The 51,889-nt window shown below is 32.5% G+C and carries 35 protein-coding genes and 6 tRNA genes; 15 read left to right on the top strand and 26 right to left on the bottom strand.

All coding sequences use genetic code 11. The annotated features are described in order from the left end of the window. From AVL50_RS33440 to AVL50_RS27805, 4 genes are all read left to right on the top strand, one after another. Nucleotides 1-2,133: hypothetical protein (locus AVL50_RS33440; RefSeq protein ID WP_062620542.1), on the top strand; the 2,133-nt coding region annotated here is incomplete at its 5' end. A 14-nt stretch (nt 2,134-2,147) separates the two neighbouring features. Continuing rightward, nucleotides 2,148-2,510 carry a DUF1523 family protein gene (locus tag AVL50_RS27815; protein WP_062620540.1) on the top strand — a complete coding sequence of 121 codons (363 nt, stop codon included), beginning with the start codon at nt 2,148-2,150 and terminating at the stop codon, nt 2,508-2,510. A 21-nt stretch (nt 2,511-2,531) separates the two neighbouring features. Next, nucleotides 2,532-3,239 (top strand): YceI family protein, encoded by a 708-nt coding sequence (locus tag AVL50_RS27810; protein WP_062620537.1) that lies wholly within the window; start codon nt 2,532-2,534, stop codon nt 3,237-3,239. Between the two features lie 459 nt (nt 3,240-3,698). After that, nucleotides 3,699-4,919, top strand: coding sequence for a BamA/TamA family outer membrane protein (locus AVL50_RS27805; RefSeq protein ID WP_063850964.1), 1,221 nt, complete (start codon nt 3,699-3,701; stop codon nt 4,917-4,919). A gap of 71 nt (nt 4,920-4,990) precedes the next feature. Here the strand turns inward: AVL50_RS27805 and AVL50_RS27800 are convergent, their stop codons facing one another. From AVL50_RS27800 to AVL50_RS27760, 9 genes are all read right to left on the bottom strand, one after another. Continuing rightward, the gene (locus AVL50_RS27800) at nt 4,991-6,169 is read right to left on the bottom strand and encodes an acetyl-CoA C-acyltransferase (protein ID WP_062620534.1); all 1,179 of its coding nucleotides are present in this window, start codon (nt 6,167-6,169) and stop codon (nt 4,991-4,993) included. A 236-nt stretch (nt 6,170-6,405) separates the two neighbouring features. After that, nucleotides 6,406-6,987 (bottom strand): outer membrane beta-barrel protein, encoded by a 582-nt coding sequence (locus AVL50_RS27795; RefSeq protein WP_062620531.1) that lies wholly within the window; start codon nt 6,985-6,987, stop codon nt 6,406-6,408. Between the two features lie 467 nt (nt 6,988-7,454). Continuing rightward, nucleotides 7,455-7,528 (bottom strand) — tRNA-Arg (locus AVL50_RS27790). 20 nt (nt 7,529-7,548) lie between these two features. Continuing rightward, nucleotides 7,549-7,623: transfer RNA gene (locus tag AVL50_RS27785), tRNA-Pro, on the bottom strand. Nucleotides 7,624-7,656: 33 nt separating this feature from the next. Beyond that, nucleotides 7,657-7,730: transfer RNA gene (locus AVL50_RS27780), tRNA-Arg, on the bottom strand. A 22-nt stretch (nt 7,731-7,752) separates the two neighbouring features. Further along, nucleotides 7,753-7,827, bottom strand: a tRNA-Pro gene (locus tag AVL50_RS27775). 36 nt (nt 7,828-7,863) lie between these two features. After that, nucleotides 7,864-7,937, bottom strand: a tRNA-Arg gene (locus tag AVL50_RS27770). Between the two features lie 24 nt (nt 7,938-7,961). Then, nucleotides 7,962-8,036: transfer RNA gene (locus tag AVL50_RS27765), tRNA-Pro, on the bottom strand. A 152-nt stretch (nt 8,037-8,188) separates the two neighbouring features. Continuing rightward, nucleotides 8,189-9,511, bottom strand: coding sequence for a DUF5103 domain-containing protein (locus tag AVL50_RS27760; protein WP_062620529.1), 1,323 nt, complete (start codon nt 9,509-9,511; stop codon nt 8,189-8,191). A 506-nt stretch (nt 9,512-10,017) separates the two neighbouring features. Here AVL50_RS27760 and AVL50_RS27755 point away from each other — a divergent pair. From AVL50_RS27755 to AVL50_RS33760, 5 genes are all read left to right on the top strand, one after another. After that, nucleotides 10,018-11,388 (top strand): (Fe-S)-binding protein, encoded by a 1,371-nt coding sequence (locus AVL50_RS27755; protein WP_062620546.1) that lies wholly within the window; start codon nt 10,018-10,020, stop codon nt 11,386-11,388. A 35-nt stretch (nt 11,389-11,423) separates the two neighbouring features. Beyond that, on the top strand, nt 11,424-12,224 hold the full coding sequence (locus tag AVL50_RS27750; protein ID WP_062620527.1) for a (Fe-S)-binding protein: 801 nt from the start codon (nt 11,424-11,426) through the stop codon (nt 12,222-12,224). 146 nt (nt 12,225-12,370) lie between these two features. Continuing rightward, nucleotides 12,371-12,865 carry a hypothetical protein gene (locus AVL50_RS27745; RefSeq protein WP_062620526.1) on the top strand — a complete coding sequence of 165 codons (495 nt, stop codon included), beginning with the start codon at nt 12,371-12,373 and terminating at the stop codon, nt 12,863-12,865. Nucleotides 12,866-13,239: 374 nt separating this feature from the next. Next, nucleotides 13,240-13,956: a dipeptidase PepE gene (gene pepE, locus AVL50_RS27740; RefSeq protein ID WP_062620524.1), complete on the top strand. Its 717-nt coding sequence runs from the start codon at nt 13,240-13,242 to the stop codon at nt 13,954-13,956. Nucleotides 13,957-14,206: 250 nt separating this feature from the next. Further along, on the top strand, nt 14,207-15,298 hold the full coding sequence (locus AVL50_RS33760) for a DnaJ domain-containing protein (RefSeq protein ID WP_062620522.1): 1,092 nt from the start codon (nt 14,207-14,209) through the stop codon (nt 15,296-15,298). Between the two features lie 37 nt (nt 15,299-15,335). On the opposite strand, the gene AVL50_RS27730 is transcribed toward AVL50_RS33760, so the two are convergent. Further along, nucleotides 15,336-15,578: a hypothetical protein gene (locus AVL50_RS27730; protein ID WP_062620521.1), complete on the bottom strand. Its 243-nt coding sequence runs from the start codon at nt 15,576-15,578 to the stop codon at nt 15,336-15,338. Nucleotides 15,579-15,824: 246 nt separating this feature from the next. Here AVL50_RS27730 and AVL50_RS27725 point away from each other — a divergent pair, with 246 nt between their 5' ends. The 3 genes from AVL50_RS27725 (at nt 15,825) to AVL50_RS27715 (ending at nt 18,286) form a co-directional block, all read left to right on the top strand. After that, the gene (locus AVL50_RS27725; protein WP_062620519.1) at nt 15,825-16,211 is read left to right on the top strand and encodes a hypothetical protein; all 387 of its coding nucleotides are present in this window, start codon (nt 15,825-15,827) and stop codon (nt 16,209-16,211) included. Nucleotides 16,212-16,260: 49 nt separating this feature from the next. Then, nucleotides 16,261-16,803 (top strand): hypothetical protein, encoded by a 543-nt coding sequence (locus AVL50_RS27720; RefSeq protein ID WP_062620517.1) that lies wholly within the window; start codon nt 16,261-16,263, stop codon nt 16,801-16,803. 295 nt (nt 16,804-17,098) lie between these two features. After that, nucleotides 17,099-18,286 (top strand): site-specific integrase, encoded by a 1,188-nt coding sequence (locus AVL50_RS27715; protein ID WP_082796036.1) that lies wholly within the window; start codon nt 17,099-17,101, stop codon nt 18,284-18,286. A gap of 97 nt (nt 18,287-18,383) precedes the next feature. On the opposite strand, the gene AVL50_RS27710 is transcribed toward AVL50_RS27715, so the two are convergent. The 10 genes from AVL50_RS27710 to AVL50_RS27665 form a co-directional block, all read right to left on the bottom strand. Next, entirely contained in the window at nt 18,384-19,595 is a 1,212-nt protein-coding gene (locus AVL50_RS27710; RefSeq protein WP_062620513.1) for a leucine-rich repeat domain-containing protein, read from the bottom strand. 28 nt (nt 19,596-19,623) lie between these two features. After that, nucleotides 19,624-23,748, bottom strand: a complete 4,125-nt coding sequence (locus tag AVL50_RS27705) for a hypothetical protein (RefSeq protein ID WP_062620511.1) — start codon at nt 23,746-23,748, stop codon at nt 19,624-19,626. A 634-nt stretch (nt 23,749-24,382) separates the two neighbouring features. Beyond that, nucleotides 24,383-26,002, bottom strand: a complete 1,620-nt coding sequence (locus tag AVL50_RS27700; RefSeq protein WP_172826938.1) for a VWA domain-containing protein — start codon at nt 26,000-26,002, stop codon at nt 24,383-24,385. A gap of 443 nt (nt 26,003-26,445) precedes the next feature. Continuing rightward, nucleotides 26,446-27,465 (bottom strand): DUF6615 family protein, encoded by a 1,020-nt coding sequence (locus tag AVL50_RS27695; RefSeq protein ID WP_062620507.1) that lies wholly within the window; start codon nt 27,463-27,465, stop codon nt 26,446-26,448. 121 nt (nt 27,466-27,586) lie between these two features. Then, on the bottom strand, nt 27,587-30,259 hold the full coding sequence (locus tag AVL50_RS27690) for a DEAD/DEAH box helicase family protein (protein ID WP_062620505.1): 2,673 nt from the start codon (nt 30,257-30,259) through the stop codon (nt 27,587-27,589). Beyond that, on the bottom strand, nt 30,252-32,213 hold the full coding sequence (locus AVL50_RS27685) for a site-specific DNA-methyltransferase (RefSeq protein ID WP_062620503.1): 1,962 nt from the start codon (nt 32,211-32,213) through the stop codon (nt 30,252-30,254). Before AVL50_RS27685 ends, AVL50_RS27690 begins: the two co-directional genes overlap by 8 nt. Next, the gene (locus tag AVL50_RS27680) at nt 32,213-32,653 is read right to left on the bottom strand and encodes a hypothetical protein (protein WP_062620502.1); all 441 of its coding nucleotides are present in this window, start codon (nt 32,651-32,653) and stop codon (nt 32,213-32,215) included. The genes AVL50_RS27685 and AVL50_RS27680 overlap by 1 nt, the downstream gene beginning before the upstream one ends. A gap of 4 nt (nt 32,654-32,657) precedes the next feature. Next, nucleotides 32,658-35,603, bottom strand: coding sequence for an ATP-dependent DNA helicase (locus AVL50_RS27675; RefSeq protein ID WP_082796034.1), 2,946 nt, complete (start codon nt 35,601-35,603; stop codon nt 32,658-32,660). Between the two features lie 54 nt (nt 35,604-35,657). Then, nucleotides 35,658-36,194 carry a hypothetical protein gene (locus AVL50_RS27670; RefSeq protein WP_062620500.1) on the bottom strand — a complete coding sequence of 179 codons (537 nt, stop codon included), beginning with the start codon at nt 36,192-36,194 and terminating at the stop codon, nt 35,658-35,660. A 5-nt stretch (nt 36,195-36,199) separates the two neighbouring features. Beyond that, nucleotides 36,200-36,868, bottom strand: coding sequence for a hypothetical protein (locus AVL50_RS27665; RefSeq protein WP_157491622.1), 669 nt, complete (start codon nt 36,866-36,868; stop codon nt 36,200-36,202). Nucleotides 36,869-37,174: 306 nt separating this feature from the next. Here AVL50_RS27665 and AVL50_RS27660 point away from each other — a divergent pair, with 306 nt between their 5' ends. The 3 genes from AVL50_RS27660 to AVL50_RS27650 all read left to right on the top strand — a co-directional run bounded on the left by AVL50_RS27660 (nt 37,175) and on the right by AVL50_RS27650 (nt 40,304). Further along, nucleotides 37,175-38,236: a hypothetical protein gene (locus AVL50_RS27660; RefSeq protein WP_062620492.1), complete on the top strand. Its 1,062-nt coding sequence runs from the start codon at nt 37,175-37,177 to the stop codon at nt 38,234-38,236. Nucleotides 38,237-39,101: 865 nt separating this feature from the next. Then, the gene (locus AVL50_RS27655; protein ID WP_062620490.1) at nt 39,102-39,494 is read left to right on the top strand and encodes a hypothetical protein; all 393 of its coding nucleotides are present in this window, start codon (nt 39,102-39,104) and stop codon (nt 39,492-39,494) included. A 441-nt stretch (nt 39,495-39,935) separates the two neighbouring features. Then, nucleotides 39,936-40,304: a hypothetical protein gene (locus AVL50_RS27650; protein WP_062620488.1), complete on the top strand. Its 369-nt coding sequence runs from the start codon at nt 39,936-39,938 to the stop codon at nt 40,302-40,304. Nucleotides 40,305-40,396: 92 nt separating this feature from the next. On the opposite strand, the gene AVL50_RS27645 is transcribed toward AVL50_RS27650, so the two are convergent. The 6 genes from AVL50_RS27645 to AVL50_RS27620 all read right to left on the bottom strand — a co-directional run bounded on the left by AVL50_RS27645 (nt 40,397) and on the right by AVL50_RS27620 (nt 51,657). Continuing rightward, the gene (locus AVL50_RS27645) at nt 40,397-42,289 is read right to left on the bottom strand and encodes a hypothetical protein (protein ID WP_062620486.1); all 1,893 of its coding nucleotides are present in this window, start codon (nt 42,287-42,289) and stop codon (nt 40,397-40,399) included. Nucleotides 42,290-42,874: 585 nt separating this feature from the next. After that, a complete protein-coding gene (locus tag AVL50_RS27640) occupies nt 42,875-43,255 on the bottom strand; it encodes a hypothetical protein (RefSeq protein ID WP_062620484.1) in 381 nt (126 codons plus the stop codon). Between the two features lie 22 nt (nt 43,256-43,277). Next, a complete protein-coding gene (locus tag AVL50_RS27635) occupies nt 43,278-44,096 on the bottom strand; it encodes a hypothetical protein (RefSeq protein ID WP_157491621.1) in 819 nt (272 codons plus the stop codon). 923 nt (nt 44,097-45,019) lie between these two features. Continuing rightward, nucleotides 45,020-45,688, bottom strand: a complete 669-nt coding sequence (locus AVL50_RS27630; RefSeq protein WP_157491619.1) for a hypothetical protein — start codon at nt 45,686-45,688, stop codon at nt 45,020-45,022. A 28-nt stretch (nt 45,689-45,716) separates the two neighbouring features. Continuing rightward, nucleotides 45,717-46,478, bottom strand: coding sequence for a hypothetical protein (locus AVL50_RS27625; RefSeq protein ID WP_062620478.1), 762 nt, complete (start codon nt 46,476-46,478; stop codon nt 45,717-45,719). Next, a complete protein-coding gene (locus tag AVL50_RS27620; RefSeq protein ID WP_062620476.1) occupies nt 46,468-51,657 on the bottom strand; it encodes a zincin-like metallopeptidase domain-containing protein in 5,190 nt (1,729 codons plus the stop codon). The genes AVL50_RS27625 and AVL50_RS27620 overlap by 11 nt, the downstream gene beginning before the upstream one ends. Nucleotides 51,658-51,889 lie beyond the last annotated feature (232 nt).

The following is a 51,889-nucleotide window of genomic DNA, read 5'->3' as shown; positions in this document are numbered from 1 at the left end:
CTAGGGATTGAAAACATCAAACTTGCATTAGATGACTTTGCATTATTACACACTGACAAGAATGGATTAGAAAGCTACCTTACTTTTTTTGGTGGAGAATTGGATGTTAATCAATTGAAGTCAAAAACTTCTTATGATAAGTATCTTGGGCAAATAAGGCCTAACCATGTTTTTTTTAAAGTGAAAGGACTTCAGTTTGAGAGAGACATTTCTCCTTATGTCATTTCTTCCAGTGAATTAGTCTTGGACTCTGGTGGTGATTCTATTTCAATTTATGATGCTCATATTCTTCCAAAAATGGGCTATAAATCAGTAGGGATTATTGACTCACTTTTCTTACTTCAAGTGGAAGAATTAAAAATTAAAGGAGCAGGAATAAAGTCTTTTGCCTATGACAAGAAAATAGACATTGACACTATATACACCAAAAACATCAGTTACCTCAATCCAGCCAAATCAAAAAAGGTAAAAAAGACTGGTACGTTTGCTGAAAAAAATTTACCAAAAGAAAAGGTTGTAGAACTACTTGACAACTTCGAAAGCATAGCCATCGATTATATCCAAGTAGACAGTAGTTCTGTTTCATTTAGAAGTCCTTCTAAGAATATCAACAGAAGGAATATTTCTCGTTTGATGAGAAGACAAAGAACAGAAACACCACTCAATAGTACTGAATTAAGTCCAAAAGAATTAAATAAATACAGTAAAAAGACGAATAGAATTAAAAACAGCAAACGCCTTTCAAGAGAAAGAAAAGAATTGTTGATTAATAATATTTTGGCTGAAACAAAAGGAAACCCAATCGATGTCTATACCTTATCTCCTACCGAAGATTCTCTGGAACGCTTAGAGCATCAAAAATCTTTTCAAAGTGTCTATAATGAAAACAGTATAAAAGACATCAACCTTAAGATTGAGGGTATTTATATCAATAATGAAACTATTCAATCTGAACGTGATTATGTTGATTTGGGATTGATAAATCTTACACTCGGAAAAAATATTTTCAACCTTAACAATGGAATGTATGCCATTGGTTTTGATTCTCTCAACTTCAACTCTCATTATGAGGATGTTTATCTCAAAAATTTCGCATTAATTCCCCGCTATTCTAAAAAGCTTTTTGGTATTGTAAATGAATATCAGACGGATAGAATTGAAATCAACATCAACGATCTATTGTTCAGAGGCTTTCATTTTAAAAACTACTTTTTTACAGATAATATTCACTTGAATGGAGTTGAAGTTGACCGTCTTAATCTATCAGCTTACAGAGATAAGACGGTTCCTGTAGATCCTTACAAGAAAAATCCTAAGATGATTCATACCATTTTTGAGGAATCGCCTTTAATATTCAAACTCGACACTATTACCATTACAGACAGTCATATTGACTATGAAGAATATAAAGGTAACATCAGAGCTAGAACAGAAGATCAAGAATTAGAAGGGAAATCAGGACAGTTTCAGCTGAATGACTTCACAGGTCAAATTTTTAATATCACCAACGATACTGCTAAGCTGTCAACCGACCCTTATACTGAAATGTATGTCAAAGGTATTCTGATGGATAAAGGAGGGCAATTAAAAATGTACTTTAGAATTCCTCCTCTAGATAGCCTTGGCACTTATTATTATGAAGGAGAAGTTGGGCAAATGGACCTTATTAAACTAAATCCATTGGTTGAGAGGCTTGAACTTGTAAAAATAAAAGATGGCAACCTCAAAAGAATGTACTTCAAAGTACTTGCAGATGACAGTGTAGCTATGGGCAATATGCAATTCAGGTATAAAAACCTTGAAGTGGATGTATTAAAAGATAAAGCTAAAAAGACTGGAGAGCTAAAAAGAAGAGCATTTTTAAGCTCTGTAGCCAATCTTCTCATCAGAGAAGAAAATCCTCGTTTTCCATCCATGAAACAAGGCCATATATATTATGAAAGAGATACCACTAAGTTTATTTTTAACTTCTGGGTAAAATCCGTGCTAACAGGAGTTGCAAGTACCCTTTCTCCACTTATGGAACCTGAAATACCAAAGAAGGATAAAGCAACTAAAATGGAAATTAGGTATATTGAGAAAAATACTAAACGAAAAAATAGATTAAAGGGACCTCTAAAAAAGGTCTATTAGATTTTTAAACAAAAATGAAAAAATACCTCTACATAAGCATTGGCGTTATTGTGTTTATCTTTTTTATTTGGCTTTTCCCTAAAGTCAATAGAAGAACTATCACAGCCACAGTGAATAAGACAGAAAGAATCAGAGGCTCTGTCCAAAATGGAGAACAAAAGTTAGATAAATATCTTATCTATACACTTGATAAAAACGATAAACCACACACTTTTGAGAACACAGATACATGGATCTGGTTCAAGTTCAACTCCTCTGATGTTTACGCTAAAATTCAGGATGGAGAAACTTATGATTTCAGTATTGTAGGTTTTAGAATCCCATTTTTATCAATGTATCCTAATATTATCAAAGTAGAAAAAGTACAACAACAATAACCAAACTTAAGTATTTTAATCATGAAATTTCCAACTATTAATTTTTTAGTTACTGTTTTTCTAATTGCGGGACTTATCTCTTGTGGTCAGAAATCCGAAACAAAAGAAGAGCATTCACATCACCAAGAAGAGAGTGCAGGTCACTCCCACGACCATGGACATAGCCACAAATCAGAAAGTATGAGTCTTGCTGATGGTAGCTATAAAGTGGACACTGAAAAAAGTTTTATCAAGTGGACGGGTAAAAAAATCACTGGAAGCTCTCACTATGGAAAATTAAAACTGACTTCAGGCACAGTTGCTGTTGAAGGCAATCAAATATCAGAAAATAGTGATTTCGATATTGATATGACAACAATAACTGTTGATGACATTCCTGCCGATGACAAGATGAACGGAAAATTGAAGGGACATTTGGAAAATAATGACTTCTTCAATGTTACTGAGTTCCCTATGGCGTCTTTTAAAGTAAGTAAAATTGCTAAAGGTGAAAAAGAAGGAATGATCAACGTAACAGGCGACCTTACTATCAAAGGTATCACAAATAGCATTTCATTCCCAGCTCATATCATGAATCATGATGGAACGCTACATGCAATGGCAGATATTGCTTTTGACAGAACAAAGTTTGACATCAAATATAAATCTAGCTCATTCTTCAGCGATTTAGGCGACAAAGCCATCGTTGACAACATTGAATTGGAATTACATTTATATGCTCAAAAATAAAGATATCGATCCGACAGTAATTTCTTAAAGCTGAAGTACTAAGGTGCAAAATTGTACTATACCAACAGAATAAGTGTAAAAATTCCACTAAATTATAATTTTTACATTTTTTCTTGTTTAGTTAATATTTTTTTTGTTATTTAGTACACGAAAACAGCAATAAGAAATAGTTTTTGGGTTATTAAAGGAATTAAAAAGGCCTTCACTTTGTGAAGGCCTTTTTTTAGTTAACAATTCTGATTTTTAAAATGTATGACTGCACTATTTTCAGAAAATAATGTCTAAATGAATAGAATAACATTCTTAATTATTACTTTTCCTTAGTATTCGTAGTTGTTTTCACTATGTTTATAGCTTAATTAGTAATAAAAAAGAATAACCTTATTCTTATTTTTGACAATTGCATTTATAGCATATCCAATGAGTGCAGTTCAATTTTTACATTACACCATTGATCTAATGAAATCCAATTTCATAAAAGTACTTATTACTTTATCAATAACCCTTTGTTTTCAACTTGAAGCAACGGCACAACATTTATTACAAACTGACAGTACCTTACATCCTACAGATACCTCTGAAGTAAAAACAAAGAAACAGTTACGGAAAGAGGCAAAGGAAAAGAAAAATTTAAGGTTTAGTATTCTAGGCGGACCTGGATATACTCCAGATTATGGTTTTCTAATTGGGATGAGTATGTTGTTTACATTTAAAACAGATACTACTGCACCTGACTTAAAACGATCTGTTGTTCCTATTGCTGGTGCTTGGCTTAGTTCAGGTGGCTTCAATTTAATTGCAAAACCCCAATTGTTCTTTAATAATGATAGGTTAAGGTATTTCGGTCAAGTCCAATACAGAAATAACTATGACAATTACTATGGCGTTGGCTTCAATACTAATGAAGCTACACTAAGAAGCGATTCAACAACTCAATTTTTCCAGAATTCAATTTCTATCAACGGCTCCTTTCTTTTTAGACATAAGGATACAGATTTCTTCATAGGGCCCTCATTTGATGTCACCTATAGAGATCTTTCTGAAATTGCAGCGGGTATGGCTATGGACCCAACCTATATTGCACAAGGTGGTACAGACGAAGGAATGTCTATCTGGAATGTAGGTATAGGTTTTGAAGTTTCTTATGACACAAGAGATATACCTGCAAACGCTTGGGAAGGAATATTCTTTGACCTTACCGCTAGATATTATGACACTTGGTTAGGCAGTGATACCAGATGGGGATTTTTGACTGCTGAATATAGGCAATACAAATTATTACCCTTTTTAGGAGAACGTAAAGTTTTAGCATGGACAGCAAAAATTCGATCATCATACGGTGATGTACCATTTACAGATATGTCTTTAATTGGATCTCCGTTCGATTTGAGAGGTTATTACTTAGGGCAGTACAGAGACAAAACTTCTGCATTTGCAATGGCCGAATATAGAAATATGTTCAATTCAAAATCGAAATTAGTCTCTAAGCTTGGCTTTGCTGTTTGGGGAGGTGTTGGTATGGTAGGACCCGATTTGATTACCCCTGGTGGCATATTACCCAACTTTGGTGCAGGCCTAAGAGTAGAAGTACAACCGCGTATGAATTTCAGAATCGATTTAGGTCGAGATCCACTAGCGGGGCAAAACTTAGTGTACTTTAATATGACTGAAGCTTTCTAATGAAAGAAAAAGTTTCTTAGAATAAGAGAAAAGGTAAGAGGATGAATTAAAAGTCCTCTTACCTTTTTTATTTATAGTCTTTCAATAATCATGGCTGAGGCTCCTCCTCCTCCATTACATATTGCAGCAAGACCTTTAGTTCCTTTCTGCTGTTGAAGCACTCCATTAAGCGTTACAACAATCCTGGTACCTGACGCACCTAAAGGATGCCCCATCGAAACTGCACCTCCGTGTACATTCACTTTGTCCAATGGAATTCCTAATTCCTTTGCAAAAGCTAGCGTCACAACCGAGAAAGCTTCATTGACTTCAAAAAAATCAATTTCTTCTTTCTTCAAGCCCGCTTTCTTTAAGGCTTTTTCTGCGGCAACAGGCGGAGCAATTGTAAACCATTCAGGTTCTTTTGAAGCGTCAGCAAAAGATAAGATTTTTGCAACAGGCTTCAAACCTAATCGCTCTACAGCTTTCTTACTTGCAAGAATCACAGCTGCCGCGCCGTCATTTATTGTAGATGCATTTGCTGCAGTTACTGTCCCCTCTTTTGTAAATACAGCTCTTAATGAAGGAATTTTCTCAAATTTCACTTTTTTGAATTCTTCATCTTCGGTTACCATTAAAGGATCACCTTTTCTCTGAGGAACACTAACTGGTACAATCTCATCTTTGAAAAGAAGATCTCCAGTGGCCATAGCCGTTCTTTTATAGGAATTAATTGCAAACTCATCCTGTTCTTCTCTACTGATTTCACAACGAACTGCTGTAGCATCTGCACAAACACCCATAGGTTGATTATTATAAGCATCTGCTAAACCATCTCTAACAAGACCATCTAACATTTGTCCATGCCCATAACCATAGCCGTAGCGTCCTTTAGGAATATAGTATGGTATGTTTGACATTGATTCCATACCTCCAGCTACTACAATATCATTATCTCCGAGCATGATTGATTGAGCACCCAACATTATCGTTTTCATTCCTGATGAACACACCTTATTAATCGTAGTACAAGGTATATCATGTCCAATTCCTGCTCCTAATGCTGTTTGTTTTGCTGGTGCTTGACCAAGGTTTGAAGCTATTACATTACCCATGTAAACCTCATTTACTTCAGAGGCTGCAACATTTGCTTTTTCTAAAGCTCCTTTAATAGCAAAAGATCCTAGTTCTGTAGCCGAGAATGAGGATAATGCTCCTCCAAAACTCCCTATAGGAGTCCTTACCGCCGAAACGATATATACTTCTTCCATAGTGTTTAAATAATGTGTTGTTTAATTTATTGGTTATTTGGATGTAATTTAGTGTAAGCTAAAAAAATTAGCTCTTGAAATAATGAAAGTACCAATTTTATATATTGTAATATTGACACTTGATTAATTTCAGAACTAATTTAGAGCTATTTTCTTGAATCAGCTATTTTTTAGGCAAAAAAAAACTGCTACATAATCAAGTTATGTAACAGTTTTTGTTGGAATATCTATAACAATTATCTAGAACCGAAGTTGATATTGAAGATTCCTCTTACTTCAAAGTTTGAAGTAGAAACTTTTAAATCTTCACCAAGTCCAGTGTCATAGTTAACATTCGAGATTAAGTGATAAACTGCAGCTAATTGGAAGAAACCTAAGTTTAAACCAACTTCTGGAGATACACCGAATGCAGACTTGCTATCGAATCCTTGAGTTGCAGGAACGATATTATACATACCGATACCTAAACCTACGTGAGGTCTAACTTTATTTTCACCGAAGTGGTATTTACCTTTTAAAGAGTAGTTACCAATTCCTGTAGCATCTAAACCGTTGCTATCTTCTCCTTCTTCTTTCAAAATTGCCGCAGCTGAAGCAAATTCAACACCTACTGAAATTTTAGGGTTGATATTGTAATAGAAGTTACCAAGGAAGTTAAAACCAGTACCTTTTGTCTTTGATTCCAAATCACCAAAAGTACCTTTTTGACCCATGAAAGAAACACCTGCACCTAAACCAATAGTGAATTTTTTATCTTGTGCGTTTGCTGAAACAATAGATGCTAGAGCTAAAAGTAAAACTAAGATTGACTTTTTCATTATAAAAATAAATTTGTTGTGTTTTAGTTATAAACAATAGTTTAAAAAAATACATTAATTCCAACGACACAAAGCTTTCACTTGTTAAGATCTAAAGCAAATCATGGTTGTAATTTTTCATAAAAAAATAAAATAATTTATATTTATTCTTTTAATATTAACAATACGGACCCAGAAACAGTATAAAAATTTACTAAAATTATATTTAGAACGTACATTTTTTTTAATCTTAACAATCAAAGAATACCTCTTATAACAACACATACAACACCACCTTCTTATAACTTGAATATCACTTTAACAAGATCAGAAAATGATTAAGTCAAATAAATAATAGAGGAAATTCAACAAGAGGAAGGTATTATCATTTTTACTAAAAAAGGTACTAACGAAAATTAGAATTCAATAAAAATTTGAACATAAAAAAAGCCGACAACATTGCTGTTATCGGCTTATCGAATCACAAGTGATCCGACCAGGACTCGAACCTGGAACCTACTGCTTAGAAGGCAGTTGCTCTATCCAGTTGAGCTATCGGACCATCCTTAAAAGTTCTTCTAGTCGGGATGGCAGGATTCGAACCTGCGACCCCCTGGTCCCAAACCAGGTACACTAACCGGACTGTGCTACATCCCGAAGAATTCCTAAGAAGGAATGGTTTTTCAATTGTGATCCGACCAGGACTCGAACCTGGAACCTACTGCTTAGAAGGCAGTTGCTCTATCCAGTTGAGCTATCGGACCATCCTTTTAAAGTTCTTTATCGTCGGGATGGCAGGATTCGAACCTGCGACCCCCTGGTCCCAAACCAGGTACACTAACCGGACTGTGCTACATCCCGATAAGTTTCTTTAAAAGAAACATTAAACAAAAACAGTGATCCGACCAGGACTCGAACCTGGAACCTACTGCTTAGAAGGCAGTTGCTCTATCCAGTTGAGCTATCGGACCATACCTTTGAAAGTAATTCAAAAGTCGGGATGGCAGGATTCGAACCTGCGACCCCCTGGTCCCAAACCAGGTACACTAACCGGACTGTGCTACATCCCGAATGTGTCTCTCAAAAGGACTGTTTTTGTTTAACGCGGTGCAAAGGTGTAGGTATTTTTCTAACTGTGCAAGTATCTTTAAAACTTTTTTCTGTCAACCAATGTAAACGTATTATTTCTCAAGGAATTAAATGTTAAAATAAAATGAATAAATTATTTATTTGCCTTTAAAAGACGGTATCCAACCACTCTATCGGCCCTATCACCCGGTCCTCGGTAGTAGACTAAAATCTCATATTCATTCTTTGTCAGGTTAAAACTTCCCTCAATTTCTACATCATCACGGGTCAAATTAGATGTATTAACAACAGTATACATGTAATCATATCTTCCTTGTTTCACAATTGCTGACCCTACATAGGCTTTTTGGCCTGCATCATAGACTAATTTATTCTCTTCATTCAATTGCCATTGAGAAAAACCTCCATATGCATACACATCTCCCACATATTGTTTTTCAGATTTTAGAGTAAAAAACACTTCCATATAATCAGACTCCAGCCAATAATCACGTTTACCGAACGCTCCAATTACATATCCACCATTATAATCATTCTGTTGTTGATTAAAAGCCTTTCTGTTCCTTACTAAATCGTTTCTCAATCTTACCTTCCTAAAGTTTTTCATAATATCAGTTGATGAAACAGATGCTCCACTTGTGTTAATACTACTTACTTCAAAGACCCTGAATTCATTGCTTCCCAAAAATGCATTCTCTCCATCATAATAACTGTAATCCAAAACATTTTCATGTCCTCTCACAAAACGTGGCTGAAGATTCACAATAGAGTTATCCCATCTATTATTTTGAAGAATTGTAACAGAAAAATCTTTGTTAGGGTTGACGACAGTCAATCCTCCGTAGTTAACTGTAAAGTCTATTTGCTGCATATATCTTCTTTCACTACCTTTCATTTCAACCATCTTGGAAGCTACTGAAGCTGTGTTTTCATAAACAACAAACCTTTTTGTTATTATAAGGTCATCTTTATCTCCTTCATGATAAACTTTCAATAAATAATTACCTGACATTTTCACTTTAGGCAACTCAAACATAAAATGCACATAAGGCACACTTGTATTCATTGAGAAATCAAAATCGTTTAATTTAAAGGAGTTGTAACTCGACATAAACTCAATAGGCTGTAATTCTGATGGAGTCCAATCCTTATTACAATGGACAATTTCTGCTTCAAAATAATCTGCATCATCTCCAAAGAGATCAAATTCAAGTACTAATGGAAACTGTCTATTTAAACTGACAATAGGTGAATTGAGCTGAGGAATACTTTTACTGCCTCCTTTCGAATACAATTGAACCGTTCTCACATTAGGATCATATACGTAATCTGCATACCTGATCTTTTTGTTTTCATAATCCTTGGAGGTTACAATCTCCCACTTTGCCGGCTGTGCCTTTATAAGGTTACTTGTAAATGATAAGACGATAAAAAAAAGGGGAAGTAACTTAAGCATGTTGTTTGATTTAGATTTATAGAATAATTAGTAATATACTAGAGGTAAAATAAGCCATCTATCATTATTTGTTATGAATCGTTCTTCTACAATTCCTTAAACAGCAAATCAAAAAAATTCTCTATTGATTACTTTCAGCAATTTAAGATAAAAATGGATTCGATTTTGGAATTAATAGCAAAATAACAATAGTAGAATGTACATCGCCCTGCAATGCGAAAGAAAATTCTATGTTTTATTCAATTCATAATCAAAAAGTACAATAAGTGAATAATTATTCATATTTAGAATCATTCTCAATAAGTGTTTTTATTACGTTATTTATAACAAAATCAAAGTAGTTGTGATTTAGGTAATTATATTTATTCAACTATTTACATTTAAATATTTGTAAATACGCATTGAAAGTACTTTATTAGTAATAAATACTCTGCATGCATAACATTTTTATGATGTAAGTAGTTAAGTATACACAATAAACACACAGAAACTTTTTAAGCATTATGATTCAGATTGTGCAACAGCTCGCTTTTGTAGCCGCAATCGGTTTTACAGGATATTTGGTAACCAAGAGAGCTACATTTATTTATAAAAACATATTCCTTGGAAAGGATGTAGAAATAAAAGGTGATCAGCAAAAAAGACTCGGAAACATGTTTCGTTTGGCTTTCGGTCAACAGAAAATGTTTGACAGACCTTTAGTAGGTTTGATGCACTTTGCAGTTTACGCAGGATTTCTTTTGATTAATATTGAAGTTCTTGAAATTGTATTAGACGGCATCACTGGTCAGCATCGTATTTTTGCTAACGTTATACCTAGTTCTATTTATCATTTCATTGTCAGCTTCTTTGAAATAATGGCCTTGGCTGTCACTGTTTCATGTTTTATTTTCCTTATAAGAAGGAATGCGTTGAAAATCCCCCGCTTTCATATGGAAGAAATGAAGGGATGGCCTTATAGAGACGCCAACATTATTTTATATGCCGAGATCATTTTGATGACAATGTTGTTTTCAATGAATGCCTCAGACGCGGTACTCCAGCAGATGGGAAATGAACACTACCCTATTGTAGGTACTTTCGTGATCAGTCAATTCTTGGCACCTCTCTTTTCCGGTCTTTCTGAAACAGCTTTAGTAGCCGTTGAGAGAACTGCGTGGTGGGTACATATATTAGGTATTTTTGCATTCTCAGTATATATCACTTATTCAAAACACCTTCATATCTTCCTGGCCTTCCCCAACACCTATTTTGCGAAAATGGAACCTAAGGGTAAAATGGAGAATATGGAATCTGTTACTAATGAGGTGAAAATCATGTTAGGAATGCCTGTCGAGAATACAGATCAAGGTGACTCTGATGAAATGCCAACTTTTGGTGCTAAAGATGTCCAGGACTTGACATGGAGAAACGTAATGAATGCTTACTCATGTACAGAATGTGGCCGTTGTACTTCTCAGTGCCCTGCCAATATTACTGGTAAAAAACTCTCTCCTAGAAAAGTAATGATGGATGTAAGAGATAGAGCAGAGGAAATTGGTAAAAACAGAGATGCTAATGGGGGTACATTCCAAGACGACGGAAAAATGCTGTACGGTGACTATATTTCTAAAGAAGAACTGATGGCTTGTACTTCATGTAATGCATGTGCTGAAGCTTGCCCAATAAATATTGATCCTCTTGGTATCATTTTAGAAATGAGAAGATATGTTGCAATGGAAGAATCGGGAACACCTCAAGAATGGAATATGGTCTTCCAAAACATTGAAAACAACCAAGCACCTTGGGCTTTTGCTGCAAGTGATCGTTTCAAATGGGGTGAAGAATTAAGAACACAAGAAGTAAAGAAGTCAGATACTGACAATATCAAAGCCTAATTCAATTTACATCGACAAAAAAGACACACATAATAATGACAGATACAAATTTCTTAAAAGTACCGACGATGGCCGAAATGGTTGAGCAAGGAAAACATCCTGAAGTATTATTTTGGGTAGGTTGCGCCGGTTCTTATGATGATAGATATAAAAGAGTAATTACAGCATTTGTAAAAATTCTAAATGAAGTGAATGTCAACTTCGCCGTTTTAGGCCCTGAAGAAAGTTGTACTGGCGACCCTGCAAGAAGGGCTGGAAATGAGTTTTTATTCCAAATGCAGGCAATGCAAAATATTGAAGTGTTGAATGCTTATGAAATAAAGAAAATTGTAACCGCTTGTCCACACTGTTTTAATACGATTAAAAATGAATACCCTGCTCTAGGCGGTAATTATGATGTAGTGCATCATTCTGAATTCCTTCAAGGATTAATCGACGAAGGAAAACTTTCTGTTGATGGTGGCGAAGCTTTCAAAGGAAAGAAAATCACTTTTCATGACTCCTGTTATCTCGGAAGAGCCAATGACATTTACCAAGCTCCAAGAACAGTAATTGAAGCATTGGATGCTGATTTGGTAGAAATGAAACGTTGCAAAAAGAACGGATTGTGCTGCGGTGCAGGTGGGGCACAAATGTTCAAAGAACCAGAACAAGGCAATAAAGATATTAATATTGAGCGCACAGAAGAAGCGATCTCAACAGGAGCAGAAGTTGTTGCAGCCGGTTGTCCATTCTGTATGACAATGATCAGTGACGGTATCAAAAACAAAGAAAAAGAGAAAGATGTAAAAGTAATGGATTTGGCAGAGCTTGTAGCCGAGTCAAAAGGATTATAACAGAACTATATATTACCAATTCAAATCATTCATCCATTAGGAGCCCCTCAAAAGGCTCCTTTTTTATTTCTTTAAAACAGTTTATTAAACAATCAGTTCAAAACATTTAGAAACTAAGTGTATATTGCATAAAAAAGAATTATCAAATGAAAAGTATAAATCAGCTACCGGATTCTTCCCGTATTTGGATTTACCAATCAAATAGAGCCTTCACTTCTGAAGAACAAAAAAGCATCACTTCATTGCTTGAGCAGTTTATTTCTACATGGAATGCACACGGAAGTGAATTGGATGCAAGCTTCAGCATAGAAAAAGGACAATTTATTGTCATAACAGTGGATGAAGGAGTGCATGCGGCTTCAGGTTGTTCTATTGATAAATCTGTTGGCGTTATCCGATCTATTGAATCTTCGCTTAATGTGTCTTTATTTGAAAGAACGACAGTGGCTTATCTGAATGAAGAAGATAAAGTTGCTACTTTCAAAATGAACGAAGCAAAAAATATGGTTTCTGAAGGCCAATTAAAACCTTCTACTTTAATTTTTGACAATACCATCCAAACATTAGGAGATTTCCGTGCAAGATGGATTGTAGAAGCAAGTAATTCCTGGCTAAAAAGATATTTTAAAATTACAGCTTAAAAAGCCTTATGAGCATGTTTGAAATATGTCTTTCAGTAAAAATTCACCCTTTCAGAACGTGAGTTTATTAATGTCTTCACAACCTAAAATGGAAAATTTTTACTTCAAAAAAATATATTCCAAACATACTCTAAGTGACTATTCTAATGATAGTCACTTTTTTTTATAAAAGCACATATATTTATACATTAAGTACTGTGACAGAAGAAAAGGGATGATTTTAGTTTAATATTTTTTATTCTAATCAAGGCAGATTTACAGAACATAGCCTTAGTTAAGCTATAAAAATCTAACAAAGAGTAGGGTAAAAAAGATAAGATAAAATATCCATTTGCTTTTGTCCCAGTACTTACATATTAACTAAACCTAGTGTTATGAATGAAAGAAACTTATTAATAGTAAGTACCTCTACAGTACATGGAAAACCTTATTTATCCTATTGTGAGGAAACGATTCAATCCTTCTTTGAAGGAGCCAATGAAGTAATTTTTATCCCATTTGCACGCCCAGGTGGAATTTCTCATGATGAATACACTGCAATAGCCGCTAAAAAGTTCAATGCACTTGGTTTTAAAATGAGAGGGTTACACGAGTTTGAAGATCCGAAATCAGCTTTAGCTGTTGCTTCAGGAGTTTTCACCGGTGGTGGAAATACTTTCGTATTGTTAGATCAATTACAAAAATTAGGTTTGATTGAAACGATCAAAACAAGAGTAAGTGAAGGCATGAAGTATATGGGAACAAGTGCAGGCTCTAATATCACAGGCCTTACTATTAATACCACCAACGATATGCCTATTGCACACCCGGCAACTTTAGATGCTTTGGGTTTGGTGCCGTTTAACTTGAACCCGCATTACTTAGATCCAGATCCAACCTCAAAACATATGGGGGAAACAAGAGAAACTAGAATTAAAGAATTCCACACTTACAATGATCAGATAGTAGTTGGACTTCGTGAAGGTTCATGGTTAAGGGTTGAAGGCGATTACATTCGCTTGGAAGGACCTCTTTCTGCAAGAATTTTTGAGCAAGGGAAAACACCTTATGAATTAACTCCTGAGGATGATTTCAACTTCCTTTTGAAATAACTATAGATTAGGATCATTATGCACATCGAACTCAAATAATTCTTTTTAAGCAAGTTATCAAACTTAAAGTGATGGTATAATGGTCCTAATTTTCTTTAATATTTCTCATTATTAATAATAAATATCCTATTTTCGTTTTCAATAAAAATTTCATATTGCTACTGCTTAATACAAATAATGTACAAAGCCAAAAATAATTGACAACTAATTTTGTCTTAGTACTTAGCATTCAAGTTCTATATTATATTACATGGATAATTATTACGACATACTGGGGATTGATAGAAGTGCAGGAAAAAGAGAAATAAAAAAAGCTTACCTGACTTTAGCTAAAAAGTATCATCCTGATGTAAATAAAAGTAATTCAGATTTTGAAGAAAAATTCAAACTCATCAATGAAGCCTACAATACTCTTTATGATGACACTAAAAAATTTCAATACGATAACGGATTAAATTACTTTTCATTTCATAATACTACTGCAACTACTGAGAATCCTCCTACACAAAGGGCATACACTCCAGAAGAAGAACAAAGAAGAGAAGATTATCGAACTAACGTTCAGGAAGAAAAGATAAAGGAGAAGAAGCAATACAAGAAATATGTACCCTATATCGTAGGCGGGTACGTGGTAGCCATGATTGGGCTTATTTCTTTTTTTGTCCAGCACCAGAGTAAACTGGCAGACAAGGCTTATGCTTCTGGCTTAACAAATCTAAAAGAAAACAGAATACGCCTCGCTCACAAAGATATTAAACAGTTGCTTGAATTTGAGGATTATCAAAGAGCAAAAGTAATTCAATCAGGAATTGAAGTTTTATCTAAAAATCCATCCTCAGCATTGTATCATATTCAAAATGTTGAAAGAGAAATGAAGGGGGAGACCGCCTTTTCTGGAGATTTATATTATTATAAAGGAAGAGCACTTTATTTGGATGGTGACGGCATTGGAGCTATACAAGCTTTTGAATTAGCTTATGAATATAAAAATGGTGGAAGTGAGATTGATTTTTGGATGGGCAAAACTTATAATGATCTTTTAATGGAATATGAAAAAGCTACTAAATGCTTTCAGAAAGTAACCAAAGAAAGTATACATTATGAGGAAAGTATATTAATGACAGGAGTAGCACTTCAAAACGGGCGTCAATTCAACTTATCACAGCAATACTTATTACAAGCTTTAAACTTCAAAAAACAGAAGGCGTTGGCCAACTATTATTTAGGATGGCACTATGAATTGAGTCAGAAAAATTCTAATAACGCATGTATTTATTGGGAAACTTCAGCAAAACAAGGTTACGCAGAAGCACTTTACCAATTCAGAAGGCATTGTCAATAATTTATGACAATGCCTTTTTTAAAGAACTATTTACTGTTTATCTACTTTCAAGAATATCAGAAGATAATTGTGTTCCAACTTTAGTCAATGTGGCAAAAGTTCCTCTAGGGCTTATTTCTACTCCCTCTACTATGCCTTCTTTTTCAAACTGTTCAATGATAGTATTAAGTTCATAAGTTGAAAAAGGAATTCCTAAGATTCTTGACAAGTTCTGCAAAGACATCGCTTTGTGTGTATTCATCGCTACTATAAGCTGTTTTGATCTTCTAGAAGTGGGCATGTGATGAAAGTTTAATTGATTACTTAAGTTAAATTCCAATAATGGTAGAAGCCATTTAATTACAGCCCAAAACTCCAACTATATCACTTAAATAACTCTGACTCAAATCACTAATTAACATTTATATAAAATCATTAAATACTTTCTTGAATAATTGAATTTTGGTGCCATAATTGAACACCATCTAACAAAGACAATTACAATGGAACAGACACTCTTTTGTTTCAGATTACATACAAATTTCTCATGAATTCTCCAGATCATTTCATAAAAACAGAGCACGACGAGACGCTCAAACTCTTAGTAGATAGAATAAAATCTATTGCTCAAAGAAATAAATTAGGTTTTACATTCGACCTTTCTACCAAAGAAATCTTCAAAAAGGAAAAAGGCTACATCATAGCTTTTCAAGCAACACAAAATAAATTTGATAACGAAGGAATTAAGTTCTGCATCAGACATGCTCTAAAACACCAAAAACTCATAGGAGGTTGGCATGACCCTCAGAACTTTCTTTATTACTTCGATTCTGTAATGTATGTGGAAGATAAAGAAGAAGCCATAAGATTAGGGCGGGAAAACAAGCAGATTTCTATTTTTGATTTTGAGACCTCTGAAGGCCTATTCTTATAGGGTATAATTTTTATTTAAATCGTTTTCCTTTCTTTAATTGAATTAAATTATGAAAAATATAAGATCATTAAATATTACAGAAGAAGCCAAGAACAGCATCCAACATCACGCTGTACATCTTAGAAGATTAACAAATACTCATGTTGATCTTTTAAAAGTTGATGACCATGCACTTACTATATTGATAGATATTTCTGAAACTACTATTCCTGAACAAGAAGCAATAACGAGAGGGGAAAATGTATTTAAAGATCATTTACCTGATGGCTATACCGTTCATGTAGATTTAAAGAAAATGGGAGAAGAAAAGGAAATAGCATCTTTTGATACTTTTCACTTAGGTATCACTCCTTCTAAAAATATCACAGGTACTACTATCTCCAGTACTAAGGCTCCATTTTATACTTGTGAAGTAGTTTCAGAAAAGAGTGAAGATACTGAAACAGTGACCATAAAAGGACAACAGTATTATATCAAATGCATTGATCAAGAAGCACAAATGACTCATGATGACATTAAAAGCAACTTGAAAAATGTGGCCCTCTTTTGCTCTAATTGGTTTGATCAATTTGGCTATATGCTTGATTTATAATTTTCTTCTTTGATTTTAATCTCTCTTAAAACATTGAATACAACCTTCAGCTAGACTTTCACAAAGTTTACGAGATTGTGATTTTCGTTTCTACTTTAATTTTGTAATTTTGTCATGACTAAAAATAAGGACAATTTTTTTGATAATCACATTCATTTTATACCGCAAAAACACCTATTTCTGCTATAATATTCTTTAAAAAGAGATAATAAAAACTTCTATTTTTCACTTTACTAGTATCACATTTAGTATCACACGTACCAACAAAAAAAAGTGTGCTACTAACGTGAATACTATGAACTTTATCAGTCCAATGAATCTTGTCACCTCATTGTTTTACCGTACAAACAGATCTAATAATAAAGGGTCCATACTAATGTGGATCACTGTAAATGGAGTAAAAGCCCGTTCTGGACTAAATACAGGAGTTAAATGCTATAAAGATCAATGGAACGGAAAAGGTAAAATAATTAATCATCCACAGGCTCATACATTAAATGAATCACTCTTTGTAGTAGAAGCAAGTATTAGATCGATCGCTAATACCTTTCAGCTTTCTCATATTGCATTTACTGCGAACGATCTTGTAGATATCTACAGAGGCAAAAAAATGTCTTTAAATCTAAAGGACGTCCTTGATATGTACATGGATCGTGAAATGAAAATCAAGACAGCTTCAAGGATCCGAAATTTAAATTCTTGTAGAAATAGAATTACTGAACACCTCACTAAATTAAGTATTAATTCTATTGAATATCTTGACACAACTAAAATTGAAAGTATTTATGAGGATCTTATTTCAAAAGGTGTTACAAAAAGTACCTTGAAACAGGATATTAATTTCTTAGTCAATGCTATTAATAACTATGCAGAAAAAAATAAGATTTACCACATGCGAGTTTCTCCTCCTAAATATGGTAAAAGAAAGCCAAGCGATATTACCTTTCTTGATGAGACTGAAGTGGAATTATTTGAAAACTACAGACCAAAAAATGAGCACGAGTTAAAAGCAAAAAATTGGTTTTTACTATCCTGCTACACAGGAATGCATTTCAATGAATGTAAAAATTTTGACTTCAAAAAGCATTATAAAACCAATACTAAAGGCCAAAAGTATATCTCAATACAAAGGGATAAGACTAGCTTAGTAAGTAACCAAAGATGTACGATACCTTTAATAAAAAAAGCCATTATACTCATTGAAGACTATTTTAAAAATCGTGATCTAAAAAGTGATTATAAGCAAGTGAGGGCATATAATTATACGTTGAATAACATTGCTAAAAAAATTGGTATTGATAAGCATGTATCATCAAAAATTGGTCGTAAAACTTTTGGTACATTAATGATTTTAAAGGGAATGACTTTAGAGTCTGTAAGTAAAATGCTTGGTCATGCCTCCGTTGTGACCACTCAAAATCACTATGCTATCATTTTGGAGGAAAGGATTTTTAATGAATTTGAGAAGATTGAAAAAAATTAAGCTCTTAACTTAAAAAAAATTACCTTACACTTAGATTATATATAAATTGTATTATTCTAAGTGTAAGGCATAATTATAGCACATATTTAACAAAACATTACTGCTTCTCCTCCCAATAAGGAGTGTTCTGAACATAAACATTCCCTAATTCTTCCAAATCCTCCAAGCAATCAGGGATATATTTAATAGGATTACCACTAACATCTATAGTGATCAGTTTTTTACAATTACAAATCTCATCCGGAATTTTATGGATTTTACCATCAGCTACTTCGAGAAATCTCAAGCTTTTGAAGTTACCAATACCACGTAGTGTTATGATATTATGGTCATACATTTCGAAATGTTTCACATCATTTTTATAAAAATTCTTAGGCATATTGTGCCAATAGTTTCCATGTGCTTGAAAAGTACCGATATACATATCAGTAGCCATATAATTAAAGTTTTTGCAACCATTTAGATGAAGAGAAAGAAATCTTTTTCCTTGAAAAGTCATCGGTAAACCTTGTAATTTTTCACAACCACTAAACCAAAATGACAATGATGGGAACGGAGTATGTATACCACCTAAGTGCTCACCTTTGCCTAGTGTCAATGGTAATTTGGTTATAAATTTACAATCGATCAGATGTAAATCCGAAAGATAATGAATAGGACCAAAACCAGGAGGAAAGTTATTTGCTTTACTGTCATTGATATATATATTTTCTAATAAAGGAATTTTATCCAAGTATCTGAAACTATGTATCTTCCCTCCAATTTCAATCAGCTTATCAAAAGCACTAATTTCTTCAGGAAGTTGCTCTACTTCATCCACAAATAATCTTTTTAAACTAGATTGAAAAGATAATACTTCCTCTGGAAACCCTTTTATTTGAGTTTCCTCAAAATAAAGCACCTCCAAATGTTTCAATGCTGTTATACTTTTAGGTAGTTCCTTTATATTAGTTTTTGAAAGATCTAATTTCTTCAAGTTTTTCAGGTTACCTATCCATTCTGGTAGTTCATCTATAGGGTTATCATGAAAATCAAGTTCTTCTAGACTATCAAATTCTTGTATAAAATCTGGAAGCGTTGTTAACTGGTTTTGATATAGTTTTAATCTTTTAACACGTTTAAACTGAAGAAACTCTTTTGGTACTTCTGTTATTAAATCACCTAAATCTCTTAAACTTGGGTGATTAGATTCATTATATGCAATACTTTCAACATAACCGTTTGAATCAATCTTTGTAGCGAAATAAGCGTATTTGTGTTTAAATTTTTCACTTAATGCTATCTCTGTTGTCTCTTGGTGTGAATTCATATTTTTACAAGAAATTATTATACAAAAACTAATAGTTATAATAAGTAAGTGTTTCATGAATTTGATTTTCTATAAAGAGTGGAAATAATATATCTTCGAAAAAGAACTTTTGCATTTTATTTGTATCGCTCTCTCCATTGAGAACACTTTGTAAATACAAAGAAGAAATTGTACCTGCATTTTTATCAAAAGGAGCTTTAGGATTTTTATTATAAGCAGATAGTACTTTATCCAGTTTACCTAAATAATTTTTACACTGCTCCTCAGACAGCCAATTTATCCCCATACCTTTCCAAGTTGCAGTTTCAGGATCTATACCCTTTGCATTATACACAGAAAATCCTTTTTGGATGATATCTGTGAGCTCTTGGACATGATCATGTGTTGAGATAAAAAAACTAGAATTCTTCTTGATGTGTTTTATCCATTGAATGTAAGTAAGACTAAAAAGTTTATCTTTAAGCTGGAGGTAAAGATCTTTACTGCCTCTTTCTCCATAGGTTTTAAGAAATTTGGTAGTAGTGGGAATACTATTTCCCTTAGGTTTTCCTTTTTCTCGGAGCACATTTTTGGAAAGTGTTGCTATCAACTCTGATAACAGTTCTTTATCTGCATCAGTACTCTTTTTCAATTCTTTTTGACCAATTGCATTAAATACTGTACTCACATAACTTAAGGTGGAATCCGCCGACACCTCAAAAAGCTCTTTTTCTATCGAAGCTTCTCCTTCTAAACTAGCAACACCCGTGTCTACTTCTGCCCCTACAGAACCTCCAGCTGAAACTCTGATGTATTGTATATGTAAACCGTCTTCTTCTATAATCATTTGGATGTGAAACTTCATATATCCCTTTGAGGAGGTGCCACTACTTTTTCCTGCTTGAAGTTTCTTAAAATGGGAATTAAAATAGTCGGCCAATTTTGAACCTTTCGCTAATTTTCTTTCACTTGGTGCTATTTTTTTAAATCCGTCAATAATATTTCCGCATGAGGTCCCTAATAATTGAATATAATTATTTTTATTTTTAAAAACTTCCGATAGGCTAAGATCTGAATTGGCACAAAATGATAAAGATAAATACTTCCCAATATTATCTTTGTTACTATGGAATTCAATATTCTGATAAGTACCTTTTACTCCCAACTTACTATCAAAACAACTCACATCTATTTCTGCATAGGTCACCTTATTCGATTCTGATGAAGTTTTTAAAACCTTATCATCCGTTTTATGCATTAGATGCCATTTACCATTGGTAAAATCAGTCTTTTTCAAACCCTCTACTACTTCTGAACTCTGTTCCAATGTATAATATTCACCAGAAATAGAGAGGATGTCATTCGGTAAGTTCACCTCACCCTTTACAATGTTTTTATCATCTATATGGACTCTTTTATATCCTTTCAGCAATTCTTTTTTAACGCTTTCATCCCATAATTTAGGATTTAACAGGAGGTTGTCTTTATCCTTATTTTGATCCGTAGAACCAAACTTTTTAAAGATTTCCAACTGTAAATAAGCGAAGAAGTGTCGGTAAGAGTCATAGCTTCCATTTAATGATTTAAATGCGTTTGTTGAATATTCTTTTCCTGCTTGGAAATTGGCTCCAATCTGATCGTCGTAGGGAGATATAGTTTTTAGCACCGCCACCATAGAGGTAGAAAGGTTGACACTGATTTTTCTATCATCACCTCTCTCTAAGGACAAATGTTCCCCAAAACCAACACCTAATCGAAAGTTGGCAATGATAAATGGAGTAATCTGTATCTGCAAATCCATATTTAATGAATTAGTAAGCATTGTATCCTCAAAAAAGTCGGCAGGTAAATAATTCAGAAAAGCACCGTACAGACTCGTCTGAAAAGCATAGTTTAAAAAAACTTTTTGTTGCCAGCTGCCTTTTACCCGTTCTACTTTTCTATACTCTTTACCATCACCTGAACCTATGGTTTCCTGATAATATTTCTGTCCAAAGCCAGGAGCGTAATCTACAGGCAATAAAAGGTAACTGCCTTTTTGTTCTAAAAATTGGTCTCCTGTTGGTTGAAATACGTTCTCTTTTGAAAGTTGATTGACCTCACGAAGTTGGGTTAATGTCACATCTAAATACTTTCCTACTGATTCAACCGTATCTCCATCCCCTAATTTATATCGAAACCTATCATTTTCATCTTGAATTAACCACCCTTGTAAATCAGATTCCTTGTCAACCTTTTCTTTCTCAAAGTCTTCCTGAGTTATGGGCGTAACATCCAGCCACTTTACTGTAACCCATTCATACAGATAACTATCTTTTGGCAATTCAAAACCATCATACCATACTTGTGTTCTTTGAAGCAATGGTATAAGCCCTTCATCATATTTAGAAATACAATATTGATCTAACTGTTTAAACTTCTCAGGGTTTCCTGATAAATGATCTAACTCTTTTTGGATGGCCTTTCTTGCATCGCCTACTATAAAGCTTTTTGATGTTGATATATATAATTCTCTATCATATTCTAAACCTTTACTTTCAGGTGGAGAAATTGAGTTGAGGTCATAATAAGCCTTATTTGCAATTACGTATATTTTACTACCTATTTTATCTGCATCGAACGCAGAAGGGGAATCTTTGTGATCACTTAAAAAGTAACTCATGATGAATCCCTTCTCATACATTCTCTTTTTCAAAAGAGTAACCAATGCTGTGTCTCCTCCCGTCTTTTCAGCGTATCGTTGCTTTAATTTATCTATTGAAGGAGGATGATTTTTCATCTTTTGAAGATCAGGCAATAGGCTCAACTGCTCATTTAATATCTTCTGTTCTGCCATATGTTTACCTTCAAGCAAACCTCCATCTTCCATGATTGTACAATACATGTAAGCAAAAGCATAAGTAATTTCAACATCAAGCGCATTGATATAATGATTAATTAGGTCAATTTTATTGAACTCCTGATCTAATTGTATAATATCGTCTATGAGCTTATCATAGTCCAACGACAAAGGTTTTAAGTAAAACTCCTCTTCCAGTCTGATATTATTCTTTATGTACTGTCCATTAAAAAGGCTACTCTCTAATTTTTCCAGTAAAGTAAAATCTAGAATGATCTGTTCAGGTAAATGGAAACCAAATGTTGAATTTTCATACGGAATATCATTGCTCAACTTCTTGGTATTTTGAAAAAAGTAAAATGCATTGTCGAAGAGATACAATTCCCATTCGTCCATTTTATGAAGCAGGATCTTTTCTATTTTTTCTTGTAATTCCTCTGTCAATAAACAATCCGGCTGATTCGATTGTGAGGAGCTGCCAATATCAATTGTTAGTTTTAAAGCTTTTAGATCTGCGACAGTAATATCATAATGAATAAATACATTTTCATTTAGTTTAGGATTAACCCGAACTTGACCTATATTAATTACCTCACCCTGTTCCTTAATCGCCTTTCTCAGATTTTCAATTTCCTCTTTATGTCTTCTCGCTTTTTTGCCTTGATAAGCTCGCCATTTTTTATATTCCGTCTCGCTACTAAAAAGCTGTGCAGGTAATAATGATGCATCTTTATTAATAAAAAAGGTTTCCAAGGCACCCAATATTAGAGTGACTGGCACATCTGTTTCAGTAAGGATAGTATTAAAATCTACACTAGAATTCAACGGAGTGATATCTTCTTTATGCATTCCTAATGCCTGAAGCAGATCATATAATCCTTCTTTGCTTAAAACGGTTACACAGACTTTATCATTTTTTACATAGAGCTTACAAGGCACTTCTTCAGGGGCTCGTTTCTTTAGCGTTTCAATTTCACCAAATGCCCCTTGGAAATTTTGTTGTAATTCATTTTCAAAAATTGCTTGATCCGTTGATCTATGAAAAAGCATCTCTCTGTAAATAAATAAAGGCGGTTGTTTAAAATTGGATAATTCGCCAACCTTTACAGATTTCCTATATTTACTTATTTCAACTGGGGTATTGAGATGAAGAGAAAAATAAGGTTCTTCCTCTCCTGTTCTCCTAACATAATAGAGACAGTTATCAACAAAGAAAAAATAGCCCGCAATTAGCTGTTTTGGACGTTGCTCTTCGTAGGGATCTATGTTTATTGCGTTATATGAATCATAATCTCGTGAATGAGTGGATTTGCTTCTTTCTAATCGTTCGTACATTTGATGAGTAATAGTTTATAAGTTGTTTGCCTAAAAAAGTACACCGTTTTAGCTTGCATTAGTAAAGATATGAAAAAAGTATGTATATCATAAATCAGCATTTTTGAATACTGACTGTAGACCCTCTTTAGAGGAACAAAAAATTAAGCATATCTTTTTTATAATGTCATCAATCATATTAAATATGATTAAAATAGAGGCATTAATTTGGTTACCTTTCCGTTATTCAATACTTACCCTATAACCGTATTAAATCATTTTTTAAAGATCCCTTTCTCTTACAGTTAAGCGAGGAAACAAGCGATAATAAACTCAATAGTTTATATAAAAAAGTACTTACTTAGTATTCTATATTTCAAGAGAAACTAGAGATAAACATACTATCTTCATCGCACACATTCACTAGAATTAAACTCTTTAAAAACAGCAGAAAATCAATATTATACGATTCATTTGAGAACACTTTTATAGAAATGTATAAATGTAAAACTTCAAATGACGATATAGTTATTTTTTAACTTGCCATCCTAATTATACTGTCTTAATATCAGATACACCTAAGGAGAAAATATACTTGATATTTTTGTTACTTGCATCCTTAAAAGTTTCTCTTAGGAGGAGGGAGTTACTTTTTTTATTTTGAAGTATATTGTTTTTCAAATTTAGCTCTTAATTGTCCATGAAATTCTGTTTCGTATTCAACTGTAATCAATACCTTTACATCGGTTCCTTTAGGAGCTCCAGTAGGTTTCCAAGTAATTATATATGAATGAGCAATAGAATTAGCTACATCTGAGAAAATATTAGGTAATTTATTTGGAGTTACATTCATGAAGGACCCATAACCCGAGTCTCCTGCAGATGAACGTTTTGATATCTCAATTAAGTTATCATGATTTCTAGCCTTACCATAACCAATATTAATTATTGGAATATTATGTTCATTAACAGTTTCAAGAAGATTTTTGTAATTTATTTTTGACTTGGTATCACCTCCATCAGTTAAACAAAGTATCAAATTGTATCCATCAGTTTCAGATAATTCTTCAATAGATAAATTAATAGCATCCCATAAAGGAGTACAATCTGAAGTTTCTAATTTATTTATTATATTTTCGATTTCCTCCACCTCTGAAAACCAAATTGAATTATCTTTCGAGTTCACTATAAAACTCTCCCTATCAAGGGATTCTCCTGAAAAAGGTAGAGTTGCAACTTTTAGTTCAAATTTATCTTTATAACTATTAAGTTGGCTTATTAGTCTTTTAGTCGCTAATTTTGCCTTTTCTAATCTCTCTCCTTCCATCGAAGGACTTACATCAATTGCGATTATTATTTTTAATGGAATTTTTAATTTGCTAATTGGAGTCACTTCGCTAATCTTTGCTCTTTTTTTATTTTTCGCATATGATTCAAAAATTCTAAAATTTTCATCTTTTAATTCTTTCAAAGGAAAAGCGTTTAGATTAGAATCTAATACTGAAATTGAGGTATATAACTCAACAATGTCTTCTTTTGGTGAAATTTGAAGATTATTTGATATTATTCCCTTAGGTATGCCACTAAATGTTTTTTCATTTAGGCCTTGATTATTAACTCTAACTTTTCCTTTGACAGAATTTAATATCCTTATGATTTTGATGCCTGAATCAGCTACAGATCTAGAATAATAATCGTTATCAATTGTTAGAAGAGTATCCTTGAATTCCCAATATTTTCTCACAACTTGTGTAACATCATCATCAATTGATTTAAATGTTTCAATAAATTCAATAAGTTTAATTCCCCCAATAGGTATATCTCTGTTCGTGTTATTAATTATGTTCGCTATTGAATGTAATTCTTCTTCAATTCTAAACTCGATTTTAGATAAGTCTATCATTGTTGAAGATGTATATTCTTTCACAAGGTTTTTATAAAATTCTTCCGAGTCACCATAATTATTGATTACGGTTTTTAATTTATCTTCTGCTTTATCAATATCCTCTTCTAAACTAGTAGGAATCTTTAATCCTCCGTGAGGCCCAATTTCTTTTATGCTCGCTATTAATTCTTTAATATTTTCTTTAAGCAAGGCAAAAATACCTATACAAAATAACGAAATTGAAAGTATATCTATTGAATCTCTTATGGAACTAAATAATGTTCTAGAAATAAAAAGCCCAAAGCATAAAACAATAATTGAAATTTGTATAACTTCATTACTTAGATTTACAATATAGTTTTTAATTGTTTCTCTATATTTTACCATCATTACTATAATTGGTATTAAAATGATAAAAAAAACAATCTTCACTATCATTATATATGACATTACTATATCTATTAATTTATTGATTTCGGACACAATATTGATTTGATTTATTCGAATAACAGATCTCACAAACTACAACCCAAGTAATGGTGATTAAGACTTGTAGCTTTAGAAAAAATTATATTCATGACTTCTATTTGTTTGAAATTAAGCTATAAATTACAAATGTTATTAGTTCTTATAAATCATAATGAAAAACTTAAAACTTTAATAATGATTTCTAGTGGTAGTTACTAGATCCTACCTGCAATAATTATAACAACCCTAGACCGTTTATTATTGTAGTTATTTTTTTTAGTTTTTTAAAAAGGGATTCTTGCTCAAAATAAAAGCAATACCGGCTTCTAAAACACTCTCTTTGAAAATAACAAACAGAGTTTACTTTATACTATAAATTCTACTTCTAAGGCTTTATCTTTCACCTTTAAATTTCCTCTATTCTCAATTTCTTTTTCATCGTTAATTGAAATTGGATTTGATACAACATCAATTTTATATCTAGGGTTAAATTCATTTTGTTTTTTTATGTTGTTAGTTATGTAATTTTTAGAGTTACTATTAAGATCCTGCCAATATTTAATATTCTCTTCATTCATTTCTTCTTCTGTATAAAATCTAAGAGGTGGATCAAAATTTTTGTAGTTATCAATACCATTTTCTTTAAAGAATTTATCTACATCATCAAAGTTTGGGTTACCATCAGGATTATTTATTGAAGTTTCATTTAGGCTTGGTGTAATACCAAAAAAATGATAAAATGGTTTAGAAGGTGGATGTAGCTCACTAAACTTAACTCTCTTATTTTCTGCATTTCCTTTGGATGATCGAACCAAAGCAGTATTAGTAAAGGAACAACCATAATATTCTTCTTTTTCTCCATTAGAAATTGAATTACTACCTGAGGTATAATTATAGAAAAGATAAAATCCAATACCAGAGCCAATATCTTTAGCAAATTTCTCTAATAAATCAATTTGAATGCCTTGAGAATTATCGTGTTGCAGATGATGATAAGAACCATCTTTTTTGTTTGTGTATGTAGTTAATAGTTTTGCTTGGAAAGGAAATTTAATTGTACCGTTCTGAAATTTAATTGTTAATAGAATATCACTTCCGTTTGTTTTTTCATTTTTAGATTCAAATAGTTTAAAAAGTTGTAAATCATTTTCTAGTTGAAACTTACAAAGTTCATAAACTATATTTTGAGTTAATGTTTCTTCTTTTATGCCTATATATTCTAACTCTTTATCAATTTCGCCTTTATCAAGGTACACTTTATGAGAATATTTTATAAGAGAAATCCTATTATATGTTTCTATTGAAATATACTTAATTAAACTGATTGCAGATGAGTTTTTAATAGCTTCCTGGTAATAATTACTTGATTTTTTAAGTATTTCCATTACTTATATTTTAATTAACTGTCTCTATTTTAATAGCTATCTAATAGACTATTAGCAACAATAAAAAGAGCAACAATTAAGTTGACTCTTTTTATTATTAATGAAAAAAATATGGTATTTTTTATGAGAAAATATTACCACTATGGTCTACTCCAACTTCAGTCAGATCAGAAGACCTAAGCATCCTATAGGTCATAGCAGAACCACTTAGAAGTTCCTCTGCAGAACTTTTCTTGGCCTGCACCACTACATCATCAATCTTATTATCTCCTTTCACCTCTATGATCTCATAAGAGCCATCCTCCATTTGTAACAGGAAGTCGGGATAATAAGAACGTATAACTTCAGTTTCAGGATCGTAATAATTAATGACAAAATCTGATTGACCATGTGTGAGCATCCCTGTAAAGTAAACTTCTTTTACCTTATCATTCTTCAGTGCATTCCAGAAATATTGATTCTCTGGGTTAGAATCAAAGCAATAGGTATCCACATGGAAAGATTTGTTTTTATATTCCTCTAATCCAGGATCACTGTCTTTTACTGTCAATGAAGGTTTTGCTCTCATCCTATATGTACCTTCAGTATTACCTTCTCCTTCTCCATTTGGTTCCTTTACAAGATCCACTGTTACATCTTCTATTTTAGTAAATCGGTCAACTACAAATAAAGCATCGAATAACTTCGGAATAATGTGATCATAAAGTACTTCATTGTACTCATTGACTTCCTTAAGTATAACCTCCATTCCTTCATTGGACGAAGAAATAATTTTCTTGATATCAAGACAGCTTTTATTCAAATACTTTGATAACTCAGCAATCAAAGTAATGGAGCTGTACACCCTTTTTTCCTTAATATCATTAATTTCCTCTTTCTTCTTGTCATGAATTTTTCCTAATTCAGAAGATGAAACTGTAATCTTATACTTCTCCTTATCAACGTCGTGAAATGCAAAAGAAAAGCCATTTGCTACTTCTTTCTCTTTTACCTCAAACTTTGTAATCTTACGCCTAAAAGTGATTTTCTTTATCGGTTTATTAACCTTGATATAAAAATCTTCTTTATCATCTTCTCCCGCCTCTTTCATATCTTTCAATGACATCTGGAAATTCTCTGAAAGCTGTTCATCTAAGGTATTCTCATTCTCTTTATCCAAGAAAATAAGCCCTGTTTCTTGCCTATTACCAATCTGTCTCAAACACCTCATTGTTGCCTGAAGAACAAAAATCTTATTCTTAGAATCTGGCTTTCTATACAGTACAACTGAGAATAGAGAACGGCAATTCCACCCCTCCTTACCTTTATTGACAAGAAGTATAAATTGTTTATTTGAAGAAGGTGTATCAAGTCTATTGAATTCTACAATGTCATCATTTGAAGTATGCTTGTCATCTCCGACATTCACCAATATAGAACTTGTAGGAATCCCCAACTCTATAAGAACTTCTTCTACAATTGGTCTTAATTCCGTTGTCAATTCGTTGATATTAGGAGCATAAATAGCCATTTTCGGCTTGAGGTTCTCAAAAGTTTTACTTCCATACTTTTCCCAAAACTCCTTGATAGCAACTTTAACAATTTCCTTTGACTTCGCATTCTCAAAAGATTTAATCGAAGCTTTTTTCAAATAGTTATTATCTATCGACTTCTTCAGTCCATATTCATAAACTACTTGAGGCAAGACATTTCCTTCCAAATAAGGAGTTCCACTAAAGTTATAGGTGGCTACTAATTTTGTTCCTTTCAGATGCAAATTAGCAGCTAACTCATCTACAGTTTTCTTTAGTGCCTTTCTACTTTTGGCTGCATCTTTACCGAAAATATGGTGAGCTTCATCTACATAAATACCCAACTGTTCCAATTGAGCTAATTGAGCAAAACGACTGTTATTGATAATTTCCGTTTCGTCTTTGATTTCTTGAGGAGAAACCATCGCTCTGATCTCATCCAATGCACCACCTCTTCTTCTTTTAGGTTCTTTTTGTTCCTTAGCCTCTCTAGCTTCAGCTTCTTTAGACTGATAAATATTAGCCGTACCTTCAAAAAGTTTTGAAGCTGAAGTAGTCTTCTTTCTTCTAGTCTTTAGAATAACCTTTTGATTATTGGCGATGATAATATTGAACTTAGATTTCGCCAATAGTGTCAACGTACCATCCCCATCCAAAACATGAAACTTCAAATTAGTTTCTAGCCATGAAATATATTCAGGAGGGACAATCAGGCTTTTATCAAGTGTCTGTATTTCCTTCAACGACTCCAAAACAGTCTTATCAGGAGCTAGAACCAACACATTATGACAATAGTTACTATTCTTCGAAAACTTATTAGCCAATAAGAATTCATAGAAAATACAAGTTGCCATCAAAGTAGTTTTACCAAGACCCATCGTTAAAGCAAAAAGATAAGAAGGGTACAAATCTTCATCTTCTTTTCGCATTTGATTGTAGATGTGCTTGAACGCTTTTTCATCTTCAGATTCAAAAATAGTTCCGTCTATATTTTCTCTTCTCTTTTCGAACTTCTTTTCTTTGTTATACCAATTTTCGAAAATATGTTGAATATGTTCATTTTCAAGGTATTCTTTCAAAAAGATATAAATCTCTAATGCTTCTGACTGAGGTTTTCTCAGGTAAGCATTAGGGTTTTCATCTTTATCATTGAACTTTAGAAAAGCCCTTGATAACTTCTTGTACCCTTTCTGTACGTGACCTTGATTTTTCTTATAAAACTCCCATAAATATTGATGGAAGTATTTATCAAAAATTTTATTGTCTTGTTTCTTCTTAGCCATTTTCCACCTCCGTTTCTAGTGACTCTGAAAGAACATCTGTAATCTTCACTCTGACGGTAGAAGCATCTTCAGGTATTTTATATTTACCACTAACTAGCTCACCTTTATCTGGAATATCCAATACAGTTGGTTCAAACACACCTCCATCGTAGTTGAAGTCAATCTTAATTGACTCAACCATCTCTCTCCAATCTTCTACGTTTTCCTTTAAGATTGATAGCTTCTGTAGTAAGTTCATAGGGAAGAACTCTTCTATTATTAATTCATCTCCTTTAATGACCACTTCAGCTTCTGCATCTCTCTTAAATTCAAGATTCGTTTTATCTCTGAGGATGTCTACTACTTCAACCTCTATTTTATAGCCTCTTTCTCTTACCTCTTTTAGTAATACTCCTTTTAAGTTAGGGTCATGTCCCATACACACCACCATGATGCTTTCTACTGGTTTTTTAGGGTCTTTTGTCTTACGCTTTTCAAATTCCTTGTATGGTAAATTACTGATTAACTCATTTAAGTCTTCACTTGTAGCAATACGATTAACAGGCATAATTTTAACCATGTAGCCATCCTTTTCTCCATCGTAAACAGAGGCTAAAGCAGCTCCTTCTGGGGTATGAATTTCTAAGGCTTCTAATAGGATTTGTTTGGCTTCAACTGGATTTCTGAAAATGTCGTAGTTGTTTACATTGTAAACCTCAAATCCAGTGTAGAAGTCTTTTACTTCTTCATCTTCAAATATAATTTCAGGAGTCTTATTATTGATTTCCTCAGCTATATTAATTAAACGTTTAGTCGTTGTTTCTACAGACCCTAAATTAATATCGGCCCCAATAAAACGTCGACCTAATTTCATGGCTACCGCTTGAGTAGTTCCTGAGCCCATGAAGCAGTCAAAGATTAAATCTCCTGGTTTTGAGGAAGTCTTTAAAATGCGTTCTAATAACTGTAATGGTTTCTGCGTTGGATAATCTAATCGCTCATTTGAAGTAGGACTTACTCTATTTATATCTCCCCAAAAGTCTGTAAGTGGTGTACCTTTTGCGTCAGATAAATATTTCTTTCTGCTTAATGATTTACCCGTTTTAGATAGAATAATTAATCCTTTATCATATAACTCTTTCATTGTTTTTTCAGAGTATCTCCAATATCCAGTGACACCTAAAAATGAATAATAAGGATTACCTTTAGATGCTCCTCCTGGTCCATCAACTGGCATTAATCTATATCTCCCTAGTTCATCTTCATACTTATAATCTCTTTCTACTACTTCTTTAGTATAAGGCTCAAATTGACTATTCCATATGCAATCCTTACTATTTGAATAAATATGTATGACATCTGTTGTTCTACCAAAGTGTTTAGCTCCTTGTCCACTATTTCCCTGAGCATGAGAACGCTTCCAAGATATTGTATTATGCCAATTTTCAATACTAAAGACTTCATCTAATATTGTTCTTATGTAGTGCCCTTTATGATGATCGCAATGAAGGTAAATGGTTCCTTTATCAGTCAAAAGTTCTTTTAACAAAATTATTCGTTCATACATGAATTGTAAATATTCATCATTCGTCCAAATATCAGTGTATTGTTTCTCTTCAAACGAATTTGAACTATTAGTTACCTGCTTTCCTCTTAACTTAACATTCTTCTTGTAATCTGCTTTAGAATCAAACGGAGGATCAATATAGATCAAATCAACCTTCCCTCTAAATTCTTTTAAAAGGTGGCTCATCACTTGAAGATTATCTCCCCAGAAGATTTTATTCAGCCAATTATTTTTAGAATCTCCGTATGTCTCTTTCTTTTGAGCAGGGAAGAATTGAGTAGAAGTAAAAGGTCTTTTACCAGCCCATTGAAGCATAGGCTGACCTTTTATTGGTTCAAATTTATATTCCTCTACGTTATCTATTTTTTTCTCTTCTTTTTTGTCGAAAAGTTCTTGTTGATTTGCCATTATTTATCTTCTAATTTTTCAATTGAATCAATGATTGAAACTGAGTTACTTTTTAGTTCTTCAATTTTTTTCTCTGCTTCTTCTTTTGTATATCCTTTTCTGAGAAGCCTAACCATAGCAACAGATCCTGAAATAATATTACTCCTTTTTTTCGAATGATAATAAGGTGCATTCTCTATTTTCTTTACAATTTCATTTATTTCATCAATTGTAGGAGACTCAATCATAGAAACTTCACCTTTCTCCAAATAAGTCTCTATTTGAGATGAAGTAAGCCCTTTCGCAGGATAATCAAACTCTATATATGTTGATCTATCATATTTATTTCTATTGTACCTATCTTCTTCTTCAAAAAAAGCAATTTCTAAAACAAAAGGGTTTAAAGGTTGTTTGATTGCATCTTTTTCTAAAATATGTTTGTATGTAATTGAGCTTCTCATATTATTATTCTTTTGGATATTTTGGATTACAATAATGCCTCATATCACAGTTACCACAAAGCTTATCACATTTGTTAACTGAAGACATATCATAATTATTACTTTCTATTTTACTGACTACCTTTTCAAAGGTATCAATTGTATCATTAATAGAAGACTTATTATTAGGGAAAGTTAATGTTGGAATACCATTTTCTTCTCCCGTATAATAAAGATTCATCTTAGAAACCTTCTGCCCTGTTTTCTCCTCTACTAGGTGAGCATACACTTCTAACTGTCTTCTATATCGCTCTATCCTATCTCTATTGTCAGGATGATTAATATCGGGTTTCTTCTCTGATTTAAAATCAATAATTTCCACCGTGCCATCTTCCCCTTTAATCAAATCTATCTGCCCCTTCAAAATGAATTCTTCTTTTACCAAAGATACATCCACTTCAGCTTCTTGAATTCGATGGAATTGTGATTCATTTTTATCTTTATACCTCAGCACTTGCTTAAGTGCTGCATTTAGTTGAGGTTCTGCTAAATAGCTCCTATTACTTATACTCAAAGTATTGTAGTTTTCTTGGAACCAACTTTCTATCTGTTCTGTATTGACTTTTCCACTCTCACCCCTGAGTACTGCTTTATGTACATCTTCAATAGTTGCATGTACCAGTGAACCAAACAATGTTGCTGCTTGCCTTACTGCAGAGAACTCAAGGTGTTTATAAAATTTATATTGAAGAGGGCAATTTTCATAAAATAAGATGTCAGAAGTAAAAGCATATGACTTTTTAATATTGGCAGCTTCTACCTTTTCTAATACCAAGTTCTCCTTTGTAAACATAGTATCATTCCATTGAGGAAGTTCATCAAAGGATTTCTCCAATAATTTCGATGGGGAATGCCAAGCCTTTCCTTCTCTAATCTCATGTGTAGTCAATACCAATAGATTTTGTGGCCTTGAAAATGCTGTATAAAACAAACGATAAAAATCATAATACTTCATTCTATCCCAAGGCTCAAAAACAGGTTTATCAGAAAACAACTGCTGTAATCTCACATCCAATTCATTATGTTGAGATTTTGGTCTGTGGTAAAGAGAATCAACAAATACAATTGGAAACTCTAACCCTTTCGACTGGTGAATAGTCATAAAGGAAACAGAACCTGAAGGAGCTTTTTCATCATACCCTTGGTATTCTTCCATACCTCCGGAACGCAAGAATCTGAAATATTGATTAAACAAACTTCTAAGGTTATGTCCTAACTTAGTAGGTCTTAGGACAGATATTTTCTCTAAAAACTCAAATTTCACAATTAGTTGAGAGAAAATAGAAATATTGTAAGAAGCCCTTTGATCAGAAACTGATTCTTTCAAGGTTATATCCAGAAATTCTGAAAACATTGGGAATTGCAACAACTCAAAGAAAAGGCCTGAAAAAGCATAATCAGTGTTTTTAAACATTTTTGTGTGTTCATCACCTCTCATTGCTCCCCATCGTAATAAATCATTATGTAAAGCTTCATCTTCTTTTATCTTATTAGCAAACTCTACCTCACAAGTTTCATAATAATCCCATATTGAATCATAGTTTCCTTTCGTATCTTCTAATTCGTCCCATATATTAGGAAAAAGATAAAAGAACGCACCTATCAATAATTTCACTTCTGGCCTATCAAAGTACTGAGCAGATCTTGGAGAATAGATAGGTATACCTCTTTCCTCTAAATAGTTTGCTAATGGTATAGCTCTAGTCTGATTTTTTACAGAACTGAATAGAAAAGCGATCTGATTGTTATCTGTTACTATTCCTTTTTCTTTCAATTCAACAATGGTATCATATACCTGTTCAAACCAATCTTCCCTAGATATATCAGTCGATAGTTTTACAACTCCAGGTCTAGAAGTATCTGAAGGTTTACCAGCTTCAATAGTCTTATCAAAACGGAAAGTTTTCCCTTGATAAGTCCATTGATATTGCTGCATAAACTCATTGTAAAAATCAATAATTCCTTCATGAGAGCGGTAGTTGATATTGATCCTTACTTCCTTGCAAGTGCCTTTTTGAAAATTCTGAGGGAACTCCAAAATATTTCGAATCGTTGCACCTCTAAAGCGGTAAAGACCTTGATCATCATCTCCCACTACACAGATATTATTCTGATTGTTCAGTAGCTTGAATATGATTTTTTCTTGAATTGTATTTGTATCCTGGTACTCATCAATCATTAAGTACTTCAACTTTTCTTTAAGTGATTGCACCACTTGAGGGTTACGCTCCAATAACCTCAACATCTCTACTTGTATGAAAGAAAAGTCTAAAGCATTTTCTTGCTTCAGAATTTCAAGATATTTATCATAAACAAGACCCAATGCGTGAATATCGATCTCTGAAGAATTAATTAAACTCTCAGTAGAAATATCTTCTTCCGATACCTTATTGATAAGTTTGGCAATAGCTTGTGTTTTTGGCCACCTAGAAAGTCTTTCAGAAACCAATAACTCTATATCCTCAATATCTAAAAATTCATTGAGGTTTTTATAAACCATATATTCTTGATCAAAAGAATCAAGAATCCTATAATGCTTATGTAATGATGTATACTCTTTATATTCCTCAATCAACCTCAAAAATATAGAGTGAAGAGTACCGATATACATTTCTTGCAAATTGGCCTTCACACCAAGTTCAAGCAATCGGTTTGAGATTCTAGTAAGAAGTTCTGCAGCTGCTTTCTCTGTAAATGTACTAATCACTATGTTTTCAGGATCAACACCTTTCACAGTAATCAGGTAAATCACTCTCTCTACAAGAGTAAATGTTTTTCCAGAACCAGGGCCTGCAATAATAAGAACAGGACCTTCAGTAGTCTTAATTGCTTCAAGTTGTCCATTATTCGGCTTGAGCTTTGGCCACAAATCATTCTCTTCTAATGCGGTAAAGTTTTCAATAGGTTTCATACCAGTGTTGTTAAATAGCTTCTATAAATAAAGTTAGTCATTCAATTCAAATAATCACGAACGTTTAAATTCATTCACAACTTTAATAAAAGATAGAATTCCTAGATAAAAGTCGTTGTAATCTTCCTCAAATAAATTAGCGACTTTAATGTATTCCTTTCCCCCTATCGTGACAATTTTCAAATCATGAGGATAAGCATCTAAGAAAGACTTAAAGTCAACATATTTTTTCCTACTAAAATTTCCTGTATGAGAAAGATATATTTCATCATTATCAGAAATAAATCTCCCTTCAGTCATTCCATTTTTTTTGTCAGTAATATTAATCTCACATACAATCCTAAGATCATTTTCTTTAAATGGGTCATCACACACTCCAAAAGCATTCCAATGATACTCCGTATCCTCCCAATAAATATACCCATACCAAAATTTCAACTTCTCATTGAAATAAATGATACAGTCTTTTTTTCTTCCATTGTAAGTAACTTTATGAGGCATTCTTATAAAATGCTCATCATCAGTTAACAACTCCATTAAGTATTCTTGATATAAACCAGATCTATCAGATCCTTTTGCTATTATATTCATCTCAATTAGTTTTGACTATTAGTATAAGGATTAACTTCGGTATCAGGTCTGAGAGATTCACTTAATCTAAGTACATGTCTCACATAATAGGCAGAGAACATTCTTGCTCTGTATAAAAATATAAAAAACATTAATCCCTCTAATAGTAAAATCCAATATTTTAAATTAAAGGTAAAGTCCTCACTAATTATACTTCTCAGGCAAGTTTCAGAAAATATTTTTAAAATGATCGTAAGAAAACCAATAAGATAAATTGACATTACTAACCCTTTAAATAAGTCACTCATCGCTTGATAATATTCAGCTTTATCATAGTTGCTTTCTTTTATTAAGCTATCACACTTTTTTAAGAAATCAGATTCAGAAATTTCATTTTCGACCTTAAGAGAATTATTTCTATACCCGTAGAAAATTTTAGTAAATATTTTTGCTTTCTTTTTGTAAGTATAAACCTTTGGAAGAAGCCGGTTTAATAATAATTCATCAATTCCCATAATGAAATGACCTAACAAATAAAACAATGGTACTATCAATAGAACCACAACTGTATTATTATTTTTATCAAGTGGTATAACTTTCAATAAATCTGGCAAGTTTATCACAATTAAGAATGAAAAGAACAACCCCGTTAATGTATAAACAAGAATATCCCTTAGCGTAAATTGGTTTGTCATGGTTTCATTGTAAGTTTTGTTTGCAGAATAGATAATTGACATTAAAAATACCACCTTAGCTTATTGAAACAAATCTTTTCAGATAAAATATTGTGCTATACAAAAATAATATCATCAACAAAGCAATTTAAAGATACCTGCAACCATTTTCGTAAAATATATTTAGACCCAAATCATTAAAACGTCAACAAAGAAAAAATGCAAAACATTTTTTTAAAAGCTAGAAATGGATAAAAAATATAGATTATTACCAATAAAATATTTACATTTGTTTACATTTTATAGAATTAACAAACATCAGCTTTTATGAAAAATTCAATCATATTTATTTGCATATTTATTGTATTACCGATTTTATCTTTAAATGCACAAGACAATTGTAATGAGGTATTGCGTTTAGCATCTAGAAATATTGAAATCAGATACTCAAAAGCATCTGTTGCTAAATACATATATGAAAATCACTGTTCAGGAAATTCTAGAAAGCAAGGTTTTGACTTAGGCGTTGACGTAACAGATATGTTAGAATCAGTAGGTTTTTCATTTGGCAGTAAGGAAGAAAATATATCACACATTTGTGAAAATTATGAGTCTTTATATAAAAATGATGCAGAAAATTTCACTTACAAAAACTCTGTAGTAAGAGATGCTATTTCACAATGGTATCAATGCCAAGAACTTAATTCCAGAAAATTAGTTTTTAAACCTACACTTTTAAAAACTATGGTAAATATTGATATTGAAAAGAAAGATGATACAGAAACATATTTAAGAAATGTAAGTTACGATACAACTATTATGACTTGTAAATGTATAGTAGATGGAGAGGTTGTAATTGTGGATGACAGTATAACACCATTTTTATTAGATCGTGGCTTGAATTCAATCACATGCACAAGAAAAGAGATTAAAACACAAGATAACATTACTATTTACCCAGAGGCAGAATTAATAATCAACACAAATAAAGGAACATTTTCACTTAAAATACCTAAAGAGGGAAAACCAGATTATGTATGGTTATCTGAGTATGAAAATAAACTTGAAGAAATAAATAACTCTATAACCCAACTAGAAAAATTCCAAATTCTAGGTATTTTAAAGGTCGAAAATGGTAAGGTATCTGAAAGAAAAGGAATATTAGATTACAATTCTAAATCTGGGCAAATTACATTTGAGAATCCAAAAAAAATAAGATCGATTGCTTATGTATCTGATTATGGTCCTAAAAGAAAATATATGACAGAAAAAACATATATACGTGAAATAAACTCAAATAATACAGTGAAAATTTGGCAAACGACACTTGATACAGAAGATCGTAATCAATCTCCAAAATTCTTCACCGTTTTAATTATCGGATATTGATGAAAGTTTACACACAAAAAATTAACAATGAAAATATTTAATTTTCATTCTCTAAAAGTGTAGAGATATGACTTGATCTTAAATACTCTAAATGAGAATATTTGAGAAAAGAACAAAAAGCCCAACTCTAAAATAGAGGAGGGCTTAACTGCTTAACGATTCATTCTTAATATTATAACATAAATCACAATCTTCAAAATCGTGCAATGTGTTATTTTAATATTAATTAAAAAAGCATCTTTGATTTTCACCTTTTCATCACTAGGTACTACTTGAGAATTCCTCTTTTTCTCTCAAAAAACATTTCCGTTCCCAATAGAAAATGATTTCAACTAGAGTTAAAACGCTATATTTATTTTGAGGTTTTAGTAGTCCCCCATCTAAAGGGGATAAAGCATTATTACTGTACTTATGTAATGAGTATAGTTCCTCCCAAAAAAACATCCTTGCTCAGTTTTGGAGGAAAGTTGTGAACTACTTCAAAAGTTACTTTTTGATATTAATGTTACACTACAGCAATCGACACGTTTCTTTATAACTCAACCATTGGTAAAAGAGGGCTGTTGAGTTCCTGTAATTGAAAGGTAGCTGAAATTAACAATGGTTTTTCCTCCCTGTTAGATTTGGTCCAATTAAGGTAATATTTGACCTTTTAAAGGAAATCAATAACTAAATACGATACGTTTAACATCAAAGTAAAATCAAAATAGTTATCTGTTTTAGATTTAACACTTGGTTTTACATCGGTGTACAAGTATGCTGTGATTGACTTTGAAATAAAAGATTAATACAATGGTATGTATGTTTCTCTGAAAATTGGTATGTAGAATGTTGACTTTAAGATAAAATCGATCGATTTAAAGTAATGAGAAAGTTATTATTAAGTATTGTTCTGTGTATTTGCTCATTTGTAGTTAACGCACAGTCATTGAGAGAGTGGGTTGCTGATGGGCAATCAATTGTTGGACAGACTTACACTGAAAATGGCCATGAAATAACAATAGTAAAACTGTCTGTAACTGATTTTGATTTAGTTGTGGTTGAGTATATTTGGAACTTGTCAGAGATCGAAGCTAGAGCTATGAGTTCTCTCCTGAAGGGTAACTTAACTAAGGTTTGCGAGACATTTATGAAAGGAGGAAATCTCAATGATGTCATGTTGAAATATTACTTGGACGACGGTGTGATTGTAGCATACCATGATGGTAAAAAAAGTCGTGTGTCATATTTTATAAATAATGAAGAAATAAAATGGTAGAGTCACTTTCAAAAGATCTCTTTGTGTTTGATTTTGAGTATTTTGGCATTAGATTCTATATATCATCAACAGAGAACATAAATGATTATCTAGTAGACTTAGTATAGGCATTGGAGTCAATAGTGGACAGTAATTAAGTTCTTGGGGGAGTATCATCACCTTAGATAATTATAACTATTTCTGTGATTAGTTCATTTAGAGTATAGTCATATTAAACTACCCATAGTTTCCTTACGATCACTATAGGTATATCGACCCAAGCTGGGTGTTAAACCAAATATATTATTGAATCTGTAATTTAAGATTAAATTCTATTAAAAGTTTCATTCGCTTGTATACATAGATAGTTATTAATAATATATAAAATAGTAATATTTATGGTAGAGTGGCTCATAACCATTCCTGTTGCCTTTATTCGTTTTATCAAAAAAATCTAATAGCATGAAAATTATTATTACAATCATCACAATATCAGCAATCGTCTACTACTTTCATAGAAAATTAACTAGAGGTAAAGTTAGAAAGGAATACAATAGTAGCCATGAAGCTATTAACATTCTTGACACCATGCTTAAAGATATGTTACCCACTGCACCTGAAGATCTACAAAACTTTTACCATGATTACTGGGCCAAAACGTTTGTATCTTATAAAACCTGTGTGGATCGTGGTGACAGCCTAGAAAAGTTAACTGAATTCAATAGAATGATCGCTAGACATCTTGGTGAAATGATCGAAATGTTTGCATACGATAAAGAATTAACTCAAGCTCATAATAAAATGCTTAATAATGTCATTAACAATCAGTGATAATATACACGTTCCTTTTACAACATACCGTTATGGCAATATATTCACCATGTCAAAATAGTAAGGGAGTGTCTAATTAAACACTTAAAAAATTAATTACTGTTTAAATCGATCTTCGATAATAATTTTTCAAACTCATGTGTTCTCAACAATGATTTCATATGCTTGATACCATTCTGTATTCTTCCTTTAAGATTTTGAATTTGTTCTCTTCTATTTTCAATTTCTCTGAATCCCACTCCGAGATGTTCGTTACCATTTCCAATTTCTTGTTTAATGAAATTGTATTCACGTTCCAAAAGTTCTGTCTCCTTTCGATTAATTCGTTCTCTTTTTTCTCTAAGTTGATAATCTCCTTGTCTTGTTTTATCAATAAGTTTTGATATTTCTTTAGCTCTTCCAAGGGATTCTTGCCCTCCTCCAAATTTGTTTCTATATGACTCCAAATCTTTTTCCATTGCATCAATTGTTTTTCTAGATTCTGAATTTTCTGCTCTAATATTTTCGAACTGTTCAATACTTCTTGACAACTCTTCATCATTTCTTTTTGCTTGCTCTCCAACTCGTAGAAAGTCTGTAATTCTCTCTCCAACTGGCCCAAACTTATTGAGTTCTGACATAAGAAATCGATTCCTTTCTGATAAACTTTGTTCATCTTTTCCAGATTCTGAATATTCTCTTTCCTCTTGTCTATATTTTGCAATTGATTCTCTTCTTTCTTTAATTCTGAGATAGATGTTATGAATTCTTTTTCTCGCACTTCTAATCTCTCTATTATATTTTTCCTTCTCTTCAGGTTCTCGAATAATGATTTTTCTGATGCCTTTAACTCTTTGATTTTCATCTCTTCGAGCTTCTTCTGCATCTCTTCTTTTTTGATTGTATTTTTCGACCTCTCGATTAAGTTCCTCGACTCTATTTTTCTCGTCTCTAACAATGTCAGCTCTAAATCCGTATTCAGGGTCGTAACGTTCTCCGTTGATGACAATGCCTTTAAGAATTTCTTTTTCGATGTAATTTTCATTGGTTAGTATTTTTTTATCAGTTGTGTTATAGTCTTTTTCAATTAATAGTATATCCGCTTCTAGAATTGCTTTCCTTTTAACCTTATCTACTGGATGTGTTACGGCAAATTCAATTGCGATATAAGGTTTTGACTCTCCTTTTTTTACTACTGCCATATCAAACCTTACAGGCTTTCCCTTAATGTTATAGTAATATTCTTGTTTAATTTCTTCCTTATCAAATTCATAAAGTTCACCATAAATATCTAGACATTGTGTTCTCAATAATTCAAATTTCAGAGCTTTATGTAAAGGTGATTCGCTTTCACTCTCTTTATACCTATCATAGTATTGTGAATTCATAAAGGATTCTGTACAAGATATTGCAAAGTGAGTTCGAACACCCTTTTTAATTACCAGATGAAGAGGTATTGTTTTAAATTGATCTTTATAGTATTTAGTTTTAGTTATAGCTTCATCAGGATGAATTACATTCCCTTCTTCATCATAAGCATGCAAATGTTTTAATCCTTTATTAGATGTGTTTGCTTTAAATGTTGCAATTGCTTCACGATATTTATTGTTATCATCTAACAAGACTCTTGTCCATCCTTTTTCCTTAATTACAAATTCAATATCAATATTATTATTGATTAGAAATTCTGGTGTTAAGAGTCCACCTTTTAAAGCTTCTTCAAGGTCTTTAATTGCTTTATGCAACTTTATTTCTTCTTGCCTCTTATCTTCGATTAGTTGGACTTTTTTTTCAAAAGTTCTACGTCTTTCATTCTCCTGAAGATCACGACGAACCATTTCTCGTTGATGTTCTTCTTGCAGTTTTTGGCTTTCAAGGTTTTTTCTTTCTACAAAAAAGCTATAATACCTTTCCCTTTGTTTGTTCGAAAGGGTAGAGTCACTAATTAAAGCTTCAGCATTTTTGTATCTGTCAAATACCTCTTCTTTGGTTAGAAAATTTTCCATGATACAAATTGGTTAGGTAAAATATGTTGTTTAGTTAAGCTTGAAATGTGATGATTGGATAAAATTATAGTCTTTGTTTGTTCATTTTCAATCCATGGTCATACATTATAAACTTATCTTATAAAGATAAGGAGGTAGAACGTAATGTTGATAGGTTCTACTGGATTAATGAGAATATATCTGCTACTAGAACCTATTCAGGTTTATTTCTATCAAATAAGTTCTAATTCTATGATAGTATCTGTTATATTATGACAAGCTCTCTTAGATTGTATTTCTGAGTGGTAGGTTTTGATTTTCGAAACCTGAAATAGCTACGTTCCTTAATTGAGGTTAGAACAGTAAAAACAGCACCCTTGCCCACTTTTGGGTGGTTTTTAATCCTCAAGCTTTTTAATTGGAGCTACATGAGTCCTTATCTTTATTACTATTTCAAAATGTTGAACAGTGCTTAATTATTTGTCTAGTTTTTTATTGCAAATCCACACTCCCAATTTTAAGCATTAAGTTTTCTTTCGATATTAAATCTCTTATAAACTGTCTCGTTTAATGGATTTTACTAAACATATTTTTTATTGCTAGCTACTAATTATAATTTAGTTTCTTAGACATTGTTGGCACAACTCTAAAAGAACCTCCTCTTCCTTTGTAATAGATATATGTAAATCGTTCTTTTTCATATTTATCCCACACAAGATGTACTTCAATTTGTTTGCCCATATGACTGTAATAGTAGACTGGTCCCCAGCCATCAGTGTGAAACCACACGTTTTTCTTTACTGCTTGAGGTACACCAAATCGAGAAATAACATCATTGATTTGTGCTTCTTTCTTTAATGATCCATCGATATACTTCAGCTTAGCCCCATCAGAATGAATCGGAAATTTGTTGTATTCTTTATAGGAAAAATATCCAATAATTGTGATTAGAACTGCTGATAGAATTATTACAATTAACTTTTTCATAATAAAAATTTGTATGGATTGACTAGATATTATTTACTTCGATATCCACAGGTGTAAGTCTTCTAGTAGTTATATTACAATTCACATTACGCTCATTTGCTGACCCTTCATATAATTTCTTAAGATCGATATTAAAAGTATACAAATGATCAAAATCTGTATCTACAGGAGTTGGTAAAGTTATCTTTTTAATAGCTCCCGATGGTCGTGACCCGATAGTTCTATATCGTACTTCCATTCCAATAAGTTTTCCTTTTAATACTGCGTGTCTATGAGATGCCATATTATAAATAGTAATGAAGTCTAACATATCATCTGGTCCTGTGTCACGAATCCTAGAAACATCTGTAACCAATCCATCATTTCCATATCCCGACATATAATGTCTAAATCTTCCTGCATTACCTTCATAGACTAACTTCACATCAATTTCACAAATGAAATCAGATTTATCTACAAATCTCCCAATAGCTGTATTAGCTAAAACCTCAAGGCCAATATGGGCAATTGAATCAGGGAGTAGTTCAAATGATTTTTTTCCAATATATCGCCATGCTCCTTGCTCTGGATTACCATTATCTGCTTGTAGTACATATCTCCCAGGATCTTGCCTTGGTATTGACATATTTTCTTGTGTATTACCTCTCCAAACATAGTTTGTGCTACCATTGTCTTCATACTTAATTAATTGTATATTCACTCTAATCTGTGACAACTCATCTACGGTGTTCAATCTTATATTGGATTGTTGTGGATTAGGTTTTGGAGATACATTTTCTCTTTTTTCAGAGCATGAGAAAAATGATAAAACTACTACAATTGTAATTAATAAATTTTTCATTTGATTTTTTATTTTCTTGAGACATCTGATAACCACCATCCTAAAACTATTGGAGGGCACAAAATAAGTCCCATTAACATTGGTACCTTAATTACATCGTGGATGTTTTCAAATCTTTGCGGAGTCAATCCTAATACTCTAGCAAGTATTCCCACAGTTAGTGAAGATAAAGTGTACATTATTAATAGCATATTTGATTGATTATTTAGATTCTTGATAGTTTGGATCACAGTTGGCACAATCACCGTGTTGACCGGATATTGGTCAATTTGATTCTATATGCTTTTATGAAAAATTAGCCATCATATTCTCTCTATACATGTTAACGTAAGGTTGTACCTTCTTTTCAGAAAAAGATACAGATGTTATTTATGTTATTGACATAATTAACTTTTTCACAATTGAGAATTTATTTTGATTGGCAAATGATCACGTTTTGTCACCCTCAATTATAATAGTGTAATAATCATATTAAAACCCTATATAGTTTCAAAAAAACAATATCAAATTAATGGTGTCCGTTGAATACCTTATGGATTTACACAATCTAAATTCCAGAGATTTAAAGGTGGATTTAATGTTCTGAAATGAACATTCGTTGATATGTTTAAAATCTTTATTGATAAGTTTTCGAATTGGAGATACCTATTATTATAATGCCAGATGATAAATAGATACCTTGTTCAAAAGAATGAAAAGTTGTAGTTTTATTTACACAAAAAATAACATTAGATGAACCTAAATTCAATAGAAAGTCTTAAAAAAATATTTGCTTGATTGGGGTATTTCATATTAAAATAACCTATTTAAGGAATTTCAAAAAATTAAAAAACCCAACTCTAAAATAGAGGAGGGCTTAACTGCTTAACGATTCATATTCAATAATATAACATCAAGCACAATTATCAAAATCGTGCAATGTGTTATTTTAAAATTATTGAAAAAGTATCTCTGATATCTACATGTTTATTACTAGAAACAATCTCAAACTTCCATTTTTTCTTACCTAAAAACCACTTCCGTTCCCAATAAGAAATGATTTCAACAGGAGCCAAAACACTATATTCAATTTGAGCGGTCTTAGTCGAGTCCCATAGAACTGTAAGATCCAAAAATTTATCTTTGTGAGTAATAGCATTATAAACTTTTATCGTATCTACCCCTATTTTAATTACCGAATCTGTAATTGATAAATTCTCAATTCTTTCATTTACATTGAGAGAAATTTGATAAGCACTTTCTAAGTTTTGATATTTCTTGTTTAGATTTTCAAATTTTGAAAGCCATTGAAATTCCTTTTGATCATACATCTCTTTCATAGTATTTTTCGAAAGTTTCAGGGCTTCAATTTGATAGGTAAGATCCCCATTAATATTGGTATAGGTTTCTAACTTTTGCTCCTTCCCTTCTATCAGCTTTTCAAGTGCTTTAAACTTCTCTCTTTCTTCTTTTAGTTTATCTGCTTTATAAACAGAAAAACAAAGTAGTAATATGGAAAACAGAATGAGGATTGCTTCTAATCCATGAGCTTTAATTTTGGGCCAGATATATTGCTTAGCCTTCCTTATAATTGGTGTTATGAGTGACATCATTTGTTTGTTGATTTTGGGTTTTTAAAATTTATTTTCTTCTTTTTGACTTTTTAGGAGGAGATTCACCTACAATCTTTTTTTTATGAATATCATAATAGATCGTCTCCCCTTCTGAATATCTATTCTTCTCACAATAGGCTATCCCTGGAACATCACACTGAATGACACATTGGGCATCATATTCACTCATGGTTCCACCTCTTGCTGTTCCTGCTGTTGTAGATTGAAAAATAACCAGGAAGAAAGTGTTAGGATATTTTTTTCTTAAATAGTCAAAGTCATCCTGTTTTGTTCCTTTGATTTTTGAAAAGCTGTCAATAGCCACCACATCAAACTTTCTGGCCGCTTCTTCAAGATCTTTAATGCCATTGGGAGTATCTGAAACGATATAGGTATTTCTTTGAGCATGACTATCAAGGTGTTTATCTCTCATATTGGAAATAAGTTTACTATCTCCAGCCATTTCCAATGAAAAGAAACAAACACTATAACCTGCAATACCAAATGCATTCATAATTTGAAATAGAAGAGTCGATTTCCCTGCTCCTTTTTGGCCTCTAAGGACTAAAGCATATTCTTTCCTTTCTACATGTTCTAAGAAATCGCCTACAACTGTAGGTAATTGAATAAGACTTGTAGAAGGCCTTGTTTTATCAATGCGAATTGCTCCAAGAGAACCTACTTTCTTTTTATTTGTCTGAAGTGTGATCTTTCTGCTGGTTTTTCTTTTTTCTGCATTTTTTATTTCTAATTCAATTGCATCAATTGAACGGCTTCTGCTATTTTTCATCACTAATTTGTTTAAGTAGTTTATCCCAATTGATTTTATTTTTCTTCAAACCAAATAATACTCCCTGATTCTTGGCTGCATCCATTACTCTATTCTTAGTACCTGCAAAATTATTGAGTTTAGACTTTGCCACTGTTAATTTCTTATACCATTCCGAAAGCATATCTTTTGCTTGTTCGTCGGTAATACGACCTTCATTCACTGCCTGATAATACCTCGTAGATCTTTCTTTAATACCTTTTTCAATTTCGTTTACAGTATCTTTTAAAATCTGTAGCTCGTAATCAAAAGCTATTTCAACTTCTGATTTAGAAATACTTTTGGCAATGTTTAAAGGTTTATCAGGAAGGAATTTGCCAAACTCTGTATTCTTTTGAATGGCATCATGTAAGTACTTTAAAAACTTAGATTTTGCTTTAAACTGACCTGCTTTACTTCCATATCCTTTTTCAAACAACCATTTGGTTATTTCATTTTCATGTTGATTTGTGAGCTGAGGATGTTGAAGTCTTGATTCTCCTACCCAATCAGCAATAGTTCGTGCAATAGAGGCGTTCTCTTCACTTGATTTATCTAGGAGTTTTAATTGGTCAAGGGCAAAACCTTTAGGGTTCAACTGTGTGATATTCCAAATGAATTTCCAGTTCTTTCCTTCGGCACTTTTAAGTTCACTAAGCACTTCTTTTATACAATCATTTTGTCCCGCTAATTTCAATTCACAGGCTTTTAAGGATTGTCTGTAATAGTTCGCTCTTTCCAATTCTGTTTCCTTTGTTGAAAGTGTATTAGAAGTTAGTGCAAACTTGATCGCTTCTTTCTCAGTACCTTTAAACACTTTTGCCGGAATATTAAAAAAATCAGTATCGAATGATTTTATCTCCTTAAAAGCGGCAAGCCTTGAATGTCCTGATAAAACAAATAGCTTATTCTGTATCGGATCTTTCCATACTGTTATTGGGTCAAACTTCGCCCAATCAAATTTGCCATCATAAAAATCTTTGATGATTCTTTCTGCCGATTCTGAAGAATGTGAATCTACCCTATTTTGAAACCTCTTTCTCGAAGTATGAATTTCATTAATAGGGATATTTATTATCCTATTAAATGATTTATCACTATCATCAACTTTGATATTAGATTGATCCTCAGGTGTTAATTTTTCAACTTTATCTAAAAGTGAAAATATTGCTTTTGCTAACTTCGATTGACCTTCAGCCTTCAGTTTTTTTGCTTCTTCAAGCTTTGTAAGATCGACTTTCACTCTACCCTTACTTAATTCCAAGTTGAGATAAGGTTTCATGAGTAAAGTAATTTCACTTGAAGATTTTGGCATTTTTTCAACAGCAATTATCTTTTTCTCTTTATCATCAATAATGACCTTCTTTGATGTTGAAATAAGTTCAAATTCATGTGTATAATATGACTTACTTGGGAATGAATGCTTGTATTCTAATTCGACACCTTCTTTATTGAATAAATAGGCATTACTATTATTAAGCAAGTTCAGACTAAAAGCAATTCGAGCATTGGCAACCTTTTTCCCTTTGATGGTAATAACTGCATCAGTATCATAATTTAATCGTTTTGGTGCTTCATACTTAGCCCCTTTATCGACCCATTCCCTAACATCATCCAATAATTTTAAGTAATGATCCTCCTCTACCTTGTTAATAGTTGCATAATGGTTAGCATCATCTTTCATCCCTTTATAAGTATAGAGATAATTGAGCATTTTAGTCTTCAGATAGAGCACCTTTTCAGATTGCGGAGATTTATATTTACCATCAATATAAAAGTAGTAATGCACCTTATTTTCAAAGGTTGTCTTTTCGCTTTCCTTGTAGATATAAAATGATCCGTTGTATTCTTCTGCTATGATAAATCCTAACTTCTTAAAGGCATTTCTAAGTCCTACAACAGTTTTTTGAATCTTCTTTGACTCGATCTTATATAAAGCCTCAAAGATTTCAATCATCTCCTTTTTACCTTGCTTATTTCTTTTAACTCCATTGTCAAAAGTCTGTTTTATCGAATCTTTACGATCTTGGATATAATTTTTATAAACAATATCTCCCTTGAAGAATTTCTCCATTGTTACTTTATCCCTGTTTTGATAGTCGTACCAATGTTCAATAGTATGATCAAAACGAAGAGTAAATAACCTGGTCACAAACAGTTTTAAATAGTAAGAGGCTCCATTGTCAGACGTTAAAAATCTTTCATAATCACTAAGTAAAAAGTTGATAAATCCAGTTGGTGTTTTTATCTCCAGTAATTTTTTATCAGAGATACCATCAAGCCACATTTGGAGAACTTTTTCTCTTTCTTGTACGTCTTTTTCAAGTTCATCTAGCAGTTCATCATAATAGAACTCTGAACGTTTTTTCTTACTATATTTTATTATATCACGAATACGGTCAGTAATCGACTCTACAATATTTGCAAAAGGTTCTGATAAAGTCTGTTTATTTACATACCAAGTATTTGTAATTGGTGAAACAGGTTTTTCTTTATAAACAAGCTCACCACCTTCAGGGTACCACTGCTTTCTCATTAACTTTGTATGCTGTTCATCTATCTTTTTACCTATTGCAATTGACTTATCATAGAAATGCTTGAAATAAGGATCCTGAAACCTTGCTAACTCATGTAGTCTCTTTTCAACTACTCCCACCTCTTTAATCGTAAACCTTTTCCCTCTTTTGGGCTTTGGCAAAAGATCAATTAGCATTTTACGAGCCTTGCTTATTTTTTCTCTACCACTATCTGAAGAAGGTTGAGGGGTCACTTTTTTTGTAGTTGTTTTGGGTTTTGATTTCTTCTTGAATTGATGCTTATCATCACCATTGTAATTCTCGAGAAATGGCTTAATTACACATGCAAGTTTAGCATATGCCAATTGGCCTATATGATCCATTTTAATATCATGATGAAGTTTAGCATCAGCAATATTAAAGCTCACCACTTTTCCCTTTATCAAATGGAAGTGATAATTTAGCTCATCAACTTTTACTCTAAATTCTTTACCTTGATCAGTCCAACCAATAGAAATTGATGATTTCTCATTTATGGATTCAACATTCTTTAAATCGCTTTCATATTGTTTTTTATCTTTTTCATCCAATACTTCAAGTTCATTTAGGTCTGTGAATGTCTCTAATTCGGTATCTCCAATAATATAAGTTGCCGCCTTCTGAGCATTGCCAATTGCCCTGCTTACAAAATCCTTGTCTGTCTTGTAGTATTCACTCATCCAGCCCTTAATGTAGGCTGCTGAATTATCTTGTAAAGTATGGAACCATATACCAGTTATTGAGCATAGATATGACGCACAAAGTTCTGCAACTAATTCTTCCTCCGAATATGATTTTCCTTTTTTACCACCTATTGTACGTCCTGAAGGCCTTTCCTTCAAAGTGGTGTTAAGTCTTGACTTATGTTTTGTAGAGTGGCCTAATTCATGGAACAACACAGAATAATAGAAATGCTCGCTCTCAAAAGTTTCTTTGTGAGGCATGTTTACATAGTCATCACCAGGCATATAAAATGCTCCTGTACCACCATGTTTTAGAAGTGGTCTTTTTGGCATACCTTCTACTATTCTTTCCGCAAGCTCAACCTCCTTAAAATCAATTTGTTTTTTGATTTCAATTTTTGTTATGCTATGTCTTTTAAGGTCGATTCCTTCTGTATCCGAATAATTAAAAACTTTATAGAATTTAAGAGATACAAAAGCTAGATCCTTATCAATAGCTTGAAGCTCTCTAAACTTATCCCAGTCGATAATTTCTTTTGTGGTAGCATCTATAGCCGCCCAAAAGTAGACCGTTGAAGCTTTTGAACCTTTCTTGATTTTTCCTTTCAGTTTTTGGACCTGTTTAAAAGTCAACCACAAAGGGGTTTCACCTCCCCAAAGTGACATGTGATTGAGCATTCCTCGATAAGACTTCTTTGTGAACAGATTAATAGGTGACATAATAGCCTTACCTTTATAAGCATAACCAGTACCACTATCCTTCCAGCTTTTACGCCAGAATAACCCCTCCTTTTCTATTCGTTGGAATAAAATTTCTGTTACCTTATCATATGTTTTCTGTAAAAATTGAGGAATGCCCGAAAGTCCACATAATCCATCACCTACACCTGATACATTATAGACATAAGAACCAAGACCTTTGATTTCATGAGGGTTTAAGCAATCGCAACCATTTAATGAAGTAGATTCACTAATAAGTGAAATAGCATTACCACAAACATCTTTTTGAACTTTAGAAGTAGTTTTTTTAGAGACTGTAATCTCTTTATCTTTTTTCTTAACCTCATTGGGACGATCATCTGACTGCTTATTCAAATGAAGTTCAAACACTTTTGATGCAACTACAAATCCTTTGGACCTTTTCGTGAATTTGACACCATTCGCTTCAATTGACTTAATTTTATTACCTTTTCCTACAGTTATTTCAATTGGGAATTTTTTCTCATTAGACTCCAACAAGTCCGTTGTCAAAATAATTGAATTAAACGTCTTCTTTTTCAGATCAAAATGGAAGTCTCCTTTAAAACCTTTGACCAATCGAGCTAAATTATATTCCGTTTTAGATCGATAACCTTCTGAGTAATACTTCAGGAATATTTTAGAAAGGTAAGAGTTTGAAAAAACATCTCGTATGGCATCATTAATACGATAATTAGCAATTGCCATTCTTATGTCGGCAAAATTAAAACCATACGTTTTTACTTGTTTTGCCTTGATAAATGGATCAATATTCAATGTTAAAGCACCTCCAACTGATTCATCAAATTGTATTACTAATGAGAATTTATCCTTAGATACATGAATGAAATGTCTATAAGTTGCTTTGTCAGAATTCTGATTGTAAGAACTTCCGTTATATACTTTTTTGCCGTTAATGATCAAATCTAAAAAATCACGAGTAAGCTCTATCACTCTATCTTGGGAAGTTGCTCTTTGGGAAAGGGTACGGCTCATCCTATCAATATCTGTGCTTTTAATTCTTACTTTCACACCTTTGACATTGAATAATTCTATTACATGAACACCAGAATACTCTTTCTTTAAAGCCTTTAATTCCTCTTCAAATACTTTCTGCTCATTAACAGGCAATCTACCAAGTGAATCTTTTTTAGACCTTATCAGACCTATCAAAATATTGAACATAGTTGTTTTCAGGTTCGTTTTTTGAGTTAAATGTTTTTATCGTTTTGGTTATTTTACTACCAACCACTTCAATAGAAAATATTGAAGCAGTCTCATATTTATATTACTTTCCTCCGACCTTAGTAAGTTTCAATCCCTTCTTTTCCAGCTCATCAACAAAATTCTGCATCTTCTTTTTATAGAGACCTCTTCGATCATAATCATAAAAGAGATGTCCAGCCGCCGTACCAAA

The sequence above is a fragment of the Flammeovirga sp. SJP92 genome, assembly GCF_001583495.1.
GTDB lineage: Bacteria > Bacteroidota > Bacteroidia > Cytophagales > Flammeovirgaceae > Flammeovirga.
This window is presented reverse-complemented; position numbering and strand designations above follow the sequence as displayed.

Bases quoted from the DNA above. Each gene is read 5' to 3' on its own strand.
- AVL50_RS27815 (WP_062620540.1), top strand. From the start codon at position 2,148: ATGAAAAAATACCTCTACATAAGCATTGGCGTTATTGTGTTTATCTTT.
- AVL50_RS27810 (WP_062620537.1), top strand. From the start codon at position 2,532: ATGAAATTTCCAACTATTAATTTTTTAGTTACTGTTTTTCTAATTGCG.
- AVL50_RS27805 (WP_063850964.1), top strand. From the start codon at position 3,699: ATGAAATCCAATTTCATAAAAGTACTTATTACTTTATCAATAACCCTT.
- AVL50_RS27800 (WP_062620534.1), bottom strand. From the start codon at position 6,169: ATGGAAGAAGTATATATCGTTTCGGCGGTAAGGACTCCTATAGGGAGT.
- AVL50_RS27795 (WP_062620531.1), bottom strand. From the start codon at position 6,987: ATGAAAAAGTCAATCTTAGTTTTACTTTTAGCTCTAGCATCTATTGTT.
- AVL50_RS27760 (WP_062620529.1), bottom strand. From the start codon at position 9,511: ATGCTTAAGTTACTTCCCCTTTTTTTTATCGTCTTATCATTTACAAGT.
- AVL50_RS27750 (WP_062620527.1), top strand. From the start codon at position 11,424: ATGACAGATACAAATTTCTTAAAAGTACCGACGATGGCCGAAATGGTT.
- AVL50_RS27745 (WP_062620526.1), top strand. From the start codon at position 12,371: ATGAAAAGTATAAATCAGCTACCGGATTCTTCCCGTATTTGGATTTAC.
- pepE (WP_062620524.1), top strand. From the start codon at position 13,240: ATGAATGAAAGAAACTTATTAATAGTAAGTACCTCTACAGTACATGGA.
- AVL50_RS33760 (WP_062620522.1), top strand. From the start codon at position 14,207: ATGGATAATTATTACGACATACTGGGGATTGATAGAAGTGCAGGAAAA.
- AVL50_RS27730 (WP_062620521.1), bottom strand. From the start codon at position 15,578: ATGCCCACTTCTAGAAGATCAAAACAGCTTATAGTAGCGATGAATACA.
- AVL50_RS27725 (WP_062620519.1), top strand. From the start codon at position 15,825: ATGAATTCTCCAGATCATTTCATAAAAACAGAGCACGACGAGACGCTC.
- AVL50_RS27720 (WP_062620517.1), top strand. From the start codon at position 16,261: ATGAAAAATATAAGATCATTAAATATTACAGAAGAAGCCAAGAACAGC.
- AVL50_RS27715 (WP_082796036.1), top strand. From the start codon at position 17,099: ATGAACTTTATCAGTCCAATGAATCTTGTCACCTCATTGTTTTACCGT.
- AVL50_RS27710 (WP_062620513.1), bottom strand. From the start codon at position 19,595: ATGAATTCACACCAAGAGACAACAGAGATAGCATTAAGTGAAAAATTT.
- AVL50_RS27705 (WP_062620511.1), bottom strand. From the start codon at position 23,748: ATGTACGAACGATTAGAAAGAAGCAAATCCACTCATTCACGAGATTAT.
- AVL50_RS27700 (WP_172826938.1), bottom strand. From the start codon at position 26,002: ATGATGGTAAAATATAGAGAAACAATTAAAAACTATATTGTAAATCTA.
- AVL50_RS27695 (WP_062620507.1), bottom strand. From the start codon at position 27,465: ATGGAAATACTTAAAAAATCAAGTAATTATTACCAGGAAGCTATTAAA.
- AVL50_RS27690 (WP_062620505.1), bottom strand. From the start codon at position 30,259: ATGGCTAAGAAGAAACAAGACAATAAAATTTTTGATAAATACTTCCAT.
- AVL50_RS27685 (WP_062620503.1), bottom strand. From the start codon at position 32,213: ATGGCAAATCAACAAGAACTTTTCGACAAAAAAGAAGAGAAAAAAATA.
- AVL50_RS27680 (WP_062620502.1), bottom strand. From the start codon at position 32,653: ATGAGAAGCTCAATTACATACAAACATATTTTAGAAAAAGATGCAATC.
- AVL50_RS27675 (WP_082796034.1), bottom strand. From the start codon at position 35,603: ATGAAACCTATTGAAAACTTTACCGCATTAGAAGAGAATGATTTGTGG.
- AVL50_RS27670 (WP_062620500.1), bottom strand. From the start codon at position 36,194: ATGAATATAATAGCAAAAGGATCTGATAGATCTGGTTTATATCAAGAA.
- AVL50_RS27665 (WP_157491622.1), bottom strand. From the start codon at position 36,868: ATGACAAACCAATTTACGCTAAGGGATATTCTTGTTTATACATTAACG.
- AVL50_RS27660 (WP_062620492.1), top strand. From the start codon at position 37,175: ATGAAAAATTCAATCATATTTATTTGCATATTTATTGTATTACCGATT.
- AVL50_RS27655 (WP_062620490.1), top strand. From the start codon at position 39,102: ATGAGAAAGTTATTATTAAGTATTGTTCTGTGTATTTGCTCATTTGTA.
- AVL50_RS27650 (WP_062620488.1), top strand. From the start codon at position 39,936: ATGAAAATTATTATTACAATCATCACAATATCAGCAATCGTCTACTAC.
- AVL50_RS27645 (WP_062620486.1), bottom strand. From the start codon at position 42,289: ATGGAAAATTTTCTAACCAAAGAAGAGGTATTTGACAGATACAAAAAT.
- AVL50_RS27640 (WP_062620484.1), bottom strand. From the start codon at position 43,255: ATGAAAAAGTTAATTGTAATAATTCTATCAGCAGTTCTAATCACAATT.
- AVL50_RS27635 (WP_157491621.1), bottom strand. From the start codon at position 44,096: ATGAAAAATTTATTAATTACAATTGTAGTAGTTTTATCATTTTTCTCA.
- AVL50_RS27630 (WP_157491619.1), bottom strand. From the start codon at position 45,688: ATGATGTCACTCATAACACCAATTATAAGGAAGGCTAAGCAATATATC.
- AVL50_RS27625 (WP_062620478.1), bottom strand. From the start codon at position 46,478: ATGAAAAATAGCAGAAGCCGTTCAATTGATGCAATTGAATTAGAAATA.
- AVL50_RS27620 (WP_062620476.1), bottom strand. From the start codon at position 51,657: ATGTTCAATATTTTGATAGGTCTGATAAGGTCTAAAAAAGATTCACTT.